Raw genomic sequence first — 57,671 nt, forward strand, 5'->3', positions numbered from 1 at the left:
TGCGCCGTGCCATCACAACGCTTTCGGTGGGACGGCCGGACAGCAGCCGGGTCTCGTCCCACGCGGCCGGCGCCTGCTCCAGGAACCACCGCGCGGGTGGCCTGGCGTCGTAGGAGTCCGGGCGCCCGGCGAGGTTCTGGATGCCCGACTCGTACAGCACGGTCAGCGCGAGCTCGCCGCCGTCGGTGTTGGCACGGGTGCGGTGGAAGCCGCCGGGCGTGTAGTCCATGCCGCCCACCACGTTGCGGGTGAACGGCAGCGCGGTGAGGTGGCTCGTGGTGAGGCCGCTGGACTTCTCCGCGCCGTGCACCGCCTCGGTCGTCATGACGTGCGGCCAGGTGCGGTGGACGCCGTGCGGCAGCGTGGCGCCGTGGAAGTTGATCAGGAAGTGCATCCGCGCGGTCTCCGGCAGGATCTCGTCGTACCAGCGGTAGCGCTCCTGGCCGTCGGAGTCCATGAAGTCGATCTTCAGACCCTGCACGCCCCACTTCTGCAGCCACGGCAGGTAGTCCGCGCGCTTGGCCGCCGTGTCGACGCTGCTGAACCGCACCCACGTGTGGATGCCGACCCTGCGCGCCTTCGCGTACCGGACGAGCTCGGGGATGAAGCTGGTCTGCCGCCAGTTCGGGTCGTCGTACCAGCCCGCGTCCACCACGACGTACGGCCAGCCGCGCGCCGCCGCGTAGTCGACGAACTCCTTCTGCTTGGCGAGGTCCTGCTGCGTCGAGCGGCCACCGGCGAGCCACGTCCAGACCGCCGGGCCGGGCTTGATCCAGCTGGTGTCGCGGATCTTCGACGGGGGCGCGAGGTCGTCCGCGAGCGTCGACTCGGTGACGGTGGCGAGACTTCCGACGATCATGGTGCGCCACGGCGTCTTGAGCGCTCCGGTGACCGCGACCTGCTCGTCCCACAGCTTGATCTGGAACCTGCCGCCGCCGGTGTGCACGAGCCGGCCGCCGGAGTAGCGTCCGTCCACATCGGACTCGGTGATCAGCACGTGCGTGCCGCCGACGTCGAACAGCGCCGGGTGCATGTACTCGGCCAGTTCCGCGGTGCCCGCGGTCAGCTGCAGGAACGGGTTCTCGTAGTCGCGGCGGAACTTGGCGAGCCACGCCGTCGCGTCGGCGGGCAGGACGAACGCCGAGGCCTCGCCGGTGACCGCGCCGGTGTCCTGCGGCAGCTCGTAGCGGTAGGCGACGCCGTCGGGAGACTCGCGCACGACCAGGTTGAGGGAGTTCTCACCAGACTTGAAGCGGTACGTCGTCTCGATGGCCCGCACGGTCCGGTCGAGCTTCTTGCCGGACGACGTGCGGTAGCGCTCGAAGATCATCCGCCGCGACTTGCCGGCCGGTGTCAGACCTCGTGACAGGTCGGCGCGCTCGGTCGTGATCCCGACCGGCGACGGCTGCACGACCGTCTTGCCGCCGTGCTTCACGGCCAGGGTGACGCTGCCACCAGAGGTGCTGACGACAGCCTGCGGGCCGGGGGCACCGGCCTGCGCAGGCGGCACGACGATCATTCCCGCGACCAACGCGGCCGCGACTGCAGCTCTCACCGCCACGGACACTCCCCTCGTGATCCGGGGCGGCGGTCACCGGAAGACATCCAATGACTCGGACGCTATGTCGCATGTTTCGTCCGAGTCAAGCGATGTAACAACCGTGACTGCTCCGACCTTTCAACCTCTTCTCGAACCAGTGCCCGGCGTACTTCGCGTCGTTGTAGTTCTCGATCTCTGCGAACCCGTGCTTGGCGTAGAGGCTCCGCGCCTCGACGAGGTCCGTGCGCGTGTCGAGCCGCAGCACCGTGACGCCCCTGGCCAGCGCCTCGGCCTGCATCGCCTCGAGCAACGCCGACGCGGCGCCCTGGCCGCGGTACGGCACGCGGACGAACATCCGGGTCAGCTCGCCGACGCCATTTTCGAGGAACCTCATGCCGAGGCACCCCACCTCGTCACCGTCCCGCGACACCACGAGGAACACCGGCACGTCGTGATCCTGCTCGTCGCGTTCGTACGCGTCGATCTCCGCGTCGTTGGTGGGCCGTCCCCAGTAGCGACTGATCATCTCCGCGTTGTACTCGCGGTTGAGCGGCGAACTCGCGGCGTCAGCCACCGTCACGGTCCAGTTGGTCATGGGATCATCATCAAGAGGCCGTCCACTGTGATTCAGGTCACTGCAACGCCGGAGCCGCGGCGAGCCAACTGGGGGCGTGATGTTCGCGGAGCTGTTCGACGAGCACGCTCAACCCCTGCACCGATATCTGGCGCGGCGGGTGGGTGTCGACGTGGCTGACGACCTGGTCAGCGAGACCTTTCTGGCGGCCATGCGCGCCAAGGACACCTACGACCCCGGACGGGGCAGCGTGGTCGGGTGGCTCTACGGCATCGCGACGAACCTGTTGCGCGGCCACGCCAAGCGCGAGACCCGGCTGCTGCGCACCTCCGAACGCTACGGCGTCGACCTCGGGGTCGCCGAGACGCTGGAGCACACGGTGGTGGCCCGCATCGACGCCCGTTCGCACCTGCGGCTGATCGCCGGTGAGCTGGCGAGGATGCAGAACGCCGACCGCGACCTGCTGCTGCTCGTGTCGCTCGCCGGCCTCAGCGTGCAGGAGGCGGCCGAGGCGCTGGAGATGAACCCCGGCACCGCGCGCTCCCGCCTGCACCGCCTGCGCACCAAGCTCAAGGAACTGGAGCTCCGCCATGCGTGACCTGCTGGACGACGACCTCGCCGAGCTGTACTCGGTGCGGCCCGCCGACGACGTGCGGCTGGCCAGGATCCGCGAGCAGCTGTTCGCCGAAACGCCTCGCCGCCGCTCGCGCAACTGGGTCGGCATCGCGGCGGCGGCCGTGGCGGTCGTGATGATCACCGGGCTCGTGGTGCTGCTGAGGCCGGCTCACCGGGACGCGCCCGCCACCATGCCGCACGCGCCGGCCACGTCGCTGACCGAGGCGGCCGCTCTGCTCGAGCTGGCTCCCAAGCCGACCACGAAGTACCGGCACATCAGGTACCTGGTGTGGCAGACGTACGCCATCGCCAACGGCGCCAAGTTCAGCGCCGGGGCGCTCGAGTTCGAGATCGACGTGTGGCTGCCCGTCGCGCCGGACGAGATGGTCGTGATCCGCCGCAACTTCACCGGGGGACGCCGCCAGATCGCCGGCGAGCAGTGGTCGGTGGGCGACCTCAAGCCGGCGGACGGCTACCGCGGCCCGACGCTGTGGGGCTCGTTCTGCGCGGCCACGCCGTGCAAGGAGGACAGTCTGAAACTGCCACTGGGCACGATCCCCGCGAAAAACCTGGAAATCGCGTCGGCGGCGATGCTCTCGCCGTACACGACCAACGAGGAGAAGGCCGGCCTCTACCGCAAGCTCGCCGAGTCACCGGAGATCCGCTGGGACAACGGGACCGTGACGGCGGACGGCAGCCCTTACCAGTTCACCATCGACCCCGCGACCGGTGAGGTCACCGGGTTCGAGGAACGCCGGCCGACGCAGGAGAACCGCCTGCCGAGCGGCGTGGTGACGATGTCGGGCACCGTCACCTACGAGTGGACCGATCAACGTCCGTCGTAGGGACCGGCCCGAGCCGACAAACCGACGACGCGCTCATCAGCGGCCGTCGCAGGACCGCGGCAAGTACCAAGCCAAGGCGGCGCCACCCCAGGCGGAACAACGCACCGATCAACGGCCGTCGTAAGACCGCGGCAGGTACCAAGCCAGAGCGGCGCGCAGCTCAGCAACGTCACGCTCGCGCCGCCGTCTGGTGCGTTCGTGCGCGATCGGGAACACGCGCACCCCACCGTGGTGCGCGCCGAAGAAGCGGCGCGGTGCCGGGTCCTTCAGCCAGACGACGACCCACGGCCGTTTCTTGTGCGGCACGACGCGGACGCGGGCCAGCTCGTACCACCAGTACTGGTGGAACTTGCCGTTGCGCGTGGTGGCGATGCCCTCGCGGCTGATCTCGATGACGACCTTGCGGCGGGCGGCGGCGCTGAAGTACCGCACCGCGCGCACGACCAGCACGCAGAACGCGGCCAGCGCCAGCAGCTGGGTGGCGCCGTTGGCCCGGGCGGCCGGGTCGGCGATCGCGGCCGCCAGGAGGGCCGCGGCCAGGTTCGTCATGCCCCACAGGAACGGCACGATCCGGGACGTCGAGAACGTCGCGGCGGCCGGCGTCATCGGGGCCGGCAGCTTGCTGGTCGGCGGTTTTGGTGAGACGACCGCGGCGATCAGGCGGGTCACCTCGGCCGGGTCGGGGCGCCGGGCCGGGTCGCGGTGCATGCACTTCTGCACCAACGGGCGCAGCGTCTTCGGCACGCCGTCGAGGTCTGGCTCGCCGTGGGCGGCGCGGTAGAGCAGCGTCGCGGTGGGGCCCTCGCCGAACGGGCCCTTGCCGGTCGCCGCGTAGACCAGCACGGCACCCAAAGCGAAGACGTCCGACGGGCAGCCGACCTCCTGGCCGGTGATCTGCTCGGGCGACAGGAAGCCCGGCGTGCCGAAGACCATGCCGGTCTCGGTCAGCGCGGTGTGCTCCATGGCGCGCGAGATGCCGAAGTCGATCACGCGCGGGCCGTCGGCGCCCAGCAGCACGTTGGACGGCTTCAGGTCGCGGTGCACGAGGCCCGCGCGGTGGATCGCGGTCAGGGCCTCGGCGAGTCCTTCGGCCAACCGGCGCAGGTGGTGTTCGGGCAGCGGGCCGTGCCGTTCGATCGCTTCCTGCAGCGTCGGGCCGGGCACGTACTCAGTGGCCATCCACGGGCGGGGCGCGCGCGTGTCGGCGTCGACGACCGCCGCGGTGCCGGCTGAGCCGACCGCGCGGGCCATCTGCACCTCGCGGCGGAACCGCTCGCGGAAACGAGGGTCGTCGGCGAGCTCCGCGCGGGCCACCTTCACCGCGACCTGGCGCCCGTCGCTGCCTTGTCCCAGGTAGACCGTTCCCATGGCACCACGACCAAGCCTGCCCAGCAGCAGGTAGTCGCCTATGCGTTGAGGTTGGTCCACCTTCACCGGATCGAGGGTAGCGGGAGTTGGGCGTCAATCCTCACATCTGAGTAGATCTACGTAGGCTTGTCACCCATGAGCCGGACCCGCTTGTACCGCAACGGCGAACTCGTGGACCACGGCTTCCCCGTCGCAGCCGCCGCACGACACCTCCAAGATCCATCCGCGGTCGTGTGGTTCGACCTCTGCGCCCCGTCCCAAGAAGAGATAGGTCTGCTGCGCGACGACCTGGGCCTGCACGAGCTCGCGATCGAGGACGCGTTCAGCGAACGCCAGCGCCCCAAGGTCGACCGCTACCCCACCCACCTGTTCCTGAGCGTCTACGCCGTCCGGTACGAAGAGCACGAGATCAAGACCACAGAGATCGACATCTTCGTCACCGCGAACGCGCTCGTGACCGTCCGCGAGAGCGAGGACTACCAACTCACCAGCGTGCAACGGCGGTGGGACAGCGCGCCGACGCTCGCCAAGAGCGGTGTCGGGTTCCTGCTGCACGGCCTGCTCGACGACGTCGTGGACGGCCACTACACCGCGGCTCAGCAGCTCGACGACGACATCGAGGCCCTGGAAGACCGGATCTACGACGAGAAGCCGCACGTGGGCCGCAAAGCGCTGCAGCTGCGGCGGGCCCTGGTGCAGCTGCGACGGGTCGCGTTGCCGATGCGCGAGGTGCTCGGTTCGCTGCTGCACCGCGAGCACGAGCTCGTGGACGACGTGATGATGCCGTACTACCTGGACATCAAGGACCACACGCTGTTCACGGCCGAGCTGACCGAGTCGATGCGCGAGCTGGTCACGAACCTGCGCGAGGCCGAGGTCGCGGTGCAGGGCAACCGGCTGAACTCGATCATGAAGAAGGTCACCAGCTGGGCCGCGATCATCGCGGTGCCGACCGCGATCTCGGGCTACTACGGCATGAACGTGCCGTACCCCGGCTTCGAGCAGAGGTGGGGGTTCTGGGCCTCCACGCTGGGCATCTTCGTCCTCTCCTACGTTCTGTACGTCATGTTCAAGCGCCGCGATTGGTTGTGACTGTGAAGATCCACCTGACCAGGCAGAACGAGCTCGCGATCATCACGATCGACGCGCCGCCGCTCAACCTCTACGCCCTGGACCTCGACGCCGAGTTCCACGACGCCCTGGACGAGCTGGGCGACGCACGGGCGTTGCTGGTCAACGCGACCGGCCGGGTCGTCAGCGGCGGCGTCGACGTGTCGCTGTTCGCGGCCCAGGAGTACCGCGAGGACGCGCAGGCCCTGTTCGACCGCATGCTCCTGCTGCCGCAACGCCTCGCCGCGCTGCCGATCCCGACCGTCTTCGCCGCCCACGCACTGTGCCTGACCTGGGCGTTCGAGCTGGCGGTGGCGTGCGACCTGATCGTCGCGACGCCCAGCGCCAAGTTCGGCCTGGTGGAGAAGGTCGTGGGCCTCACGCCGACGATGGGCGGCACGCAACGCCTGGCCGCCCGCGCGGGTGTCGGCCGCGCGAAGGAGTTCGTCATGACCGGCGACCTCTACGACGCCGCCACCATGGAGCGCTGGAACGTCGTGAACCGCGTGTTCCCGGAGGAAGGCTTCGCGCTGGCCGCCGAGCAGTTCGCCCTCGGCCTCGCCGTCGGCCCGACGCAGGCGCACGCCGCGACGAAGCAGGTGCTCGCGCACTTCGAGCACGGCGGCGTCCCGGAGGCGGACGCGCACGTCACGACGATCGCGTCCGCGCTGTTCGAGACCCAGGACCTGCCGCGCGCCGTGCACAGCTTCCTCACCGACGGGCCCGGCCGCGCGACCTTCCTGGGCCGATGATCAGGCGTTCTCCCGGAACTTGAGCCAGCTCGCGCTGAGGCCGTCCCAGATCTCCTGGTACCGCACGAACATCTCCCGCACCCGCTCCGGGTCGAGCTCCTCGGGCGGGTGCGAGGCGATGTAGTAGCCGAGGTCGTCCTGCAGCCGGTGGAACTTGTAGCTCGCCTCCTCCATCAGCACCCACAGCGACCGCCAGGCGAAGAACGGCTCCAGCGCGCTGACCACGGTCACCACCGCGATGAGCGAGAACGCGGTGCCCGTCCAGGGATCGAGGTTCTGCAGGCCGAGGATGATCGTCGACGCCGCGGACAGGACCAGCGTGGTCAGCCGGACCGTCACCGACTTCCAGCGGAACCGGTGCTTGCGGGCACGGGCGTAGGTGTGGCCGCGCTCGATCTGGTCGCGGAGGTGGTGGGCGAGTTCCAGCGGCTTCAGGCCGGACGGCAAGTCGGTCACGTGCCGGACAATAGTTTCCGGGTACCGTCCGCGCGTGCAGTTCGCCGGACCTAGAACCCTGCTGGCCGTCCACGCCCACCCCGGCGACGAGTCGACGGCGACCGGGGGCGCGCTCGCCCTGTACGCCCGGCACGGGGCCAGAACCGTGGTGGTCACGTGCACCAACGGCGAGTTCGACGACGCACCCAGCGGAGCCGTGTCCGGCGAGGTCGGCCACCACCCCAAGGCCGTGGCCGCACACCGGCGGGCCGAACTGCAGGCGGCGTGCGACGCGCTGGGCGTCGGCGACCTGGAACTGCTGGGATATCACGACTCCGGCGACACGGGCGAGGCACCGGACGGCGGGTTCTGCACGATCCCGGTGGAGACGGCGGCGGGTCGGCTCGCCGCGCTGATCGAGCACTACCGGCCCCAGGTCGTGGTCACCCACTACAGCTCGCACCGCGACCACATGCACGTGATCCGGGTGGCGAAGCTCGCCGTGTACCGCACCGGGATCCCGGCCAAGCTCTACCTCACCGCCCGCGAAGGCTCCACCACGCTCGACATCAGCGAGGTCGCGGACGTGAAGCGCAAGGCGTTGCAGTGCCACGCCAGCCAGCAGGTGCACGGTGCGTTCGCTCTGCAGGAGCACTACTTCCGCGCACTCGACACCACGGACGCGCCGCTGCCCGAGACGGACCTGTTCGCCGGGATCATCAACCACGGACCGGACCTGCCGCGGTGGTGAGACCGCGCTGAGCGGTCTCACCACCCCGCGGATCTCAAAGCGGGAGCGCGGACAGCAGGCCCTGCGCGAGCTCGCTCGCCTGAGCCAGCAGGCCGCTCGCCTGGTTCGCCAGGCTGCTGATCATGCTCATGAGTGCTTCCACGGTGGGAACCTCCCCGACAGGACCCGGCGGGCTCGTCCTGCCGGGTGTTGCCGGAATCAAAGCGGCAGCACAGGAACACCGCGCGCCCACTCACACCATTGAGCTAAAAGGACTGTCTCAAATGGACCATGGAGGCAGGTGCGCCGGTCATACGGCGTCGAACGCTGCCCTCGAAAAATCCGACATGTCGGGTGGAATCGACTAACGCCAGGTCACCGTCCGGCGACTAACGGAGCATGCGGGTCCTCGTCACGGGTGGAAGCGGATTCATCGGCGCCCACCTCATCCGACGCTTAGCACGCCTCGAAGGCCACGAGGTGCACGCGGTGAGCAGGCACGAGCAGGTGTCCGCGCACGGCGAGCGCTGGCACGTCGCCGACCTCGCCGACGCCGGCGCGGTCACCACTTTGGTCGACAAGGTGGAACCGGACGCGGTGCTGCACCTCGCCAGCGAGGTGACCGGCGTGCGCGACGTCGGGCAGGTGGTCCCGGTCCTGCAGGCCAACCTGCTGAGCGTGGTCAACCTGCTGACCGCCTGCGCCGAGCGCAAGCCGCGGGTGGTCCTCGCGGGCAGTGTCGAGGAGCCGCAGCACGGGGAGACCCCGTCGTCGCCGTACGCCGCCGCCAAGTCCGCGGCGACCGGCTACGCCCGCATGTTCCACGCCCTCTACCAGGTTCCCGTCACCGTGTTGCGGCTCGCGATGGTCTACGGCCCCGGCCAGAAGGACACCCGGAAACTTCTCCCGTACGTCACGTTGTCGTTGCTTCACAAGGAGGAACCTCAGCTGACGAACGGCACGCGCCTGATCGACTGGATCTACGTCGAGGACGTCGTCGAGGCGTTCGTGGCCGCCATGGGCTCGGACGGCGCCGCCGGTGCGGTGCTCGACGTCGGCTCCGGCACCCAGGTCTCCATCCGGGACACCGTGGAGCTGCTGGTCGAGCTGGCGGACAGCGACGTCAGGCCGCAGTACGGCGCCGTCGCGGCAAGGCCGCTGGACAGCGCTCAGGTGATGCGCATCGAGCCCACCGCGGACGCGATCGGCTGGCGGCCGCAGATCGATCTCGCCGAGGGACTGCGCCGCACCCTGCACCACTACGCGAACACCGTCTGACGACCTGGACTGTTAACGCACCGCGTGCGTCCGGCCACGTTCGGCGCACCGGCGCTTGCGCCGAATGCCTGAACCCGCTGCCACAGTAACGAAAACGGCACGCGCGCCGACCAATGGTTGACCCGCCTGGAGGTTCGATGAAGATCAGCGTGTTCGGGCTCGGCTACGTCGGTTGCGTGTCGGCCGCCTGCCTTGCGGCGCGCGGACATGAGGTCGTCGGCGTCGATGTCAATCCGCTGAAGGTGGACCTCGTCCGCAGCGGGCGCGCACCGGTCGTGGAGGAGCGCATCGGCGAGCTGACCGAGGAGGTCGTGCGCGAGGGCAGGCTCCGCGCCACCACCGACGTCACCGAGGCGGTCCTGGACAGCGACGTGTCCCTGGTCTGCGTGGGCACGCCGTCGGCGCCGAACGGAAGCCTGTCGACGACGTTCCTGGAGCGCGTGGCCGAGCAGATCGGCGAGGCGATCGCGCTGCACCCCGGCAGGCACACCGTCGTCTTCCGCAGCACGATGCTCCCCGGCACCTGCCTTGACCTGCTGGTACCCATCCTGGAGAAGTCGTCCGGACGGACCGCCGGCATCGACTTCGGCGTCGCGGTGAACCCGGAGTTCCTGCGTGAGGGCACCAGCGTCCGGGACTTCTTCGACCCGCCGAAGACCGTGATCGGCGAGTACGACGCGGCGTCCGGTGACGTGGTCGCGCAGCTGTACGAAGGCCTGCCCGGCCAGGTGTTCCGGGTCGGCATCCCGGTCGCCGAGATGACCAAGTACGCGGACAACTCCTTCCACGGCTTGAAGATCGCGTTCGCCAACGAGCTGGGCTCGATCTGCCGCGCGCTCGGCCTGGACTCGCACGACGTCATCGACGTCTTCCTCGCCGACACCAAGCTCAACATCTCCCCCGCCTACCTCAAGCCCGGCTTCGCGTTCGGCGGCTCCTGCCTGCCCAAGGACCTGCGCGGCCTGGTCTACGCGGCACGGCGCGCCGACGTCTCCGTGCCGCTGCTGTCGCACGTGCTGCCGTCCAACGAAGACCACCTCAAGCGCGCCTTCGACCTGATCGCGCAGACCGGCAAGCGCAAGGTCGGCCTGTTCGGGCTGTCGTTCAAGCCCGGCACCGACGATCTGCGCGAGTCACCGCTCGTGGAGCTCGCGGAACGGTTGCACGGCAAGGGGTTCGACCTGCGGATCTACGACGCGAACGTGTGCCTGTCGCGCATCATGGGCGCGAACCGCGAGTACATCGAGGCCCGGCTGCCCCATCTCGGCGACCTGCTCAGCAACTCCGCGGAGGACGTGCTCGAGCACGCCGAGGTGTGTGTCGTCGGCACCAAGGACACGGCTGTTCTGCAAGCACTGCAAGGAACCGACCGACTGGTCGTCGACCTCGTCCGCATGCCCGGCGCCGAGAGACGCCGGGCCGAACAGGGATACGTGGGACTTGGCTGGTAGAGCACTCATTCTCGTCGAGAACCTGTCCGTTCCGTTCGACCGCAGGGTCTGGCAGGAGAGCAAGGCCCTGCGCGACGCCGGCTGGGAAGTGCACGTCATCTGTCCACAAGGGACAAAACGGGACACCGAGCCGTACGCGGAGATCGACGGCGTCAGGATCCACCGCTATCCCCTGACCGCGGCCACCGGCGGCCCCCAGGGGTACGTCAAGGAGTACGGCCTCGCGTTGTGGCACACCTACCGCCTGGCCCGTCAGATCGGCAAAGCCGGGAAGATCGACGTCATCCACGCGTGCAACCCGCCGGACCTGCTCTACCTGGTCGCGAAACTGGTGCGCGGCAAGGGCACCAAGTTCATCTTCGACCAGCACGATCTCTGCCCCGAGCTGTACGAGTCGCGGTTCAACCGCGGCCGCGACCTGCTCTACAAGGCCGTGTGCCGCCTCGAACGCTCCACCTACCGGACCGCGGACGTCGTGATCTCCACCAACGAGAGCTACCGCCAGGTCGCGCTCACCCGCGGCGGGAAGCGGCCGGAGGACGTGTTCGTGGTGCGCAGCGCGCCCGCCGTCGAACGGTTCCGCGAGGTGCCGCCTGATCCGGCGTTGAAGCAGGGCAAGAAGCACATGCTGTGCTACCTCGGCGTGATGGGCCCGCAGGACGGCGTCGACTACGCGCTGCGGGCGATCGCCGCGCTGCGCGACGAGCTCGACCGCACCGACTGGCACGCGGTGTTCGTCGGCGGCGGCGACACGTTCGACGAGATGGTCGAGCTGTCGCGGCAGCTGGACCTGAGCGACCTGGTCACGTTCACCGGCCGCATCCCGGACGAGGAGCTGCTGACGGTGCTGTCCACCGCGGACGTCTGCCTGGCTCCGGACCCGTTGAACCCGTTGAACGACGTCTCGACGATGAACAAGATCATGGAGTACATGGCGATGGCCAAGCCCATCGTGTCGTTCGACCTCGTCGAAGCCAAGGTCTCCGCGGGCGAGGCAGCGCTCTACGCGCGGCCCAACGACATCTCGGAGTTCGCGAAGCTCATCTCCGGGCTGCTCGACGACCCCGAGGCGCGCGCCCGGATGGGGCAGCTCGGCCAGGAACGGGTGCGCGGACCGCTGTCCTGGGAGAACTCCCGGAAGGCGTTGCTCACGGCCTACGAGGCGGCGGTCAGATCATGAACACGCCGGTCGCCGTGGTCATCGTGAGCTATCACAGCCAGGACGTCATCGGCGACTGCCTGGTCTCCCTCCCGGACGACGTGCGCGTCATCGTCGTCGACAACGCGTCCACCGACGACACCGTCGCCGTCGTGCAACGAACGCTTCCCCGCGCGGAGATCATCCGCAACCCGGTCAACGCCGGTTTCGCCGCCGGCGTGAACCTCGGCCTCAAGGCGGCCGCCGGCCACGACGTGCTGGTGCTCAACGCGGACATCCGGTTGCATCCCGGTGCGGTCGGCACGCTCCGCGAGGCGTTGGGCGACCGGAGCATCGTCGTGCCACGCCTGGTCGCGCCGGACGGCAGCCTGCAGCACTCGTTGCGGCGCGCGCCGAGCGTGCCGCGCGCGTTGGTCGACGCCCTGATCGGCGGGAACCGGGCCGGTCGGTTCGGGCTCGGTGAGACGATCACGGACCCGAAGCACTACACGCACGCCCGGTGCGCGGACTGGGCGACCGGCGCCGCGTGGCTGATCTCGCGCCACTGCGTCGACCAGATCGGGTTGCTGGACGAGCGGTACTTCCTCTACTCGGAGGAGACCGAGTACATGCTGCGGGCGGGCGGTGTGTGGTTCGAGCCGCGCGCGGTCGCCACCCACATCGGCGGTGAGGTGTCCACGTCACCGCGGTTGTACTCGATCCTCAGCACGAACCGGGTGCGGCTGCACCGCGAACGCAAGGGCGCGTTCGCGGCGTTCTTCATGTGGCTCGCGGTGGTCGTCAACGACGTCATGCGGTCTCGCGACCCCAAGCACCGCAGGGCATTGCGCACCCTGTTCGGCATGCCCGCCTGGCCGCTGGACGAGACCGGACCCGCCTACGTGTGCTTCTCGGCGCAGGACTGGTGGTACCACAACCGGGCGCACTCGGACTTCCAGCTGCTGCGGCGCGTCGCCGAACACCGGAAGGTGTTGCTGGTCAACAGCATCGGCATGCGCATGCCGTCGCCGGGCAAGAGCACCCAGTTCCTGCGCCGCATCCTGCGCAAGGCCAAGAGTGTGGCGATGCTGGTGCGCAGGCCGTTGCCGAACTTCTACGTGATGACGCCCCTGCCGTTGCCGTTCTACGGCAGTCCGTTGGTGCGCAAGCTGAACTCGGTCCTGGTGCGGTTCCAGGTGCGGGCGGTGTCGTGGTTCCTGCGCCTGGGCACGCCGGTCTTCGTGGTCACCATCCCCACCGCGTGGGACGTGGTGCAACCCATGCGCCGCAAGGGCTTGCTGTTCAACCGCAGCGACCGGTTCTCGGCCTTCCCCGAGGCGGACCAGACCACGATCGCCGCGCTGGAGAACCAGCTGCTGTCCCGTTCGGACACCACGCTCTACGTCAGCCGCGCACTGCTCGACGAGGAGAGCGGGCTGACCGGTGACCGCGCGCACTTCCTGGACCACGGCGTGGACCTCGACCACTTCACCCGGCGGACCGACCTGCCGGCCGACATCGCGGCGATTCCCGGTCCGCGCATCGGTTTCTTCGGCGGCCTCGACGACTACCTCGTCGACTTCGACCTGCTCGAACGGGTCGCCGCCGAGTTCCCGGAGGCCTCCGTCGTCCTGGTCGGCGACACCAGCATCTCCATGGAGCGGTTCGAGAAGTACCCGAACCTGCACTGGCTCGGCTTCCGCGACTACGAGCAGATCCCCGGCTACGGCTCGGCGTTCGACGTGGCGATGATGCCGTGGCAGGACAACGACTGGATCAAGCACGCGAACCCGATCAAGATGAAGGAGTACCTGGCGCTCGGCCTCGCCGTCGTGAGCACCGACTTCCCCGAGGTGCGGCGCTACTCCGACTTCATCCGGATCGCGCGGAACCACGACGAGTTCGTCGGCCTCGTCCGCCAGACGTTGCGCGACGGCGGCCCGAAGTCGCCGGAACAACGCCGCGCGGCCGTGCTGACCGCGTCCTGGGACTCCCGAGCACGCGAGCTCATGCGGCTCGCGGAAGAACGGTGACGACATGTGCGGAATCGCGGGCATCCGCCGGTTCGACGGCCGGGCCGCAGACCCCGGACTGCTGGCCGAGATGGCGAAGCTGCTGCACCACCGCGGCCCGGACGACAACGGCGTCTGGACCGAGGGGCCGGTCGGCTTCGCGCACACCCGGTTGTCGATCATCGACCTGGCCGGGTCGCCGCAGCCGATGGCCGGGGCGAGCGGGTCCACGCACATCGCGTTCAACGGCGAGATCCTCAACTACCGCTCGCTGCGGGACCAGCTGACCTACCCGTTCCGCACCACCGGCGACACCGAAGTGCTGCTCGCGTTGTACGAGCAGCACGGCGCCGCTGGGATCAGCAAGCTGCGCGGGCAGTTCGCCTACGCACTGCACGACTCGAGCACCGGCGAGACGCACCTCGTGCGCGACCGGCTCGGCATCCTGCCGCTGTACTACTACCGCGACGACGAGCTCTTCGCGTTCGCCTCGGAGATCAAGGCGCTGCTGCCGGTGATCGGCACCCCCGAGATCGACGCCGAGAGCCTGCACGACTACCTGGCCCACCGCTCCGTCCCCGCGCCGTACACGCTGCTGCGCGGCGTGCGGAAGCTGCCGCAGGGCCACCACCTCGTGGTGGGCCGGGACGGATCGGTGCGGTCGGCCCCGTACTGGGAGCTGGCCCGCGAGCCGGACACGCTCGACGTGTCGCCGGAGGAGGCCGTGCGGCTGCTCGACGAGGCGTTGACGTCGTCGGTGCGCGAAGCGCTGGTGGCCGACGTGCCGGTCGGCGCCTACCTCTCGGGTGGCGTCGACTCGTCGCTGATCACCGCGCTGGTGGCGCGTGAACGCGACGGCGCCGCACTGCACACGTTCTCCGCCGGCTTCGGTGACCCGCGGGTGGACGAGCTGCCGTGGGCGCGCAAGGTCGCGACCCTGCTCGGCACCGTGCACCACGACGTCGTCGTCACCGCGGGCGACTTCCGGGACAGCTGGGCGAAGCTGAGCTGGCACCGCGACGCGCCGCTGTCCGAACCGGCCGACGTTGCCGTGTTCCGGCTGGCCGAGCTGGCCCGCCGCGACGTGAAGGTGGTGCTGTCCGGCGAGGGCAGTGACGAGCTGTTCGGCGGCTATCCCAAGTACCGCTTCGCGCTGCCGACCCGCGTGGGCGGTCCCGGCGCGCTGCTGCGGCGACTGGAGCGGATGCTGCCCGCGAGCAGGGCGAAGATGGGCATCGCGCTGCGCGCGCTGGCCGAACCGGGCCACGCGGAGCGGATGCGCGGCTGGTTCGCCCCGTTCACCGTGGCGGAACGCGCGGCGCTGCTCGGCGGGCCGGCCACGCGGTCCGTGCTGGCCCCGTACGAGAACGGCCGCGGTGACGCGTTGCGCCGCATGCTCTACGCCGACACCCACACCTGGCTCGCGGACAACCTGCTGGAGCGCGGCGACCGGATGTCGATGGCCGCGTCGCTGGAGCTGCGGCCGCCGTTCCTCGACCACCGGGTGGCCGAGCTCGCGTTCCGCCTGCCGAGCTCGGTGAAGGTGCGCGGCGGGATGACGAAGTGGGTGGTCAAGGAGCTCGCGCGGCGGCACCTGCCCGCCGACGTGGTGGACCGCCCGAAGGTCGGGTTCAAGGTGCCGCTCGACGCGTGGTTCCGCGACGGCCTGCGCGACATGGCGTTCGACCTGCTGACCGGCCCGTCGTCCTTCGTCGGTGGCACCTTCTCCCAGCAGGCCGTCCGCGCGTTGCTCGACGACCACTCGTCGGGATCGCGCGACGAGCAGCCGCGGCTGTGGACGCTGCTGTCGCTCGAGGTGTGGCACCGCGAACTGTCCGGGCGGACAGTGGCAGGGCACCGCTGAACCCTGAAGGGGCCGGTAGATGAAGGTCGAGACCACCAAGCTGGACGGGGTGCTCCTGTTCGTCCCGGAGCCGCACCACGACAGCCGTGGACTGTTCACCCGCACATTCGACGCGACCATCGCCGAGAACCACGGCTTGATCGCGTCTTTCATTCAAGACAGCCAATCGCGATCTTGGCGGGGAACCATAAGAGGAATGCATGGCAGGGCGGGCCAGGGCGAGGCCAAATTGGTGCGCTGCGCACGCGGGGCAGTACACGACGTGATTGTCGATGCCCGTGCGGGATCGCCTACGTTCGGTGACACTCTGAACGTGGTCCTGGATGACGAGAGTTTCCTGACGTTGTACGTCCCACCTGGGTTTCTGCACGGATTCCAGGCGATGACGGAAATCGCGGACGTGTGCTACCGCATAGATCGCGAACATGATCCGGCCGAGGACCTCGCGGTCCGATACGACGATCCTGACCTGGGCATTCAATGGCCGCTACCCGCGGGCGAGATCAGCACCAGAGATCAGTCGGCCGGCAGCTGGGCAGAGTTGTGCGCACGACTTGATCAATAGCGACAGTTGTGTTCTTGAAACCTCATCGTTATCGTTCCGCGGGTCCACAGGGGGCATGTCAAATTGACATAGATCCGACAACGATGGAGTAACTTCTGATGCGACGGGTCCTCCTGTCCGCACTGCTCGCCGGAGTCACGGCAGCGACCGTGACGGCGTGCCAGCAGAGCGATGCGGCTCCCGGCACGCCGACATCGAGCACAACGAGTTCCTCGGCCGAGACGACGACGACAACGACGACGACCGAGAGCTCTTCGGCCGCGCCCACGACGACCGCGAAGCCGACCACCACGACCACCCAGAAGCCGGTCGTCACCCTGCCCACGAGTGGCGGCCGATGCACCGCGTTCCCCACCCCGGCCTGCACCGGGGTCCCCGCCGGCACCGCGCTCACGAAGATGGAGCTCGGGGAGGGCGGCGCGGTCAAGGTCACCCAGCCCGGCACCGTCATCGACGGCAGGCACGTCACAGGTGACCTGGTGATCAACGCCGACAACGTGGTCGTGCGCAACAGCCAGATCGACGGCGCCGTGGTCAACGAGGACGGCGCGCGCAGGCAGTACACGTACTCGATCACCGACTCCACCGTCGGGCCGGCGAGCGGCTGCCTGACCGCACCCGCCATCGGCATGGGCAGGTACACCGCCACCCGCGTGCACGTCCGCGGTCACGGCGACGGTTTCCGCGCCTCGGGCGACGCCATCCGGATCGACGACTCGTACGTCAAGCTCTGCTCGAACCCCGGAGACCACTCCGACGGCATCCAGCAGTACCAGACCGGCGGCGGCCTGGTGATCAACCACACGACGTTCGACCAGCGCTCGGCCACGTCCGTGACAGCGCCGATCGACATCATGGACTCCCAGTCCAGGGACGTCACGATCACCAACAACCTGGTGATGGGCGGCACGTACAGCGTCTACTTCCGCAACACCACCGGCACGCGGGTCTTCCACAACAACCGGGTGGTCGACAAGTCCTGGATCTACGGTCCGACCGAGGCCGACTGCGGCCTGATCGACTGGTCGGGCAACACCATCGTCACCATCGACGGCAACTACAACGTGACGTCGACGGTCGGTCCCTGGAACTGCAAGTAACCCCCGACTCCCCGCTTCAGGACACACACAGTTTTAGGACTCACACAGTGGCGACTATTCGCATTCGCAATGGCGTGCTGGCCGCGGCGGGCCTTGCCGCACTGACCGCCTGCGGCCCCGTCCAGGCGATCGGCAACCCGATCGCGCCCTCCACGAGCATCACCACCGAGACGACGGCGTCCTCCTCCCCCGCCTCGTCGTCGTCCTCGGTGGCTCCCACCACGACCACGACCACGGCACCCGGATCGCCGACGGCGACCGCCAAGCCCACGGCCACGGCCCAGCCGCCGATGACCGGGTTCCCCAACGCCTCCAACACCGGCGTCCCCGCGGGCACGGTGCTGCAGGTCGTCGACGGCGACAAGACGTTCAACGTCGACAACCAGGTGATCACCGGCCTCGAGTTCCGCGGCTTCGTGACCGTGACAGCGCGCAACGTGACGATCCGCAACAGCGTCTTCCGCGGCCGGGCGACCACGTCGAACGGCGCCCTGCTCAACACCGAGCGCGGCTCGGGCACCGTCATCGAGAACTCCGAGTTCGCACCGTCGAACCCGTCGGCGACGCTCGACGGCCTGTGGACCAAGAACACGAGCATCTTCCGCAGCAACATCCACGGCGCCGTGGACGGGGTGAAGGCCAACAGCAACACCCTGATCCAGGACTCCTACATCCACGACATGACCTGGTTCGCGTCCGACCCGAACCAGGGCGGCGGCCCCACGCACAACGACGGCGTGCAGTCGTTCGGCGGTGAGTCCAACGTGACGCTGCGGCACAACACGATCGACATGTCCACCACGAAGAACGCCAACGCCGCGCTGCAGTCCTCCGCGTCGAACACGCGCGTGGAGAACAACCTGCTCGACGGCGGAGGCTGCACGCTGAACTTCAACCACGTGGTCACGGGCGGCAAGCTGACCGGCCTCGCGGTGGTGAACAACCGGTTCGGCCGCAACACCTTCTTCAACTGCCCGATCCTGCTGAGCACCCAGTCGGTCCTGTCCGAGAACACCGGGAACGTCTGGAGCGACACCGGGACGCCCATCCCCGCCGCCCAGGTGCACGACTGAGTTCTCCCCCCAAAGCCGCGCCGCGCTGCGTCACCCGCGGCGCGGCGCGGCGTCCGCGGCCGGCGGAGGTGCGCCGGCAGGAGGACGCGGCACCGGTCCACCGCCGGAAACGGTGACCCGCATCAGCGCACCGGTGCACCCGATCAGGATGAACATCAGGCCGGTGACGGTGTGGAACGAGATCAGGTCGAACGTCGCGGACCCGATCAGCGGCACCACGAGGCTGGCGGCGAGCGCCAGGGCGAGGTGCTGTCCGGTCACCTCCCGGCTGAGGTACCGCACCCGCAGCGTCACGTAGAACGCGGTCAGGATGAGCGCGACGAACGCGACCAGGCCGACGACGCCTTCCTGGACCAGCGTGTACAGGTACTGGTTGTCGAAGATCTGGTGCTTCGGCGCGTACCAGGTGCCGACGCCGCGGCCGAACCAGAGGTTCTTGCTGATCTCCGCCATCGCCGCCGCGTAGTCGTGGGTGCGCCACTTGATGCTCTCGTCGCGGCCGAAGTTCTCGAAGAGGCCGTAGAACGTGCTCAGCAGACCGGGAACGGTCACCTGGATCACGGCCAGGAAGGCCAGACCGATTCCGAGTGCCTGCAGCCGGCGGCGGACCGACCAGCCGAGGAACAGCACGAAACCCACACCGCCGACGCTGAGCACCGCCGAGCGGGAGATGGACATCATGATCCCGAGCGCGATCAGGCCCGCGCACACCCACCAGCGCAGCGCGGGTTCACCGCGGTGCTTGGCCTGGAACCCGTAGTGCGCGGCGATCGGCAGCACCATGGCCATCAGCACGCCGAACTCGATCGCGTGCCCGGTGGTGCCCGCGACGCGGGTCAGCGTCGCGCGTTCGAACGTGTTCTCCAGGATCGAGGTGTAGCGCAGTCCCGGCACCGCGAGGTACTCGGTCAGGTCGAACTTGAACATGAACTGGAACGCGCCGACGATCGCGACGCCCGCGCCGGAGACGACGACGGTCTTCAGCACGAAGTCGATGCGCTCGCGGGAGCGCACGCCGTCGCAGATGCCCAGTGCCATGCCGGCGTTGGCGATGACGAGCACGGCCGCGTGGTCCATCAGCCGCAGTTCGTCGGCGGGCAGGTAGCGGTAGGCGGCGAAGCCGTAGTTGATCATCAACGCGACCAGGTACCAGAACAGCACGGTGCGCACCCCGTTGCGCCCCTTCGCCATGCCCAGCGTGGTGGTCATCTGCGCGCACAGCCAGAGCATGCCGATGCCGAGGCTCGCCACGTCGGCCGGCGTCAGCGAGAGCGGAATGCCGCGCAGCACCAGCCGGGCCGGGGTCAGCATCAGGACGACCGTCAGCACCGCGGCCAGCGTCGCGGCGTCCGCGCGGCGCCCGGTCGGCGGGAGGAACTCCGTGGGCGCCATCAGGCACCGACTGGTTCGGGCGCTCTGGCCTTCTTCGCCTGGGGCCTGGGGCGGTGCCTCTTGCGGTGCGCGAAGCTCTCCGCGGCGTACCCGGAGGCCAGCGCGGTGACGACCCCGAGTCCGAGCGCCGCGGCGGCGGCCCGCACCCTGCTGCCGCCCTGCGTCTCCGGCGTCGTGGGCGGCACGACCTCGGCGACGGTGATGTAGGTCTGCGGCGGCGCCTTCAGCTCCTCCTGCCGCCGCTGGAGCTCGACGCGTGCCTGGGCGGCCACCCGCTGCACGACGGCCTGCGCGGCGTCGCGGTCGCGGCTCTCGCCCATGATGAACACGAAGGGCCCGCTGGTGAGCAGCTCCGGGTTCGTCGACCCGTTCGTCACCTGGTACGTCGTGCGGCCGCCCGGCGCCGCACCGAGCTGGGCCGCCATCTCCGGCGTGCCGAGCGCCTGGATGATCAGCGCCGCGGACGTGCTGAGCCCGCGGTCGAAGTTCAGCAACGGGTTCGTCAGCAGGTCGGGCCGCGGCTTCTCGACGTACTCGGTCGCGCCCGTGAGCGGCGTGGTGAGCACGAGCACCGACGTGGAGACGTAGACGACCGGCACCGACGCGTAGACGGCCGCGCAGCCGCCGAGAGCGAGCAGAAACGCCGGAAGCACCACGTACCACCGCCGGAACAGGACGAGCACCGTCCGCCAGAAGTCCACGTGCGCCCCTTCGCCAATTGTCCTGCCAACCAGAGAATCGCGTTTGGCGTGGTTCCTCGTTACGCCTGCGCGGTAAAGCGTCCCGCCGCCCTTACCAGCACAGGTGATTCGGACGTAACGGGCACCACATCGCGACCGATACCGATGCAGGCGACGTGCCGCACACAACCGCACCTGGAGGCAGTTGGCCATGACCGAACTGGCCGTCATCACGCCGAGTTTCGCCCCTGACGCCGACCTGTTCGCGGAGCTGCACCGCTCGGTTCTCGAGCACACCTCGGACGACACGATCCACCACGTCGTGGTGCCGGCGGCGCACAAGCCCATCTTCACCAGGATGGCGAACCGGCGACTCAAGGTGTGGACTCATCCGGAGCTGGTGCCGCGGCGGTTCGTCCGCCTCCCCACCAAGGGCGGCGTGTGGCTCAACACCCGCCACCCCTGGCCGCCGGTCCGCGGCTGGGTCATGCAGCAGGCCGTGAAGATCGCCATCGCCGCCGTGGTCGAGGCCGACGCGGTGATGATCGCCGACTCCGACGTGGTCCTGCTGCGCGACACCACGATCCGCGACTTCAGCCACAGCGGCCGGCTCTGCCTGTACCGCGAGGAAGGCGCCGTCCACTCCGGACTGGAGCGCCACGTCCTGTGGCACCAGGTCGCCCGCAAGCTGCTCGGCCTCCCGGAGGCGGCGCCGCCCCCTCTCCCGGACTACGTGTCACCGCTGAACTTCTGGGACCCGTCCGTGGTGCGCAAGATGCAGGACCGCATCGCCGACGTGACGGGCCTGCACTGGTTCGACGCCTTCACCCGGCAGCTGCACGTCTCCGAGTTCATCGTCTACGGCGTCTTCGTCGACGAGATGCTCGACCCCTCGTCGAAGCCGCCGTCGAACACCACCATCTGCCACAACAGCTGGGAACGCACGCCCATGGCGATGCAGGAAGCGCTGTCGTTCGGTGAGCGCGTCAACCCGGAGGCCGTCGCGATGATGATCTCCAGCCACTCCCAGACGCCGATGGACGTGCGGCGAGCAGCCGAGAAGCGCTGCGCCGAGAAGGTCTGAGCAGCAACGTAAAACGCCCGGCTGGGACGTCCCAGCCGGGCGTTTTGCGTTGCCAGGTCCTGGCCCGCGTGCTCGGGCACGGCAAAGGCCGGGCGAGAGGCGTGGATCCGCCTTCCGCCCGGTCTTTCGGCGGGTCAGAGCTGTGGCTCGGCCTTCTTCAGACTGCCGTTCCCGTTGTTGCGCACCACCGGCGCCATCTTCACCGTCGGCGGGTCCACCGGCGGAGCGGGACCAGCAGCGGCCTGGCCGTGGTCCTCGTCCTCGGTGGGCCACTTCCGCGGCCGCCGCTGGAACCAGTACGCACCGGCGAGTCCGAAGAGGAAGGACAGGACGAACCCCACCGCGGCCGCCTTGACCTTGGCCGCCAGCAACGCCTCCGGCTCGGACGCGCTCGTCACGTCGACCACGGAGATGAAAGTGGACTCCGGTGCGCCGAGCGCCTTCTGCCGCGCCACGAGCTCGTCGCGGATGCGCTGCTGGGCGCGCACGACGATCCCGCGAGCGTCCTCAAAGGACGTGCTGTCGCCCTCGACGTAGATGAACGGGCCGTTGGTGCCCAGCACGTCCGGGTTGGTGCTGCCGTCGTTGATGATGACGGTGGTCGGCCCGTCCTTCTGCTGCCCCAGCTGCTCGAGGGCCTCGCGCGTGTTCTGCGACTGGATGAGGATGGACGCGGTGGTGCGCAGGCCGTCGTTGAACAACAACAGCGGGTTGGACTGGCCCAGCGGGCGATCCGGCTCCTTGGTGCCTCCGGCCGACGGCGTGGTGAGCACCATGAACGCCGTCGACTGGTAGTGCGTCGGCAGGACTATGAATGTCAGCACGCCGATCAGAACACTGCCGGCGATGACCGGCGGTCCGATGTACCTGCGCCTCAGGAGGCCGAGGACGATCTTCCAGAAGTCCATTTTTCCCCTAGTGGCCTCGTGCACCCCTGTGTACCACAAATCGCGATCCTCGCGATTCCTGTTACACGGGCCGGGCCGTGAGGAGCCGAACGACCTTGCGCGCACGACGCCGCAACACCATCGACTGGCGGCGTGCGTACATCCGCAGAACGGCCGCACGGGCGTCGGCCACCTGGGCGGGCGTCAGCCCCGCCGAAGGGAGCCACCGCAGCATCTCCGCGATCTGCAGCGTGTTCGCGCACCGGGACCGCCACACCGGCACGTCGAGCCGGCGGGCGACCGCGGACAGCCGCTCGCTGCGCCAGTTGCGGTGCGCGAGCACCTCCGGGACGTGTGCCCACGGGCCGGCGAGCGCGAGCTTCGTCGCGAAGACCTCGTCCTCCTTCAGCATGTTGCGCCGGGCGATGGCGACAACGGGCTCGCGGCGCATCATGCTGTAGAGCGGGTCCAGGGCCAGGTGGGTCTCGGTGAGCATGCGCAGCATCTCGGCGAACCGGGTGACCGGGTCGTCGGACGAGAGTCCGGAGCCCAGGTAGGGAGCCGTCTCCGTGACGCCGTCCGCGCCGGTGTAGGCGACCTGCGAGGACACCAGCAGCAGCCGCGGGTCCGCCTGGAACTCCTTGACGCCGCGGGACACGCAGTGCGGTTCGAGGTAGTCGTCGTCACCCATCCACCGGAACAGCTCGCCGCGTGCGTGCGCGGCCGCGAACATGAAGTTGTTCAGCAGTCCTCTGTTCTCGGGGTGCCGGTGGTAGACGATGCGCGGGTCGGCGGCAGCCAGCGCGCGGCACACCTCCTCGGTGCCATCGGTGGACGCGTTGTCCGAGATGACGAGCTCGAGGTCCGTGTGATCCTGCGCGAGGACGGTGCGCACGGCCTTCTCGATCCGCTGTTCGCCGTTGCGGGTCGGGAGGCAGATGGACACCAGAGTCATACCAGGCTCTCCTTCCGGGCCGCGAGGATCTGCGGCCCGACGATGGCGGCGTACACCAGCACGCCCGCGCCGCCGGCGACGACCAGCGGCAGCAGCACGCCGGGACCGACCAGCCTGCCCACCACGATGATCACCACGCCGGACAGCACGGCACCGAGGACCGGACGCACCAGCCGCGGCCACATGGGCAGCATGCGCACGCCCGCGCGGTGCAAGGCCAGCACGGCCAGCGGCAGCGCGACCACCAGGACCACCACTGCGTGGCCGATGGCGGCACCGCGGATGCCGTCGGCGGATGCCGCGTAATACAGGACGGGCACCAGGACGACCGCCCAGGACAGGTTCAGCCACACGGTCGCGCGGGTGTTGCCCTGCGAGGTGAGGATGTCGAACGCCAGCGAGATCAGCATCCGGCCGACCATCAGCACGGCCAGGAACCGGAGCACGCCCGCGGCCTGGTCCCACCGCTCGCCGTAGAGCAACGCGATCATCGGGTGCGCCAGCGTCGCCATCAGCACCGCCAGCGGCAGCACGACGGCGAGCAGCAGTGGCACGGACCGTTGCACGCCAACCGAAAGCGTGTCGGCGCCGGACACGTCGTTCTCCGCGAGCCGGGAGAACGACGGGATCGACACCCACCGCACCGCGGTGCCGATCAGGCCCGGCACCCAAGTGGACACGTTGAACGCCAGCAGGTAGTAGCCGAGCGCCTCTGGTCCGAGCAGGTCGCCGACGATCACGTAGTCGGCGTTCACCAGCACCGCCTCGATGCCGAGCGACACCGCGAGCGGCAGACCGAACTTGAGCAGGCGGCGCGACACCGCGCGGTCGAGGTCCAGCTGGAACGGCAGGGCGGCGCGGATCCACACGATGACGCCGGTGACCACGGACGCGGCCAGCTGGCCGACCGCGAAGCTGTACGGCCCGGCACCGTTGGCGGCCAGCGTGATCGCGAGGGTCGCGTTCACGACGAAGCCGCACGCGTTGGCCATCATCAGCTTGTGCTGCTCGAACCGCCGCAACAACGTGCCGGCGCGGACCGCGGTGATGCCGTCGATCAGGATGACCGCCGTCAGCAGGCGCACCACACCGGTGGCCTCCGGACTGCCCGACAGCGCGGCGAACGACGGTGCCAGGAACCAGAAGATCGCGTACACCCCGGTCGAGAACACGATCGCCATCGTGGTGGCGGTCGCGACCATCTCCTCCAGCCTGCCCCGCCACTGCACGGTCGCCGCGATGATGCCCGCGTCGTTGATGTGCATGACGAACTGCGTCGCCGCGAGCGCAATCGCGTACATGCCGAAGTCGGCAGGGGTGAGCAGGCGTGCCAGCACCAGGCCCATGGCGAAGGAGCCGACCTTGGTCGCGAGCGTGCCGAGGAAGCTCCAGCGCAGGCCGCGGCCCGCCTTGCTCCCGATCGAGACGGCCTCAGCTCGCGCCTCCCGTTCATCCAGCGTCATCAGACGGACTCCACCCGTTCCAGCCAGATCTCGCGCCAGAAGGGCACGAACTCGCGAGGGCAGTTGCCGTTGTAGAAACCGGCGCAGATGTTGTCCTCGAGGATGATGCAGGGCGACTTCATCTTCAGCATCCGCCCGGTCGGCTCGTCGATGCACCGGTCCACGCGCGCCTTGACCCGCGCGGTCTGGCCGCAGTAGCGGGCCATCTCCTCCTCGAACCCGAGACCGCGGTTGAGCCGCTGCTCGTTGAGCGTGGACATGATGAACTCCTTGGACTTCACCCTGACCAGCTCACCGGGCTGCAGGTCGAGCGCACCGGTCGGGGTGCGGCCGGACAGCATGCCCTTCACCCAGCCCCAGCGCAGGCCCTCCTTGATCCACAGCCTGCGCGGCAGCTTCTTCTGGCTGAAACCCTGGTACTTGTTGAACAACTGGATCAGGAAACCCCGGATCGTGGCCGGCACGCCGGCGTTGCCGGTCCGCACGTCCTCGACGTACTGGCGCACGTCCTTGATGCCCAGGCACGCCGGCGCCGCCCGCAGCAGCTCGGTCGCCTGGCAGGAGAACAGCTCCTCGCCCTCGGCGGAGGGCGGCTTGCGCGTGTTGACCTCCAGCAGCGGCAGCAGGATCTGGCCGTCCGACCGCGCCGCCGAAGGCTGCTCGGCCGGGCCGACCTTGCGCAGCCACGCTTCCTTCCAGTACAGCGAGCACGCGGTCTGACAGCCGCCGTGCGCCTCACCGTCGCATCGTGCGCCGGTCAGGTGCACGGCATTGTTCATCCTCCGCATGCCGGTACCGCTGATCGTGTCGCACAGCTTGTGCGCCACCTTGTGCACGGTGAGGCGTTTCCCGCAGAACGCCACCATCTCCGGCATGAACGGCAGGTTCTCGAGCTCCCCCCGCTCGTCCAGTGTCGCGTGGATTTCCTCGGCGCTGAGGACCTCCACGAGGTCTCCCACCCGCAAGCCCATACCCGTCACTCCTTCACCAGGCCCGCGTCGTGCAGAGCGCGAGCCGCGTCCGCGATCGTTGGGAACGGCAACCCCGACTTGCGCGCCACGTCGAGGAGGCTGTGCTCGCCGTCCGAGAGGTTGAGCACCCAGAGCATCGCCAGCTGGGCTTGTTTCGTGTCACTGCGACCGCCGAGCGACTCGTAGAGCCCGCGCCTGCCGAGCTGCGGCTCGCCGTACGGGCTCTGGTTGACGTACGTGCGGTTGCGGTCCAGCACGCCGACGACCTCCCACAGGGTCTCCAGCGTGTCCGTCATGGCGTCCGGTGACACGAAATCCGGGTTGTCGCCCGACGTGTGGTACTCGGGATATCCCGCGTAGGGCGTGCGGGTCAGCGACCCGACGCCGAGGTTGAAGCCGGGTGAGCAGTACTGCCGCTCGTCGTAGCCGTACGGCGAGAAGCCGACGATCGAGTGGGGCCGGCCGGACGTCTCCAGCACGTGCTGGACCACCTGGTCGATCTCCGCGTCACCGCGGCGGCTCTTCTTGTAGGTCAACGGTCCCTGGTCGCCCGCGCAGGCGAGCACCACGCCGTGCTTCACCCGCTCGATCGACGCGAAGTTGCGCGCCAGCCACGTGATCGCGCCGATCGTGCCCGGCGCGAAGATGAACCGGTAGGTGTACCAGGGGTTGTTCAACCGCGCCGCCAGCTCGACGGCCACCGCGATGCCGGCCAGGTTGTCGTTGGCGAGCGACGGGTGGCACACGTGGCAGGTGATGATCACCTCGTCGGACACCTGACCACGCACCACGTGCTCGGCGTAGGTGAGGTGCCCGTCGGTCAGCGAAGAGTCGATCACGACCTCGTACGGGCCGGCGGGCAGCGCCTGCAACGCGTTCTCGCTGAGGCAGAACCCCCACGTCGGCGAGTAGTACGAAGTCCGGTACGGCACCAGGTCCGGTTGTTCGGGGAGCGTGTGCAGATGCGGCCGCAGCTCCTCGAAGGACATCCACCCGCGCACCGGCACGCTGTACCCGACCAGGTGCAGGTTGAGCGCCTGGAAGTCGATCAGCCGGTTTCCGGTGGCGTCCGCGACGTAGGCGTCGCGGACGTTCCACTCCTGCGGGACGGTCCAGTCGAGGACCTGGGTCCCCGTGGGGACCTCGTGCACGTCCAGGTCGAGCGCCTCCCCCAGCACCGCCAGCGTCTCCCGGACACCATCTCCGGTGATGCTGCGGCACAACGGGTAGAGCCGCTCGACCAGTTCGTGCATGCGCCTGCCAACGGTCATCGAACAACCCTCAGGGAGGAGTCGATCTCCCCCGTCTGCTTGCGGTCGGACAACCAGGCGAGCCGGGTGTAGCGGTGCGCGAAGTCCGTCTCGGTGAGCCCGAACCGCTGATACGCCTCGATCAGCTCGAGCGCACCCGCCTTGACCGTCCACCGCGCCACGTAGTCCGGCAGCGCCGCCCGGATCCGCGAGAAGTCGACGCGGTAGGACCGGGGGTCGGCGCCGTTCTCGCCCGTGATCACCAGCTTCGACCCTGGCACCGCCTCGACCACCTCGTGGGCGATGTCGGCCACGGTCAGGTTGTTCTGCTCGGTGCCGACGTTGAACGCCTTGGCGTGCACCGCTTCCCGTGGCGCTTCCAGCACCTGGAGGAAGGCGTCCGCGATGTCGAGCGCGTGCACCAGCGGCCGCCACGGCGTGCCGTCGGAGAGGACCCGCACCTCGCCGGTGAGGTGCGCCCGCCCGACCAGGTTGTTCAGCACGATGTCCGCGCGCAGCCGCGGCGAGAAGCCGAACGCCGTGGCGTTGCGCAGCGACACCGGGGTGAAGTGGTCGTCCGCCAGGGCAACCAAGTCGTCCTCGACGCGGACCTTGGACACGGCGTACGGGGTGACCGGACGCAACGGCGCGTCTTCGTTCACGAGATCGTCGCCGCCGGACGCGCCGTAGACGGAACATGTTGACGCGTACAGGAACCTGCGCACGCCGGCGTCCTTGGCCTGCTTCGCCAGCGACACGGAGGCGTGGTGGTTGATGTCGTAGGTGAGCTCGGGGGCGAGCGAGCCCATCGGATCGTTGGACAACGCGGCGAGGTGGACCACGGCGTCCACTCCGGACAGAACGTCGTCGGTGACATCCCTGAGGTCGACCGCGTGACCACGCGGATCGATCGGCACTGTGCCGAGGACGCAGTCAGCGAAGAGACCGGAGTCGAGCCCGATCACTTCGTGACCCGCGCCTGCGAGCACAGGAGCCATCACAGTGCCCAGATAGCCCTGGTGCCCGGTGAGCAGAACGCGCATCTCGGTTCAGCCTCCTGCTAGGTCGAGAACCAACTTGTTGACGTGGAACGCTTCCGCGTAGTGCGCCTTGCACTCGATACCGCGGATCCGAGCAAGCCCCAGGAACGCCTCGCGGTCGTACCAGGGCCTGCTGCGCTGAGACCCGTAGTGCTGTTGCAGCAGCACCACCTTCGCCTCGGCGAGGTCGGTCGTCAGCGGTTGGTACACCGAGGGACGACCGAGATCGCCGTCCCACTTCACGATCTCGTACCCCAGCGCCAGGTGGTCCCGGAACGCTTGCGGCACGAGCTCGGCCAGCCCTCGGTGGTCCTGGTGGGCGTCGTGCACGTTGGGCGCGATCACCAGCTGTGGGTCGGTGCGCGACGCCAGTTCGTGCACCGAGCTCTTCACCTCGTCCCAGTGCGCGGGCAGCCGGCCATCGGGCATCTTGCCCACGGTCAGGTGGAGATCGGCGTCCGGGCAGAACGCCGTGAGCGCGGCGAACTCCTCGTCCTCCCGCTCCGTCCCACCGCCCGAGAGCACGAGCGCGTCGACCCGGACGCCCGGTCGCGCCCGGCAGATCGCCAGCAGCGTGCCGCCCGCGCCGATCGCGATGTCGTCGCAGTGCGCGCCGAGCGCGACGATCCGGTCCAGGCCGGCGAGCTGGGGAACGATCATGCGGTCTGCCCCGCCTTCTTCGGCTCCCACAACGCCCACGGCCGGTCTCCGCGCGAGTAGGCCTCGTCCAGCGCGACCCGCTCGCGCACGGTGTCCGTCGGCTTCCAGTAACCGCGGTGCGGATAGGCGAGCAGCCGCCCGCGCTTGGCCAGCTCGGCGCAGCCGTCGGCGACGAGATCACCGCCGACCGGGATGTGGTCGAAGATCTCCTGCGTCAGCACGAAGTAGCCGCCGTTGACCCACAGCGGCATCTCGGTCACCGGCGCGATGGCGCCGACCAGGTTCTGCTCGCCGAGGTCGATGCAGTGGAAGGTGCCGGGAGGCGGCACCACCATCATCGAGGCGCCGGCACCCGATGCGACGAAGCGGTCGACGATCTCCGGCAGCGGTGCGTCCGTCAGCACGTCCGCGTAGTTCGCCAGGAAGATCTCGTCACCGTCGAGGTGATCGCGCACGCGGCGCAGCCGTTCCCCGATGGGCGAGTCGATCCCGGTCTGCACGAACGAGATCGACCAGTCCGAGATGTCCGTGGACAGCAGCTCGACCTGACCGTTGCGGAGCACGAAGTCGTTGGACGTCGTTTCCTGGTAGTTGAGGAAGAAGTCCTTGATGTGGTGCGCCCCGTAGCCCAGGCAGAGGATGAAGTCGGTGTGCCCGAAGTGGGCGTAGTACCGCATCACGTGCCAGATCAGCGGCCGCGGGCCGACGAGCTGCATCGGCTTGGGGGCGTCGCCGGGAGTCCCGGACCGCATCCGCGTGCCGTAGCCACCGCAGAACAGAACGACCTTCACGGTCTCACCACTTCCAGGGCCGGGATGGGGAAGACCAGCTGTCCGCCCCAATCGGACACATAGGACAGTTGAGCAACGAGCTCGTCACGCAGGTTCCACGGCAGCACGAGGACGTAGTCGGGCTTGTCCTCGGCGATGCGGTCCGGGTGCAGCACCGGGATGTGCATGCCGGGGGTGTACTTGCCGTGCTTGTAGGGGTTCCGGTCGACCGTGTAGGCCAGGAGGTCCGTGCGGATGCCGCAGTGGTTGAGCAGGGTGTTGCCCTTGCCGGGTGCTCCGTAGCCCACGACGGTCTTGCCGTCCTCGGCCGCCCTGATCAGGAACGCCAGCAGGTCGCGCCGGACCTTGGCGATGCGCGCGGCGAACTCGGCGTACCCGGAGAGCTCGTGCAGGCCGGCCGCCTTCTCCCGCTCCAGCACGTCCAGCACCGCCTTCGACGGCTCGTCCGCGACCTCCGCGGGCCTGGCCCACAACCGGATCGAGCCGCCGTGGGTCGGCACCAGCTCCACGTCGACCAGCGCCAGTCCCCCCGTCGCCAGCGCGCGTTGCGCCGAAGCGACCGTGTAGTACTGGAAGTGCTCGTGGTAGATCGTGTCGTACTGGTTCAGCTCGATCAGCGTGAGCAGGTGCTGCACCTCGATGCTCACCCAGCCGTCGTCGGCGACGAGCGCGCGCAGACCCTGGGTGAACCCCACGACGTCCGGGATGTGGGCGTAGACGTTGTTGGCCACCACCAGATCCGCCGGGCCGTGCTGCTTGCGCACCGCGGCGCCGGTCTCCGGCGTGAGGAACTCGGTGATGGTGGGGACGCCCTTGTTCCGCGCGGCCTGGCCGACGTTCACCGACGGCTCGACGCCCAGACAGCGGATCCACTTGGCCACCACGTGCTGCAGCAGGTAGCCGTCGTTGGAGGCGACCTCCACGACGAACGAGTCGGTGCCCAGCCGGAGCCGGTCGACCGCGCCGTCCACGAACCGCTTCGCGTGGTCGACCCACGACGACGAGTAGGAGGAGAAGTAGGCGTACTCGGTGAACGTCTCCTCCGGCGTGATCAGCGGAGGGATCTGTGCCAGCCAGCACTCCTCGCACACGCGCAGGTGCAGCGGGTAGGTGACCTCCGGCTCGTCCAGCTGTTCGGCAGTGAGGATCGTTTCGCACGGCGGCGTCACACCCAGATCGGCGACACTCGCCATGCTGGTCGAGCCACAAAGCCTGCAGGTGGTCATCAGTAAGCTCCCTCGCCGCTCAGCACCGCTCTCACGGTCTTCCACAAGATCACCGCGTCGAGCGCGAGTGACCAGTCCTCGACGTAGCGCAGGTCCAGGCGCACCGACTCCTCCCAGGAGAGGTCGCTGCGGCCGCTCACCTGCCACAGCCCGGTCAGGCCCGGTTTCACCAGCAGCCGGCGGCGCACCTCGGGTCCGTACTTCGCGCTCTCCTCCGGCAGCGGCGGCCGCGGGCCCACCAGCGACATGTGGCCGGCCAGCACGTTGAACAGCTGAGGCAGCTCGTCGATCGAGTAGCGGCGCAGGATCTGGCCGACCTTGGTGATGCGCGGGTCCTTGCGAATCTTGAACAACAGGCCGGCGCCCTCGTTCGCCGCGGCGAGCCGGGTGCGCAGCGCGTCCGCGTTCGTCACCATCGTGCGGAACTTGACCATGGTGAACTCGCGGCCGCCCTTGCCGGTCCGCTTCTGCGTGTAGAACACCCGGCCGCGGCTGTCGACCATGATCGCGACCGCGACCAGGAACAGCAGCGGTGCCAGGAACAGGAGCAGCAGCGCCGCGCCGACGCGATCCACGGCTTCCTTGACCATGCGGCGGAAGCCGGTCAGCGTCGGCTCGCTCACCCGCAGCAGCGGCATGCCGAGCACACCGCTGACGTGCAGCCGGGGTCCTGCCACGTCCATCAGGCCGGGCGCGACGACCATCTCGGTGCCGGTGCCCTCGAGGTTCCACGCGAGCTGCTGCAGCCTGCGGGGCGTCCAGTAGGTGTCCGGGGTGATGGCGACGATCCGGTACCCGCCGCGCTGCACGTGGTCGGCGAGGTCGAGGTACTGGCCGACGACAGGCACGTCGTCGATGTTGGTGCCCGTGAGGCCGCGGCCGTCGGGCGTGCAGATCGCCTCGACGCTCCAGCCGACGTGCGAGGCGACGCGCGACCGCGAGATCAGGTCGGCGACCATCAACGGGTCGCCCGCGGCGAGCACCGGCAGCAGGCAGTCGCCGCCGGCGCGGCGGCGGTGCAGCAGCCGCCGCAGCACGTAGCGCTGCGGGAACGCGAGCAGGGCGATGGCGGGGACCACGACGAAGACCCAGAGCCGGGCGCCGGGTATGGCCATGGCGAGCGCACCGAGCCCCAGAACGACAACGGCGCCGAACAGTCCCCGGCCCAGCCGGGTGAACTCTTCGGCGCCCTGTCCCAACACCGCGGTGTTCCACACGCGGCACACGGCCAGCGAGGCCATGACGACCGCGACCGTGATCGACTCGAGCGCGAGCAGCTCGAGCGGCGAGACCTCGTCGTGGCGGGAGACCAGCACGCTTCCCACCGTCAGCACCACGACGAGCGTGGCCACGAGATCGCTGACTATGACCTGTCTTCGGTATCTCGGTTCCCAGGCTTTGAGCGGTGAACGTCCGGAAGCCCCGTAGCCGGCAAACCCCACCGCGGGCCTGTCGGCCACAGTCTTTCCGGTGGCGGGTCTCCGTCTGGTCGGGTGGACCTGTTCACTCATCGCGATGATCTCCCCGGTTTCAGCTGCGGTCGGCGGACGTGCTGGAGCACCAGGGCATCCCCGAGGACCCTGTGGAGCAAGCTTTTACTTGGCGCGCACCGCATCTCTGGCCGGTGCTTGCAACCTTGATTCGCACGACTCGGCATCGGCGTTACACGGATCCGAGGGGCAACAAGAAAAACTTCACATGAGCACGCTACGAATGCGGATTCCAGCGCAGCGTGACTCCGGGGCCAGGCGAGCGAGAAAAGTCCTGGCGTGCACCAATCCCGAAAGTCCACTGAGGACGCGCACGTTTCAGGTCATCAGTATCGGCGCTCGAGCCCGGAGCGTTACAGCCGAAGCCGTTCGTCCGCACGAAATACATCCACACGGAGGTAACCATCGGATACCAGACGCCGACGCGGTGTCAGCACCGGTGATCTCTGCACCGCCGAGCGGAGTAATCATTCAGCGCGGGATCGCAAACGTGCGGAACTACCAATTCGAGGTCTTCCGGCACTACCGGCCAGGGGCTCGGCAACACCGGCCCGGCAAAGAAACGGACGGCTGCATCCGACCGTGTGAGACGCGGATCACCTTGCGGTCACGCGACGAGCACCGAGACGAGTGCCCCACCGGCCTCGAATAGTCCAAGCGGGACCGGATGCCGGCGGGGCGGCGGCGTACGGCAGCCGGACGCCCACGCACAGTAGGGCCGCAGGCGCGTTTCCGGAGGATCGCGCACCACGGATGACGGAAGGCGGTCAGCCGGCCTGAGTCATTTCCCTATGACCGCACGGAAACCGAAACTTCCTCTGCCCCGACGACCACGACGTCACCGGTGCGCAACTGCGCGCCGCGCCGGTTCTCGACGCGGCCGTTCACGTGCACCTCGCCGTCCTCGATCAGTTCCTTGGCGTGCACGCCGTCCTCGGCCAGGCCCGCCAGCTTGAGGAACTGGCCGAGCCGGATCGGCTCCTCGCGGATCTCCACGGTACGCATGGGTCGATCATCCCAGCAGACGGGAGCCTCCACCTGTCCGGGTGCCGAGATCGAACTTGAACGTCCCAGATGGACACCGGTCGATCGATGCAGAAGGCACGAGAGTCGTGACTACCGAACGGAAACCGATGGTGACGGTCAGAACACGGCGTAACGCCAACACTTTCCCGTGAGATGCATCGGGCATCCACCGCCGCTGTGCCGAGGAGGCCCGAGCAAGTGAGTCGCCCGCCCAGGTTGGTCTCCGTGCTGACCGTGCTCGTACTCGCCATGGCCCTGGCCGTGTCGTCGCAGCCGAGCTTTGCCGCGCCACCCACCGACTTCCAGAAGTCGCTCATCGTCGGGGACGGCCTCGACGGGCCGTCCGGGTTCGAGATCGCGCCGGACGGCCGGATCTTCGTGCTCGAGCGCTCCGGCAAGATCAAGGTCGTGAAGAACGGCGTGCTGCTGCCGACTCCGTTCGCGGACCTGCCGTCGGAGGACACCGGTGACCGCGGCCTCATCGGCATCGCGTTCGACCCGGACTTCGGTACAGCCAACCACTTCGTGTACTTCTACTACACGGGCCACGACCTGCTGAACCACCTGGTGCGCTTCGACGCGTCCGGTGACGTCGGGCAGAACGGGCCGTTCCAGCTCTTCCAGACGACGTCGCCGTCGAACCTGCTGCACGTGGGCGGCAGCATCCGCTTCGGCCCGGACGGCAAGCTGTACTTCGCGGTCGGCGACAACGGCACGCCCGCGAACGCACAAATGCTCGACAACCCGCACGGGAAGATCCTGCGCATCAACAAGGACGGCTCGATCCCGCCGGACAACCCGTTCGTCGGCCAGCCGGGCAAGCTCGCCGCGATCTGGGCGTACGGCCTGCGCAACCCGTGGCGGTTCCAGTTCGACAGCGCGACCGGCGAGCTCTTCGGCGGCGACGTCGGCGACTTCGGCTGGGAGGAGCTCAACCACCTCCAGCGGGGCCGCAACTACGGCTGGCCGCTCAAGGAAGGTGTCTGCCAGGCGGACTGCGCCGGCTTCACCGACCCGATCCACGCCTACCCGCACGCCGGCCAGTCCGCCGCGATCACGGGTGGCCCGATCTACCGGGACGACCTGTTCCCCGCCGACTACAACGGCTCGCTGTTCTTCGGCGACTACGCGCAGGGGTGGATCAAGCGCGCGAAGCTCGACGGCAACGGCAACGCCACCTCGGTCGAGGACTTCGACCTGCAGGCCGGCAGCGTCGTCGACATGAAGATCGCGCCGGACGGGTCGATGTACTACATCACCTACTACCCCGGTGCCCTGTACCGCGTCGGGTTCAACACGACGTCGCACGAGCCGGTCGCGGCGGCCTCCTCGGACGTGGCCAAGGGAACCGAACCGCTGACCGTCCAGTTCTCGAGCGCCGGCAGCAACGATCCGGACGACGACCCGTTGACGTACCTGTGGGCGTTCGGCGACGGCAGCACGTCGACCGAGCCGAACCCGTCGCACACCTACACCGCCAAGGGCGTGTACACCGCGCGGCTGACGGTGTCCGACGGAACCGCGCAGACCCAGGCGCAACCCATCGTCATCCAGGCCGGCATACCGCCGACGCTGATCGTCTCCCAGCCGACGGAAGGCCAGCTGTACAACGCGGGCGACACGATCACGTACAACGCGTTCGCCAGTGACGCCGCGGGATTCGACCTCAACGACGCCGACATCAAGACGACCGTCCGGCTGAAGCACGGCACGCACTTCCACCCGTACGCCGGTCCGTTCACCGGCCGCGTCGGGTCGTTCACGATCGCGTCCACCGGCGAGTCGGCAGCCGACACGGCGTACGAGATCACCACGACGGCAAGCGACGAGAGTGGCGTCTCGACGTCCAAAGTGGTCACCATCCGGCCGCGCACGACGCAGCTGACCGTCACCACCGACCCACCGGGCGTCGGGGCGCGACTCGACGGGATCCCCCAGGTGTCGCCCACCACGGTGGACGGCGTGGTCGGATTCCAGCGCGAGCTGTCGGCCCCGGTCACCGCGGTCGCCACCGACGGCACACCGCTGCAGTTCGCGGGCTGGTCGGACGGCCGCGCCGTGCGGCACACGATCACCACCCCGGCCACACCGACGTCCTTCACCGCCAGGTACGTGCCTTCGGCTCCCTTCACCGCGAGCTACTACGCGAACAAGGACCTCTCCGGCTCACCCGTGGTGACCCGGCAGGACCCGAAGATCGATTTCGTGTGGGGCGAGGGTTCGCCGGATCCCGCACTGCCCAACGACAACTTCTCCGCGCGCTGGACGAAGACGCAGTGGTTCGGCGCCGGGCGCTACCAGTTCCGCGCGATCACCGACGACGGCATGCGGCTCTACGTCGACGGCCGCAGGGTGATCGACGACTGGTTCAACGCCAACGTGGAGCGCCTGTACGAAGCTGACCTCGGCGAGGGCAACCACACGATCACCTTGGAGTACCACGAAGCCGGTGGCGGCGCTCTCGCGTCGCTGAGCTGGGACGCCGCCCAGACCCAGTCGGGTGAGACCTATCAGGCGTCGTACTGGAACCTGGCGCCCGGTGCGGATCCGGCGGTCCCCGGCGCGGGCACGACCCCGGACCTCTCCCGGGACGAACTGGCCGTGCAGCACAACTGGGGCGACGGCGGGCCCGGCGCGCCGATCGGCCCCGACCGGTTCGTGGCGCAGTGGAAGCGCACGGTGTCGCTCGCTCCCGGCGAGTACGACTTCAGCGTCACCGCGGACGACGGCGTGCGGCTGGTCGTGGACGGCGTGCGAGTCATCGACAAGTGGCTGTACCAGGGGGCGACGACCTACACGGCGCGCATCCCGATGGACGGCGGCCCGCACACGATCGTCATGGAGTACTTCGAGCACTCCGGCGGCGCGGTCGCGACGATGTCGTACGCGCAGGTCGGGGACCTGCCACAACCGCAGGACTGGGACGCGTCGTACTGGAACTCCCCGACGCCCGGCTTCGTGCCGGTGATCCCCGCGACGGCACCCGCCCTGGTCCGCACCGACCGCGCGATCGACTTCGACTGGTTCGAGGGCTCGCCGGCGGCGCAACTCAACGCCGACAACTTCATCGCCAGGTGGACCCGCACCGACGTGCTCTCGGCCGGCGTCTACCGGTTCCAGGGCCACGCCGACGACGGCATCCGCGTGTACGTCGACAACGTGCCGGTGGTGGACCTGTGGCAGCCGCAGAACACCCCCTACTCGGTGGACAAGGTGATCGCGTCCGGGCAGCACACGCTGCGCGTCGAGTACTTCGAGCTCGGCGGCGGTGCGGTGGCGAAGTTCGACTACGAACGCATCGGTGACGTCGTTCCCGCCGATCCCGGCTTCACGGGCGAGTACTTCGGCAACCGCGACCTCGCCGGAGCCCCGGTGCTGACGCGGCAGGACGAGAAGATCGACTTCGACTGGGGCGAGGGCTCCCCCGCCAGCGGCGTGCCGGTGAACAACTTCTCCGCCCGCTGGACCAAGTCGCAGTCGTTCGCCGCGGGCACCTACCGGTTCACGACGACCACCGACGACGGCGTGCGGGTCTTCGTCGACGGCGTGCAGGTGATCAACAAGTGGGTCAACCAGGGCGTGACGACGCACACCGGAACCCGGACGTTGACCGAGGGCACGCACCAGATCGTGGTCGAGTACTTCGACAGCGGTGGTGGGGCGCTGGCCCGGTTCGGGTACGAGCAGACCGAGGACGTGCCGCCTCCCGCGGGCGTTCCGTTCACCGGGACCTACTTCGCGAACACGACCCTGACCGGTGAGCCGGCGGTGACCCGGTCCGACGACGCGGTCGACTTCGACTGGGGCGACGGCACACCGCACCCGTCCTTGCCGGAAAACGGGTTCTCCGCCCGGTGGACGCGCACCAAGGACTACGAGGCCGGCACGTACCGGCTCAGCGTCACGGGTGACGACGGCATCCGGGTGCTGGTGGACGGCACTCAGGTGATCGACGGCTACCGCGATCAGGCACCCACCACCTACACGGCTGAGGTGGACCTGAGCGCCGGGCCGCACACCGTGGTGATCGAGTACTACGAACGCAATGGCGGTGCCGTCGCGAGGTACTCGGAAACCGAGTTGTAGGGAGCTTTCTGCGGTAGGGCGCGCCCCACCCCGTGCTCGGGGGCGCGCCCCAGCGCGTTCGGGTGCGGTCGTTGACAGCCTTGTCGGCATGAAGACTTCGAGGGGGTACGCCGCCTGGTTGGCGGTGTCGGGATTCATCTGCGTGGCGATAACGATCTTCGCCGCGAGCGCGTACGTCAGCCTGGACATGGACCAGGCGCGGCCGGCGTTACGCGGGTCGCTCCACTACGGCCTTCTGGTGGCGCACATCTTCACCGGAACGGTCGCGGTCCTGGCGGGTGTCTCGCAGTTCTGGCCGGGGCTGCGCGCACGCCATCCGCGGGTGCACCGGGTGATGGGCCGCGTCTACTTCGCGGCCGTGCTGCCGTCGTCGCTGCTGGGCCTGGTGTGCGCGCAGCTGTCGCTGTATGGGCTGGCGACGTCGGGGCCGCTGACGGTGCTGTCGGCGCTGTGGTTCGTCAGCGCCGTCTTCGGGTTGCGGACCGCACGGCAGCGCAAGTTCGGCGAACACCGCATCTGGATGATCCGCGGGTTCGCACTCACGAGCGCCGCCGTGACCGGCCGGCTGTGGGGCCTGCTGCTCGGCGCGTTGATGCCAGAGGGGGACGGTCTGCTCATCTTCGCCACCGCGAACTGGCTGTCGTTCGTGGTGAACCTGCTGGTGGCCGAGTGGTGGATCCAGTCCAGGGGCTACACCCGGACCTTGCCCTCCGCAGCGTTGAGGCCCAGCATCTCGAGCAGGTCAGCGCAGTCGAGCGCGTCCGTGGCGTGACAGGCCACGGTGCGTGCCGCCTTGCTGTTCTGAATCGTGCTGTGCTCCTTTTCCAGAGCCTTGGCCTCGGCAAAGGTGCCGGTTTCAGGCTCGGCGATCGCGGGACGCGCCCAAGTCATGTCTTGCCTGCTTCCGCATCGGGGGATGAGGTCATCATGACCTGGGGGTGCCCGAAACACCAGATCTAGTGCTTTGTGTAATCGAGCACCCACAGCGCGTTAACCGGCTCCCAAACCCGCAGAAAGCGTTTTCCCGGCTCCCGAACTTGATCGATTGTTGCCAGGAATTGGCTTCACCGGCCGTACCGCAGCACCGACTCCACTTCGGTCACAAATGCGACGAGCCTTTCGTCGTCCACATCGTCCGGCGTGGGACCGTCCACCGCGAGCCGTTGCAGTGCAACCGAAGTGGTGGCGTTCTCCCGCGCCAGGCGGCGGAATCCGAACGTGGCCTCGTAGAGCGACACCGCGGTGGCGAGGGCGGCGAGAGTTGTTGCGGCGAAACCCCAAAGAGCCCGGCGCGGACCGTCCGCCATGCCGACCGCCGCTGCCGCTGCGGCGGCGATGAAGAGTGCCGCCGCGATCGCGACCGTCCACGTGCGAGCGCTGGAGTACCGCTTGCGGCCGCGTTCGAAGTGGTCGAGCCGGTCGGTGAAGCGGTGCCTCAGGTAGGCCTCGACGAACTGGGCCTGCCGCTGCTTGACAGTCCCCTTGGCCGCCACGGGATCGGCAGCCGGGCCGGCTGCCGCGTTCTGGCGTTCCACCTCAGTCGGCACAGTCATGTCCTGACCACCTCGTGCTTGCGGTCGCTGACCGCGGCTTCCAGGTCCGCCACCTTGTCCTGGCGTTCTTCCTCGGTGCTCGGCGCGGGTGCGGCGAGGTGCGCGAAGTACAGCGCTCGCAGGCGTTCCGCACGGTAGCGAGCGGCGAGGTACTTGTCGAGCGACTCCCGCTTGCGCGCCACGATCGTGATGGTCGCCGCGAACGCACCGCCCGCGACCACCAGAACTCCCGGCCACGGCGTGTCCTTGAGCCACGTCTGCAGCGCACCGAACACCGTGGTGGTGAGGCCGCCCGCGATCGCCAGCACGGCCATCAGCCGGTAGCGGTTCTGCTCGACGTCGGCCTGGGCGTCGAGCTCGTGGAACGCGGGCGCGACGACCGCGTTGGCGTCGTGGATGGCGTCCGCGAGCATCGGGTAGGCGACGACGAATCCGGGGTCGATGAGCGGGCGCGGTTCTGGTTGCCGGTAGCGAACCTTGGGCCAGATCTTCGGCGGCTTGACGGGCTTTTCCTTGCCGAGCAACCGTTCCAGCGCGGTGACGACCTTGCCGGCGCCTTCGTCGACGTGGACGATGAAGATCTTGCCGCTGCGCACCAGCACCGCGAGATCGCCGGTGAGGTCACCTGTGGCGATGCGGTCCGCGAGGCCACCCGTGCCGCCGAGCACCAGAAGTGCGTTGTCGCCACTCAGGTGGTCGATGATCTCCTTCTCGTTCTCGCCTCCGACGACGAGAGCGATCACGGGCTTCTTCTGCCGGACGGCGTCGATCGTGCGGAACAGCACCGGTGTCGCGTCCGTCCACTCCGAACCGGGGACGATGACGGCGACACTGTGGTTGGGTTCCAGAGCGACCTGACCGTTGCTGGAGCTTTCGGTGAGGTCGTGCACCTTGCTGCTGGGCGCGACGCCGACCACCACTGGCCAACGCTGCTCGCACGCCTGCAAAGCCATGCCCAGCAAGTGGACCACGCCTCTGTCCGTGCCTTCTGTGACGAACACCGCGCCGTTGCGCGCCGCGGTGACCACGACGGATCTGAGCACCGGCAACAACTTCGCGGCGAGATCCGTCTCGATGTCTTGGGTGGAGCCGAAGACCGAGATGACCGTCCGTCCTCGGGGCAGGCCGAGGGCTTTCGGTTTGATGTCGGCGTCCGGCTGGGACAGCCGTTTGACTGTCGGGCCGCCTGCAGTGGGCATGCCGCGCACCATAACGCCGTGATCGACGCTGGACCAGAGCCGTTCAGACCCGGTCTTCGTCGTCCAGCGGGACTTCGCGCTGCTGGTCGAGGGCGTCCGCCGGATCTGCCTCAATTGGCGTGACGGGCGTCTCGACAGGCTCCTGCGGCACGACTTCCCGCTGCTGCTCGGCCACGTCCGCCTCGGGTGCTTCGGGGTTCATGCCGTGCGGTTTCCCTGAGCGCCGGTCTTCCACACCTGCCTGGTCAGCTCGCCGAGGTCGCGCAGGTCGTCGAGCACGGTCTCCGCTCCAGCGTCACGGAGGGCTTCCTTGCTGCTGCGTCCCGTCGCGACGGCAACCAGTCGCACACCCGCCGTGATGGCCGCGTACACGTCGTGCGGTGTGTCACCGATCAACACCACTTCGTCATCTGTGAAGGCCCGGATGTGCCGCGCGCGTTCCCTGGCGAACGTCACCAGCTCGGCCCGGTCCGCGTGGTCGTCGCCGAACGCGCTCACCTCCCAGTCGACGAGATGTGCCAGTCCGAGCTCCTCCAGCTTGACCAGCGCGACGCTCCTGAGGTTCGCGGTCAGCACGCCCTGGTGCACGCGCGGATCGTTCGCGAACGCCTGCAGGGCCTCCAGCGCGCCGGGCAGCACCTCGCTGTGGCCGGGCAGGTCCGCGCGCCGGGTCTCGAAGGAGCTGGCGAGTGCGCCGGCCAGCAGCTGGGAGGCCTCCTCGGTGTGCTCGATGTCGTGCTGCTCGAGGATCTCGGCGATGACGTCCAGTTCGGTGCGTCCGCCGAGGTCGACCGGACCGTTCAGCTCCCTGCCGAACGCCGTCCGGAACGCCTCGCGGTACATCAGTTTGCCGAAGCCGCGCGCCGAGATCAGCGTGTTGTCGATGTCCCACAGCACCAGCAGTTCGGGCCCGGTCACCGGACCACCACCCCTCAACCCGTAAAATCCCTGCTCATGACCTCGATCGACCCCGCAGAGCTGGAAGTCTGCCTGCGCGTGCTTGCCCAGGTCGAGGACCTGCCCGCCGAGCACGACGACGCGGTGCGCGTCCGCCGGGCCACCGCGAAGATCTTCAAGGCCGCGAAGAAGCACCGCAAGACCGAGCGCCGCGCCGCCATCACGGCCAACGACCGGGCCGTCACCGCGCTGACCGCCACCGGTTCGCCGGACCGCATCGACGACGAGACCCAGGGCCTCCCGCTGGTCTCGACGGCCACCGGTGCCACGGCCGGCACGCTGATGCGCGCGCGGTCCTGCTACACGTGCCGCAAGCGGTTCGTCGAGGTCGACGCCTTCTACCACAACCTCTGCCCCGCCTGCGCCGCGTTCAACCACGGCAAGCGCGACGCCCGCACCGACCTGACCGGCCGCAACGCGCTGCTGACCGGCGGCCGCGCGAAGATCGGCATGTACATCGCGCTGCGCCTGCTGCGTGACGGCGCGCACACCACGATCACCACCCGCTTCCCCAAGGACGCCGCCCGCCGCTTCGCGTCCATGCCCGACTCGCCCGAGTGGATCGACCGGCTCAAGATCGTGGGCATCGACCTGCGCGACCCGTCCCAGGTGCTGGCGCTGGCGGACGAAGTAGCCGCGCACGGCCCGTTGGACGTGTTGATCAACAACGCCGCCCAGACCGTGCGCCGCTCCCCCGGCGCCTACGCGCCGCTGGCTGCCGCGGAGCACGAGGCGTTGACCGGGGACGCCCGCCGGCCCGAGCTGATCTCGTTCGGCGGCCACGGTCAGCTGGCGTTGCCCGGCACCGCGGTCCCCGAGGCGCACTCGGTGACGACGCTGGCGTTGATGGCGGGCTCCAAGGACATCGACGCGGGCGGCCTGGTGCCCGACACCGCCGCGGTGAACTCGTGGATCCAGAACGTCGACGAGGTCGACCCGGTGGAGCTGCTGGAGGTGCAGCTGTGCAACTCGACCGCACCGTTCCTGCTGATCTCCCGCCTGCGCCCGTCGATGGCGAAGAGCTCGTTCCGGCGCAAGTACGTCGTGAACGTGTCCGCAATGGAGGGTCAGTTCTCCCGCGCCTACAAGGGTTCCGGGCACCCGCACACGAACATGGCCAAGGCCGCGCTGAACATGCTGACGCGCACCAGCGCCGAGGAGATGCTGCAAACCGACGGCATCCTGATGACCGCCGTCGACACCGGCTGGATCACCGACGAGCGCCCGCACCCGCTGAAGATGCGCCTGGCCGACGAGGGCTTCCACGCCCCGCTCGACCTGGTCGACGGCGCCGCCCGCGTGTACGACCCGATCGTGCGCGGCGAGGCCGGCGAGGACCTGTTCGGCTGCTTCCTGAAGGACTACGCTCCCGCCGCCTGGTGAAGGTCGACATGCGAGCGCTTTTCTCGCGTGTCGACCAGCTCGGTTTCCAGGAATGTCGCAGTAGTCCCCCACAAGCGGCGCATTGGTCTCATGTTCAACGCCGCCTTGGTGGCGCACGTGTCCGGGGTACCCGACGGACGCACCCAAACGAGCCCTTTCGTCACCAGGCGGGTCTATTCGACCACGTGTTCGAGTACCCATTTGTCATGAGAACTGTGTGGCGGGGAGCACTTCGGTTCGGCATGACGACGATGACGGTGCGGCTGGTGTCCGCGTCGACGGAACACCGCAGCAGGGTGCACCTGGTGCACCGCGAGGACAGCGGCCGCGTCCGGCACCAACAGGTCTGCGGCGAGTGCTCGCTGCGCCTGACCCCGGACGACATCGGCCGTGGCTACGAACTCGAGGACGGCCGCATCGTGCAGATCGACCCGCGCGACCTGCCGGCACCCGAGGACGGCGTCATCGACGTCCAGCAGTTCGCACCGGTCAGCGATCTGGACCCGATCGCGTTGCACCGCAGCTACTACGTCGAACCGGACGACCTCTCGGTCCGCTCGTACGTGCTGCTGCGCGAAACCCTGGAACGCACCAAGACCGCGGCGATCGTGAAGTTCGGCCTGCGCGGCAAGGAAACCCTGGCCGCCATCCGCGCGCAGCACGGCGTTCTGGTGCTGCACACGCTGCTGTGGCCCGACGAGGTGCGCGAGCCGCACTTCGCGTTCCTGCACCGCGACACCGAGGTCCGCACCGGCGAACTGGCCGCCGCCGCAGCTCTGGTGCGCGCGCAGACCCGCCCGTTCCGCCCGCACGACTACCCGAACACGCACCACGAAGCGCTGTTGTCGTTGGTGGAGGCGAACGTTTGATCCTGGCGGTGCGGGCGGACGACGCGCGTACCGGGGATGAACGCGGGTCGTCCGCCCGTGCTGCCAGGCAGCACTACCGCCCCGTGTTGTTCGGTGCCCCAGGCAGATCCTGAAAGGTCCGGTAAGCCGGTGCACCAGGCTTGGGTGTGACGAGTTCGCTCGGCACCTTGCCGCGCACCAGAGCGATCAGGAACGCGACCGCTCCCACGTCGTACTCGTCCCAGTTGCCGTCCGCACCCCAGGCGACCACAGGCCAGTCGTTCGGATCCCCGTCGTCGGCCAGCCAGAAGAGCGTGCCGCCCATCGGGTGGCCGAACTCGGCCCACGGAATCAGGCCGGGAAGCTCCGGAAAGGCCGCATACGGCTTCTTCCGCTCACTCTTCAGCGACAGCATCACCTCGCGGAACAGAGCGAGAAGATCGCCCACATGTCCGCTGAGGGTCGGCGCGTCCAGCAACACCGTCCCGGCGTACTCACCTGTCGGCACGGTGTTCAGCAGCGCCTTGTAGTCGTCGGGCAAGCTCAGGCCGAGCAGGCGCTCCGTCACCGACCAGTCCGGCTGCCACTTGGGCAGGCCGGACCAGCCGACGACATCAGCGAGCACTTCGACAGCCGCTGAACGTGGTGCCACTGGCGGAAACTCCTAGCTCGGCTACCAGTTGGCCGGCTCGGCCAGCGCGTAGCTCGTCGCGATGCGGTGGTGGTCATGGTAGATCGACAGCGTCGACTGCCCGGCCGGCTTCCCGTTGCGCCAGGCCGTGCAGTAGATCCCGGACGACCACCGCATGGTCTTCGAAGTCTTGGGCAGCACGGTCTGGGTGCGGGAGACGACGCGTGTGCCGTTGATCCACACCTCGAACTTGCCGGTGTCCTGCGCGAGCTTGAACCGCGTCACGATCCGGGTCCACTCGCCGCGCTTGATCTTGCCGGCCGTCCCGGAGATGCCGCCGGAGCCGCCGAAGCGGATCTCGTCGTTCTGCACGAACATCAGCAGCCACGGGCCTTCCGGGTCCTCCGGCGACCACTGCTGGAACGTCACGTTCTGGTTGTGGAACTGCCAGTTCGCCGGAAGCATGATCGCCTGGCCGTAGTAGCGGTCCTGGCCGACCGCCTGCGCGCCGCGGTCGATGGTCTCCGAGTGGTAGCCGCCGGTCTCGCCGATGTAGGTCTGCTTGGCCTCGATGGCCGTGGATCCCTTGTACTTCACGTTCGTGACGTCGCGGATGACGCCGTTCTTCTGGGTGTAGTGGTAGTCCCAGCCGCTGAGGGTGCCCTCGTTCTGGAAGTCGACGCCGGGAGGGGGTGCCACGAGCAGAGCCGCCATGAGCAGGGGGAGCATGAAACGCCTTCCGTGGGTGCCGGGCGGCGGCCGGATCGGACCCTATCAGTCGCGCAGCGAGATCCGCCTCACCTGCGGCGACCGAACGTTCGAGAAGCTGAGCCACTCCTGCTCGTCGATCGGCCGGAAGGCGGGCACGGCCGGTGCGTCCTCCTCCACCGGGCCGAGCACCCGGCTGTGCAGCCGCCCGGCCACGAACCCGATCAGGAACTCCACTGCCCCGCAGTCGAACTCCTCCACCACCGGAGCGTCGTCATAGCCCCAGATGCCGCCGCTCGAGACCGCGACCGTCCACTGCTCCGGATCCGACGACCGGCGCACCCAGAACAGGCCCTCGCGATCCCCGCGGGCCCACGGGACCAGGTCCTCCGGCACGTCCTCCGGGTGGTCGCGCCGCCAGGCCTCCGTCTCGTTCATCTCTGCCCGGAACTGATGCAGGTGGTCCGGAACCCCGTCCACCCGGTACGGCGGCTGCACCATCACGCCGTTCAGAACTCCCTGCGCCCTGAACCTGCCGGGCGGGAAGACCGCGTGCAACTCACGGAAGTCCGAGGGCAACTCGAAACCCAGCTTCGCCTGAACTACGTCCCACGAAGTAACCACATAGGACCGACCAGTCCACCCCGTCACTTCGGCGAGCCGCCGCACGTCGTCGCGCACAACCACCTTCCGAGTTCAATCCTCGTACGAGACGTAAGCCGGTTTGCCCGGCTTCGGCTTGAGCAGCTTGCTCGGCAACTTGCCCCGCACCAGGGCGATCAAGAACGCGACTGCGCCGATGTCGTACTCCTCCCAGTTGCCGTCCGCACCCCAGGCGACCACAGGCCACTCGTTCGGATCGCCCTGGTCGGCGAGCCAGAACAGTGTGCCACCCATCGGATGCGTGAACCCGGCCCACGGGATCAGACCGGGAAGCTTGGGGAAAGTCGCGTATGGATACTTCTCGCCATCGTTCAAATCCCGCATCACCTCACCGAACAGGGCGAGCAGGTCGCCCTCCTTTCCCGTCACCGTCGGCGCGTTGACCAGCACCGTCCCGGCGTACTTGCCTACCGGGAAGGTGCTCAGCAGCGTCTTGTAGTCCTCCGGCAGCCGCAGTCCGAGCAGCCGCTCGGTGACCTGCCAGTCCGGCTTCCACTTGGACGCCCCGGACCAACCCACCACGTCAGCCAGAACGTCAACAGCCGCGGAACGCGTCATCCCAAGTCTCGCAGTGAGATTCGGCGCACCTGTGGAGAACGCTTGTCGGAGACCTCGAGCCACTTCTGTTCGTCGATCGGCCGAAACGGGGCCATCGGACCAGGCCGGACGTCGTCGCGGGGTGAGAGCACCCGGCTGTGCAGGCGACCGGTGACGAACCCGATCAGGAACTCGACGGCCCCGCATTCGAACTCCTCCACCACGGGCTCGTCGCCGTACCGCCAAATCCCGCCGTTGGAGATCGCGACCGTCCACACTTCTGGGTCCGGCGACCGAGGCACCCAGAACAGTCCAGGACGATCCGAACGCGCCCACGGGACCATGCCCTCCGGCACATCCTCTGGATGCTCGCGCCGCCAGCTCTCCGCCTCGTGCACCTCGGTTTCGAACTGGTACAGGTGGTCTTCCACACCGTCTACCCGGTACGGCGGCCAAACGATCACGTTCGCGATGCCGCTGGGCGCGAAAAATGTGCCAGGAGGAAAGACGTCCAGCAAATCCCGGTAGTCGGACGGCAGGGCGAAACCGAGCTTCGCGTGCACCGCGCCCCACGACGTGTTCACATAGGATCGACCGGTCCACCCGGTCAGCTCCGCGAGTTCGCGCACACGGTCGTTCACGCGGCTACCGCCCCGTGTTGTTCGGCGCGCCGGGCCGGTCCTGAGAGGTCCGGAAAGCCTGCGCACCCGGCGCGGCGGCAAGAAGCTTGCTCGGCAACTTGCCGCGTACAAGAGCGATCAGGAGCGCGACCGCCCCGACGTCGTACTGCTCCCAGCTACCGTCCGTACCCCACACGACCACCGGCCAGTCGTTCGGGTCTCTCCGGTCTGCGAGCCAGAACAGCTCACCGCCCATCGAGTGCTCGAACGAGGCCCACGGAATCAGTCCGGGAAGCTCCGGATAGACGGCGTAGGGACGCTTCAGATCTTCCTTCAGCGCCGCCATCACCTCAGGGAAAACGGCGAGCAGGTCACCCACGCGCCCCTTGCGAGTCGGCGCGTTCAGCAGCACCGAACCGGCGTACGTGCCTGCGGGCACCGTGCTCAGCAGCACCTTGTAGTCGTCCGGCAACGACAAGCCGAGCAGGCGCTCGGTGATCTGCCAGTCCGGCTGCCACTTGGGCAGACCGGACCAACCGATCAGATCGGCCAGCACCTCAACAGCCGCGGAACGTGGTGACACTGAGAATAGCTCCTAGCCTGCTCATGTTCGGGATGTCGACACTACAAGTCCAGCCGTTCTCCCCCACGGCGTTCACCATGATCGAGGTCGGCAACGGATTGCCACCGTTGTAAACGGGCTTGACCTCCATGAGCACCGGATTGCCGCTCTCCACCTGCCTCTGGATCTTCGCCTCGACCCTGTGGTACATCCACGAGTTGTTCGTCGGATCTTGGTAGCACGGCACGAAGTTGCGCCTGTCCGTGTTCGAGCCGTTCAGCTTGTGGCCGATCAGGTGGCACCGAGCCATCTTCTTGCTCGTGTCCAGGCCGACCAATGGGAAACCGAGCCTGGGGCGCTTGGCGTCGTTGGTCGTGACGACGCACGCGGTGGCACCAGTGGCCCTCCTGTAGTCCGTGTCACCCCAGGTCGCTTCTTCCCGCTCCTCGTAGAACTGCCAGTTCTGCCGGCAGCGCCCATCGCCGTTCTGCGTGCCCGTCGGCGGGAGCCGCGGGTCGTCCGCCTCGCTAGGCCCCGGCTCTGGGATGCGCTGGGTGACCGTCTGGCCACTCACGACCGTGACGAGGATCCTGCTCGAGTCGTCGATGAGCTTGCGGATCTCCGGCGAGAGCGTCGCGCCCGACGGGGGCTTGGGCAACGGGGTGAGCGCGTTTTTCAGCACGTTCGCCGCAGCGACGATCTGGTCCAGTTCCTCCTGGCTCGGCCCAACGGGCGGAACCGGGCAGGGCGTGGCGCTGCACGGCTTCCGTCGCCTATCAGTGGTGGTCGGGGTCGTGTCGGGCGGGGTGTACCGGCACGACGGTCCAGTGCACCCAGACCCCGTGTCCTGTCCACTGCAAACGGCGGCACCCGACCGGCAGCCGGATTGTTCCGTGTTCCCAGGTTTGTCGCCCGGCTTCGGGCTCGGGTTCGGACGGCGGGTCGGCGCGTTGGCCGTTCCTGCCCCGAGGTACATGGTGGCCGCGATGACAGCAGCACCCACCAGCACGTACGGAGCAGCCATGACGGCGTAAGTCCCGACGGTCGCCAGAACCCCGACCGTGATGGCCGTTGCTTGGGCCGCGGTCATGGCCACCTTGGTCCAGTTCGCCGCACTCTGGAGGAAGCCGCCCCAGTTGAAGTGACCGGTCGGGTCGATCATGTTGAGCGGGTTGCCCGCCCCGTAGAGGTAGCGGTTGTAGGCGGAGTGACCGGGACCGCCCGGCCCGCTGATGTCGTCCCGGCTGGCGAACGTGCCAGTGCCTGGCGTGTACCAGCGAGCCGCCCGGTTGACGCGGCCGGTGGACGGGTCGGTCCACCCGGACTCGTACCCGAGCGCGTGCGTGGCGCCAGTCCGTCCGATCACCTCGCCGTGCGGGGTGTACGAGGTAGAGGATGACACCGCGCCGGCGGCCGTGTACGTACCGACCAGGTCGGTGTGCCGGTCGGTGAACGTCAGCGCGTTGGCACCACCTTGCGTGAGACCGAGCAACTCGCCGCCCGGCAGCCGGCTATAGGTGCCGGTGCCGTCCGTCGCGAGGTTGTTGCCGAGGTCGCTGTAGGCGAACCCGGCACCGATGCGGCGGTCGAGGGCGTCGTAGGTGTAGGTGGCGCTGCCGTCGGTCACCAGGCGGTCGAACGCGTCGAAGCCCTGGTTGACCGTCGTGCCGCCGGTGGCCGTCGACTGCAACGTGCCGCGCGCGGTGTAGTCGAAGGTCTTGTCCCCCGACGTGAGCAAGCGGTTGCGCTGGTCGTAGGTCGCAGTGACGGCACCGGCGGTCAGGCGGTTGCCGTTGTTGTCCCACGTGTAGGCGACCTGGTTGGTGCCGTCGTTCCACGAGGTCAGGCGGCTCGCCTTGTCGTAGGTGTAGGTGTTGTTCGTGGCGCCGGCCAGACCGGTCGTGGTCTTGCTGGTGAGCCGGTCCGCCTTGTCGTAGCCGTAGGCGATCGACGCGGTGGCGTGCCCGGCCGGGTTCTTGACGGTGTCGGCGACCACCCGGTTCAGGTCGTCGTAGGTGTAGGCGCGGGTGCCGTTGCCCGTGCCGTAACCGACGCTGGTCGCCCGGCCGGCGTCGTCACGGGTGAACGTGGCCGTCGAGCCGGTTCGCGGATCCAGCGCGGTCTTGATGCGGCCGACCGGGTCATAGGTGTAGGCGGTTGTGCCGGCCGCGTCGACGCGCTGCACGAGGCGCGACGCGTCGTCGTAGGCGTAACTCGCGGTGCCGGACGGTCCGGCCATGGACAGCAGGTTGCCGCGGTCGTCGTAGGTGTAGGTGTTCGTGCCGGTTCCCGCACTCGCGGACGTCACCCGGCCCGCGCGGTCGTAGCCGAGCACACGGTCCGGAGTGGACGCTGACGTGCCGGTGCCGGTCTCCTTGGTGAAGTTGCCCAGCGCGTCGTAAGTGCGTTGGCGGACAACACCTCCCGGCTGCGCAAGGCGGATCGGGCGGGCCATGGCGTCGTAGCTCGTCGTCCACGTCCGGTTGTTCGCCGCCGAATGCATCGCCGTGACGGGCTCGATCACCGACTCGGGCAGGTTCCACGAGTTGAACGTGGTTGTGGTGACGTTGCCGTTGCCGTCGATGCGGCGGGTCTGGTTGCCCGCCGCGTCGTAACCGAAGCCGATCGTGATCGACGAGGACGCCGTCACCGGCTCGGTCTCGGAGACCAACCGGTTCAGCGCGTCCCACTGCCTCGTGGTCGTCGCACCTTCGGCGTCGGTCAGCGCGGTGACGTTGTTCGCCGCGTCATAACCGGCCGAGGTCGACCGTAGGCTGAGTCCTCCATGAAGCCGTGCGGGATCGTCGCCTTCACCGCGCCGGTGCCATCCTTGAACAGCACCGCGCCCTTGTCGTCGAGCGAGGCGGTCAAACCCTTGAGCTCCAAGGGGAAGTCCCACTCCGTGGGCGCGTCCTTGGACTTGAGGACGATCGTTTCCTTGATGCCGGTCGTCGTCGACTGCAGCTCGACGTCGGATTGGGCCCGAACATCCGCGTAGTTGATCAGGTCGCCGTCCCGGCTGCCCGCGACGGGAGCCGCGCCCGCCACCCCGAAGCCGACCGAGACGCCGTCCCGGACGCGGTACTCGCCCAGCGCCTTCGAGTCGGCGTTCTTGGCGAAGCGATGGCCGATCGCACCGGCCTTGTTGCGCACCACTCCCCCGTCGTCGATGAGGGTCGTGTCGATCTTCTCCCACTTGCCGTCGGGGGTGCGGAAGAACTCGGGCTGGGCGCTGATCTGGGCGGTCTTGGTGCCGTCCGGGTTGGCGAAAACCCTGGTACGGGCGTCGCGCTCGCCGACGAGCTCCCGGCTGAACCTCGGGTCATACGAGTCGGTCGCGACCGTCGGCTGGGCGCCGGTCTTCACCTCGGTCTGCGGCTGCCGCGGCATGACCTGCAGTGCCTGCTTGCGCGGCTCGCGCCCGCGCTCGGGCCGCTTCGCGGTACCGCCCGTGTCCTCAGTGGAGGCCCGGTGCGAACGGCCTTCCGCCGTTCCGCCCGGCTGCTCGGGCACCGACCCCACCGGCTTTCCCTGCGGCGCGGCCGGAAGTACCGGTGACACGGTCGCGATCACCAGCAGGATCACCAGAACGCGCACAGCGGTGTGTCTCAGGCGCGCAGGCGTCATCAGCCGACCGGACATCGCGGGACCCCCCAAGGCTCAGATCGTCCGCGACATGTCCAGCCACCGAAACGCGCTGGTCAAGATCCAGCATTCAGTGTTCGAAAGCACAAGACCAGCACGTATCGATCAGGCATCATCAACGTCCCCCGCAAGCCCTGCCGAGAGGACCCAGGCACGATGCCCCGCTTCCGCCTTCTGGCCTGTGCCCTCCCACTTGCGCTCGCTGCGGTCGCCTGCTCGTCCGAAGAACCCGCGCCGCCACCGGTGACGCGGACGGTCGCCCCGACGCTCAACCAGACAGGGCCGAGCACCCCTGATCGACGCCCGGTGACCGCTGTCCAGATCGATCACCGCGCGGGCAAGACCACCGTCAGCGGCAGCACGTCCCTCAGCCAGGGCCAGGTGGTCGACCTGACCGTCTTGTCCGATGTGGACGATCGCGTGGTCATCGAAGCCCTGCAGCTGAGCACGCCGCTCGCCGGCGGTTCCGCGCGGCTGCAGTTCACCGCCACCGTGCCGGGCACGTTCCCGATCAGGTTGCAAGACAAGGGCATCGACCTGGCGACCCTCCAGATCGCCTAGCATGAGTGCCCATGCACGCCGGCCCGTCCGACCTCGTCGACCTGCTCGAATGCGAGCACCGCAGCTACCTGGGGCGCAGTGAACGGCAGGGCGATCCGGACGAGCTGCACGCGGCAGCCGCCAAAACGGCCGCCGACATGCGATCCAACAGCGACATCATCGAGAACGCCGTGTTCTTCGACGGCGGGTTCCACTGCTCGGCCCAGACCCTCGTGCGCACGCCCGCGGGTTACGAGCCGTGTGACGAGGTCGCAGAAGCCACGCCGCTCAACGTCCTGAGCCTCACCGCGGTCGCCCAGGCGATCGGCGCCGAGCGCGCGCACCTGATCATCGACGGCAGGCGCACGTCGTTCCGGATCGCCGACTTCGCGCCGCTGCTCAGCCGGCTCCAGACGCGGCTCGCAAAGCCTGGACCAGCGCCTAAGCGGTCGTGGGGCGACGTCAGGGCCGCGTGCAACGGGTGTCGCTTCGCCCGGCATTGCGCCACCGGGCGCGAAGAGGCTCGTGACCTGTCGCTTGTCGCGGGACTGAGGGCGGATCAACGGCGGAAGCTGGTCTCGGTTGGCATTGACACCATCGACGCACTTGCGGCGACCGAGGAGCGGCCCGCCACCCTGTCCCCCGCGAGCTTCACGGCGTTGACCGCGCAGGCCCGGTTGCAGGTGCAGCAGGAGCGCACGGGCGTGATGAGCTACGAGGTCGTGGCGCCGGAAGCGTTGCAGCACCTGCCTGAGCCGCAGGAGGACGACGTCTTCCTCGAGGTCGACGGCGACACGTTCCGCACGCCCGGCTGGGAGGGCACGTTCGCGGAGTTCGTCGAACGCACGCCGACAGGCACGGTCTACCACTTCACGCCGCATGACCTCGCCGCACGCGCGGCGCGGTCGGCAACCAAAGAGTCCGAAGTGGACGAACTGGTCAAGCGGTGCGTCGATCTGGGCGCACTGACCCGGCGCGCCCTGCGAATCTCGACGCGCGAGTACACGCTGCCGGCGTTGAAACCGTTGGTGCAGGACGAGGTTCCGACGCGGGGTGTGCGGGACCTGCTGGAGAAGATCAAGCGCGAGCACGGCGTCGAGACCGCTGTCAAGGAGGAGCGGGACGAGGCCGCGGTGGAGAAGGCGGCGGAGCGGGCGCGGCGGATGGCCGCGTTGACCGAGCCGTTGATCGCCGAGGGGCATGCGTTGTTCGCGGCCACCGTCGGTTATCACCGGCGGGAGGCCAGTCCCGCCTGGGGTGACTTCTTCCGGCAGGCCAGCGCGCCGATCTCGGACCTGGAGACGGACTCCAACTGCGCGGTGCCGATCACGCTCAAGGCCGAGGACTGGGTGCCGCCGAGCGGGCGGGTTCGCACGCACAAGCGGCAGGTGCACGCGCGGATCGACCCCGAGCGGCCGCACCCGTTCGGCAAGGACGAGCAGGTCAGGTTGCTGTATCCCGGCAACGTCACGCGCAACGCGGTCGTGTCGGACGACAACCCGTACGAGCTGGTGCTCACCGAGAGCAACGCCCAGGAGCACGCCGAACTGCCGATCGCGGTCCTGCCCGGCAGCCCGGTGCCGGCCGCGCCGAAGGACGAGGCGGTCGCGGAACTGGCCGAGCAGGCCGTCCACCTGCTGCCGCTGCTGCCCCGCAATCCCGGCATCGACCTGCTGCTCCGCACGCCGCCGGGGCCGTTGCCGCAGCATCCGGACGTGGTGCAGGCGGTGATCAAGGCCGTCGACCAGCTCGACGGCGGCACGCTCGCGGTGCAGGGGCCGCCCGGCGCCGGCAAGACGTACCTGGCGACCAAGCTCGTCAGGCACCTGATCGACCAGGGCAAGACCGTCGCCGTCACCTCGACGTCGCACAAGGCCGTCGAGAACGTGCTGTCGAGCGTCGACCCGGACATCCCGATGGCCAAGCGTCCCAAGGGAAAGCCGGAAGAAGGCCTGCCGTGGGACCAACCGAAGGACAACGGCGCGCTGGCCCGGTGGCGGGAGGAGCACCCCGAGGGACACCTCGTCGGCGGCACCGCGTGGACGTTCGCCAACGCCGTGATCAAGGCGCAGCCGTTCGACGTGATGATCATCGACGAGGCGGGTCAGTTCGCGCTCGCCGACGCCGTGGCGGTGGGAACGGCGGCCAAGAACCTGGTGCTGCTGGGAGATCCGCAGCAGCTGCCGCAGGTCGTGCAGGGCGTGCACCCGCCCGGCAGTGACGCGTCCGCGCTCGGGCACCTGATCGGCGACGCCGACGTCATCCCTGACCATTTGGGCTACTTCCTGGCCGAGACGCGGCGAATGCACCCGGCGGTGTGCAAGCCGGTGTCGGAGCTCTCGTACGCCGGACTGCTCCATTCGCACGAAACCGCCTGCAACCGGCGCATCGAGGGCATCGAGCCCGGCATCTACCTGCGTGAGGTCGATCACCGGCACAACATCACGTCGTCGACCGAGGAAGCCGACGCCGTCGTCGACACGGTGCGGCGAATCGTCGGTCGTACGTGGACGGACAACGGCAGAACGCGCGAACTGACCGATGCGGACGTTCTGGTCGTCGCGCCCTACAACCTGCAGGTCAGGGTCATCCGACGCCGGTTGGCCGATGCGGGCTTCGACGAAGTTCGGGTGGGCACTGTGGACCGCTTCCAGGGGCAGGAGGCACCTGCGGTGATCATGTCCATGACGTCGTCGTCCACCGTGGACCTGCCACGTGGCCTGGACTTTCTTTTGTCACGTAACAGATTGAACGTGGCACTGTCCCGTGCCCAGGCACTCGCCGTGACGATTTGCTCACCGCGACTGCTGGACGCCGACGTCCGCGGCGTGGAGCAGATGCGCCTGGTCGCGGGGATGCTCGGCCTCCTCGGACGGATGAGGAAATTTCTTGATTGACGATTCAAGTGTTGCCAGACGGTGACCTTTCGACCGCTCCGTGTTGCTAGCGTGGCCCGGTTCACCCGGTCGGGTGATCAAGAAACCAATATGTGCTCGATCCGCCATGCACCAACAAGAGCAGGAGAAATCCGTTGGCAAGTAGAGTTCTCGGCGCGTTCGTGGTGGCTGGCACCACGGTTCTGGCCTCGCTGGCGCTCGCCACCCCGGCGTTCGCGCACAAGGACAACGTGACGGCCAAGTGTGACGAGAAGACTCAGAAGACCTCGCTGAGCGTGGACCTCACGTGGTACGGCCAGGAGAAGAGGAACACTCTGGAGGTCTTCATCGACGACGCGTCGGTGAGCCCCAAGCGCACGTTCGGCGGTGGCCTCAAGGAGACCGGCTGGGAAAGCGATGGCAAGTCGGCGCACGTCTACAAGGTTGTGATCAAGGCCTACGACGACCCCAACGGGACGAACGGGTGGAGCAAGACGATCACCCTTCCCAAGACCGAGGCCTGTAAGAAGCCGGTGGAGACCACCACCAGCAGCAGCACCACCACGACCACCACGACCACCGCCACGACGACGACGGAGGCGCCCTCGTCCTCCGTGACGCCGCCGGCCCCCGGTGGCAGCAACCCGGAACCGCCGCTCGCGGCGACCGGTGCCTCCCCGATGTGGCTGCTGCTCTCGGGTCTGGGTCTCGTCGGCGCCGGTGCCGGCACCCTGCTGTTCCTGCGTCGCCGCCGCAGCGCGTGAACTAGCTGAACGAAGAAGCGGGGGCGACTCCCGAAGCCGCCCCCGTTCCTCACAGCTCCAAAGTGGACGACGGCGGGTGTCCCTCGCGGAGGAACCACTCCGTGCCGAACGTCCTCGCGAACGTCTCGTCGTCGAGCGCCAGGAAGAACGACTGCTCGGGGATCTGCGAGGCGTGCGCCCGCATCGCCGCCCGCTTCACGTCCACGTACTTCGACACGTCCACGCCGACGTTGATCGCGGACTCCGGCACGGCGTCCTCGCCGAGCGGTCCTGGATCGTCCATTCCGGCCAGCCGCATGGCCTCGCGGAACTCCGACTCCCGCACCATCGCCTGGTACACGGCCGGGGTCTGAGCGATCTCCGCGGCACGCTTGCCCACCCGGTGCACCTGGATGTGGTCCGGGTGGCCGTAGCCGCCGAAGCTGTCGTAGATCGTCAAAGCGGAGGCGTCCTCCTCCACCAGGAGAGCAGCGAGCTTCTGGGCCGCTTCCTCGACGTCGGCCGTCCAGAACGAGCCCGGCCGCGAGTTCAACTCATCGCCCATCATCCCGGAGTCCCGGTAGCCCAGGAACTCCACGCGCGCGACACCCAGGATGTCCGCCGCCGCGTACGTCTCCTCCACCCGCCGTTGCCAGAGCTCCTCGCCCGGCGAGAGGAAGTCCGGGATCTCGCCGGCCTCGCCGCGCGTCGCGACGACGAGCACGACCCGGTGTCCCTCCTCGAACGCCTTCCGCATCACGCCGCCCGTGACGATGCACTCGTCGTCGGGATGCGCGTGGAACGTCACCAGTGTGGCCATGTCCGCGACGTTACCCGCGAATGGAACTTCCCCATTCCCGCACGCGCCCGCCGCTCCCTACCGTGGGGAACCAGGCCGCAGGGAGGTTTGTCGTGCGCGTGTTGTGCACAGTCGCGTTCTCGGCTGCCCACGCACGGGCGATCCTCCCCCTCGTGACCATGCTGACCGAGCTGGGACACGAGGTGCTGGTGGCAGGCCCCGCGTCCGTGCTGGCCGGGTTCGACCAGGAACCGACAACGACGACGGCCGTGCTGCCCGAGGTGTGCGACCAGCTCGTGGACCTGTTGCAGGGCGAGGTGCTCGCGCTCCCGCCCGACTACGACCCGTTCGCCGACGAGATGATCGTCGAGTTCGCCGCGGGGCCGCACATCAGCGCGGCGGTCCAGGCGCTGCTCCCGGTGGCCGCCGACTTCCGGCCGCAGCTGATCCTGCGCTCGGGCATCGAGTTCGCGGGCGTGCTCGTCGCGGAACGGCTCGGCGTGCCGCACGTGGCGGCGCCGTCCGGAACAGGCCACTACATGGACCGCCTGACGCTGCTGAACGCCCTGAACGAACGACGTGCGGAGCTGCGGCTGCCGCTGCACGAGTCGCTCGACTCGGCGCACCGGTACGGCCGGTTGGACGCGGTCCCGCCGGGCTACTCCTTCGCCCGCCAGCCGATGCCCGCGGCGTTCGCCCATCAGCAGCCCGCGCACCACAGCACCGGGGAACGGCTGCCGCAGTGGCTGGCCGACCTCGACCCGGCGAAACCCCTCGTCGTCGCGTCCACGAGCACGTCCGGCGGGGTGTTCGCGACCGAATCGGCGTTGCGGCTCTTCGACTTCGACGCCCTCCCGGACCAGGCCCTGCGCCACTCCCCCTTGGCACACCTGGAAACACTCGTCGCCGGACTCGCCGGAGTCGACTGCGAGGCGGTCGTGCTGACCGGCGGACTGCCGGTCCAAGCCCAGCCGGCGAAGAACGTGCACCTCGTCGACGAGCTGCCGCAGGCGTTGTTGTTGCAGGCCGCGGACTTGCTCGTGTCGCACGGCGGCTACAACTCGATCCGCGAGGCGATGCGGGCCGGCATCCCCACGGCGGTGCTGCCGGTGATGCACGACCAGATGCACAACGCACACCGCGTCAGTGAGCTCAAGCTCGGCGTGCGCGTGCAGGACTTCGCGGCCAAAGCGGTCACCGAAGCGTGCAACCGGGCGCTCACCAGCGTGGAGATCCACGAGGCCACCAGACGAGCCCAGCGGCACATGCTCGGCCTGCCGCCGATCCGCGCGGTGGCGGACTACCTCCAACGGATCGTGCAGCGCAACAGGAAGCTCGTGAGCATGTGAAAGGGCGGCGCCTCCCCCAGAATGCCAGGTCTGGAAGGCGCCGCCCCTCGGCGAACAGGTGGAGCTATTGCAGGGTCAGGTTCCAGGCGTTGATGTACCCGGTGTCACCGGAGTACGCGTCCTGGACCCGCAGCTTCCACGTGCCCGCCGCGACCTCGGACGAGGCGTTGACCGTGTAGGTCGCCACCACGTTGTCGGCACTGTCCGAAGAGGACGAGTTCTTCAGCCGGTAGGCGGTGCCGTCCGGCGCGATCAGGTCGATCACCAGGTCACCGCGGTAGGTGTGGACGATGTCCACGCCGACCTTGGTGGTCGCGGACGCGTTGCCCGCCACCGAGGAGCTGATCGAGGACGTGACCGTGCCGAGGTCGGCGATCGCGACGTCGGTCGTGTTCTCGAGCGAACCCGGCGGCGGTGGAGTCGTGCCACCGATGGCGTTCACGGTCTTGGTCGCGTCGGCGAGGCCAGAGCCACAGCCGCCGGAGCAGGTGCCGGCGAGCGGACGGGCGTTCGTCTTGATCAGGTTCTTGATCTCGGCCGGGGTGAGCGACGGCTTCTTCGCCACCATCAGCGCCGCCAGGCCCGCGATGTGCGGGGCGGCCATCGA

At 68.6% G+C, this 57,671-nt stretch carries 53 protein-coding genes (2 of these 53 only partly in view); 22 read left to right on the plus strand and 31 right to left on the minus strand.

Annotated features, from left to right (window positions below; genetic code table 11):
• Together DI276_RS48920 and DI276_RS48925 are read right to left on the minus strand one after the other, a co-directional pair.
• Positions 1–1,555: the 5' portion of a glycoside hydrolase family 97 catalytic domain-containing protein gene (locus DI276_RS48920; RefSeq protein ID WP_157985429.1), read on the minus strand. Its footprint begins 974 nt before the window's first position; only the first 1,555 of its 2,529 coding nucleotides appear in the window; the start codon lies at positions 1,553–1,555; its stop codon lies beyond the left edge, outside the window.
• A gap of 88 nt (positions 1,556–1,643) precedes the next feature.
• Complete coding sequence (locus DI276_RS48925; RefSeq protein WP_112277205.1) at positions 1,644–2,135, minus strand: GNAT family N-acetyltransferase; 492 nt, start codon at positions 2,133–2,135, stop codon at positions 1,644–1,646.
• Between the two features lie 79 nt (positions 2,136–2,214).
• Here DI276_RS48925 and DI276_RS48930 point away from each other — a divergent pair, with 79 nt between their 5' ends.
• Both DI276_RS48930 and DI276_RS48935 read left to right on the plus strand, forming a co-directional pair.
• Complete coding sequence (locus DI276_RS48930) at positions 2,215–2,712, plus strand: RNA polymerase sigma factor (protein ID WP_157985430.1); 498 nt, start codon at positions 2,215–2,217, stop codon at positions 2,710–2,712.
• Positions 2,705–3,574, plus strand: a complete 870-nt coding sequence (locus tag DI276_RS48935) for a hypothetical protein (RefSeq protein ID WP_112277207.1) — start codon at positions 2,705–2,707, stop codon at positions 3,572–3,574. The genes DI276_RS48930 and DI276_RS48935 overlap by 8 nt, the downstream gene beginning before the upstream one ends.
• A gap of 108 nt (positions 3,575–3,682) precedes the next feature.
• Here DI276_RS48935 and DI276_RS48940 read toward each other — a convergent pair whose 3' ends face one another.
• Positions 3,683–5,008, minus strand: a complete 1,326-nt coding sequence (locus tag DI276_RS48940; protein ID WP_232837448.1) for a serine/threonine-protein kinase — start codon at positions 5,006–5,008, stop codon at positions 3,683–3,685.
• A 69-nt stretch (positions 5,009–5,077) separates the two neighbouring features.
• Between DI276_RS48940 and DI276_RS48945 the strand changes: the two genes are divergently transcribed.
• Both DI276_RS48945 and DI276_RS48950 read left to right on the plus strand, forming a co-directional pair.
• Positions 5,078–6,034, plus strand: coding sequence for a magnesium transporter CorA family protein (locus DI276_RS48945; protein WP_198681368.1), 957 nt, complete (start codon positions 5,078–5,080; stop codon positions 6,032–6,034).
• Positions 6,031–6,804, plus strand: coding sequence for an enoyl-CoA hydratase/isomerase family protein (locus tag DI276_RS48950; RefSeq protein ID WP_198681369.1), 774 nt, complete (start codon positions 6,031–6,033; stop codon positions 6,802–6,804). Before DI276_RS48945 ends, DI276_RS48950 begins: the two co-directional genes overlap by 4 nt.
• Here the strand turns inward: DI276_RS48950 and DI276_RS48955 are convergent, their stop codons facing one another.
• The gene (locus DI276_RS48955) at positions 6,805–7,260 is read right to left on the minus strand and encodes an SLATT domain-containing protein (protein ID WP_232837449.1); all 456 of its coding nucleotides are present in this window, start codon (positions 7,258–7,260) and stop codon (positions 6,805–6,807) included. It lies immediately after the preceding gene.
• Positions 7,261–7,294: 34 nt separating this feature from the next.
• Between DI276_RS48955 and DI276_RS48960 the strand changes: the two genes are divergently transcribed.
• The 9 genes from DI276_RS48960 to DI276_RS49010 all read left to right on the plus strand — a co-directional run bounded on the left by DI276_RS48960 (position 7,295) and on the right by DI276_RS49010 (position 18,450).
• Positions 7,295–7,990 carry a PIG-L deacetylase family protein gene (locus DI276_RS48960; protein WP_112277210.1) on the plus strand — a complete coding sequence of 232 codons (696 nt, stop codon included), beginning with the start codon at positions 7,295–7,297 and terminating at the stop codon, positions 7,988–7,990.
• A 378-nt stretch (positions 7,991–8,368) separates the two neighbouring features.
• Entirely contained in the window at positions 8,369–9,247 is an 879-nt protein-coding gene (locus DI276_RS48965; RefSeq protein WP_112277211.1) for an NAD-dependent epimerase/dehydratase family protein, read from the plus strand.
• A gap of 137 nt (positions 9,248–9,384) precedes the next feature.
• A complete protein-coding gene (locus DI276_RS48970) occupies positions 9,385–10,698 on the plus strand; it encodes a nucleotide sugar dehydrogenase (protein WP_112277212.1) in 1,314 nt (437 codons plus the stop codon).
• Positions 10,688–11,878, plus strand: coding sequence for a glycosyltransferase family 4 protein (locus DI276_RS48975; RefSeq protein ID WP_112277213.1), 1,191 nt, complete (start codon positions 10,688–10,690; stop codon positions 11,876–11,878). Before DI276_RS48970 ends, DI276_RS48975 begins: the two co-directional genes overlap by 11 nt.
• A complete protein-coding gene (locus tag DI276_RS48980; RefSeq protein WP_112277214.1) occupies positions 11,875–13,869 on the plus strand; it encodes a glycosyltransferase in 1,995 nt (664 codons plus the stop codon). Before DI276_RS48975 ends, DI276_RS48980 begins: the two co-directional genes overlap by 4 nt.
• Before the next feature lie 4 nt (positions 13,870–13,873).
• On the plus strand, positions 13,874–15,712 hold the full coding sequence (gene asnB / locus DI276_RS48985) for an asparagine synthase (glutamine-hydrolyzing) (protein ID WP_112277215.1): 1,839 nt from the start codon (positions 13,874–13,876) through the stop codon (positions 15,710–15,712).
• Between the two features lie 19 nt (positions 15,713–15,731).
• Positions 15,732–16,277 carry a dTDP-4-dehydrorhamnose 3,5-epimerase family protein gene (locus DI276_RS48990; RefSeq protein WP_112277216.1) on the plus strand — a complete coding sequence of 182 codons (546 nt, stop codon included), beginning with the start codon at positions 15,732–15,734 and terminating at the stop codon, positions 16,275–16,277.
• A 98-nt stretch (positions 16,278–16,375) separates the two neighbouring features.
• On the plus strand, positions 16,376–17,377 hold the full coding sequence (locus DI276_RS50670) for a hypothetical protein (RefSeq protein ID WP_157985431.1): 1,002 nt from the start codon (positions 16,376–16,378) through the stop codon (positions 17,375–17,377).
• 47 nt (positions 17,378–17,424) lie between these two features.
• On the plus strand, positions 17,425–18,450 hold the full coding sequence (locus DI276_RS49010) for a hypothetical protein (protein WP_157985432.1): 1,026 nt from the start codon (positions 17,425–17,427) through the stop codon (positions 18,448–18,450).
• A gap of 30 nt (positions 18,451–18,480) precedes the next feature.
• On the opposite strand, the gene DI276_RS49015 is transcribed toward DI276_RS49010, so the two are convergent.
• Both DI276_RS49015 and DI276_RS49020 read right to left on the minus strand, forming a co-directional pair.
• Positions 18,481–19,842: an O-antigen ligase family protein gene (locus DI276_RS49015; protein ID WP_112277220.1), complete on the minus strand. Its 1,362-nt coding sequence runs from the start codon at positions 19,840–19,842 to the stop codon at positions 18,481–18,483.
• The gene (locus DI276_RS49020) at positions 19,842–20,543 is read right to left on the minus strand and encodes a hypothetical protein (protein ID WP_112277221.1); all 702 of its coding nucleotides are present in this window, start codon (positions 20,541–20,543) and stop codon (positions 19,842–19,844) included. The genes DI276_RS49015 and DI276_RS49020 overlap by 1 nt, the downstream gene beginning before the upstream one ends.
• Before the next feature lie 190 nt (positions 20,544–20,733).
• On the opposite strand from DI276_RS49020, the gene DI276_RS49025 reads away from it, so the two are divergent.
• Complete coding sequence (locus tag DI276_RS49025) at positions 20,734–21,606, plus strand: DUF6492 family protein (RefSeq protein ID WP_112277222.1); 873 nt, start codon at positions 20,734–20,736, stop codon at positions 21,604–21,606.
• A 134-nt stretch (positions 21,607–21,740) separates the two neighbouring features.
• Here DI276_RS49025 and DI276_RS49030 read toward each other — a convergent pair whose 3' ends face one another.
• From DI276_RS49030 to DI276_RS49080, 11 genes are all read right to left on the minus strand, one after another.
• Positions 21,741–22,514: a hypothetical protein gene (locus DI276_RS49030; RefSeq protein WP_112277223.1), complete on the minus strand. Its 774-nt coding sequence runs from the start codon at positions 22,512–22,514 to the stop codon at positions 21,741–21,743.
• Between the two features lie 61 nt (positions 22,515–22,575).
• Entirely contained in the window at positions 22,576–23,448 is an 873-nt protein-coding gene (locus DI276_RS49035) for a glycosyltransferase family 2 protein (RefSeq protein ID WP_112277224.1), read from the minus strand.
• Positions 23,445–24,911 carry an oligosaccharide flippase family protein gene (locus DI276_RS49040; protein ID WP_198681370.1) on the minus strand — a complete coding sequence of 489 codons (1,467 nt, stop codon included), beginning with the start codon at positions 24,909–24,911 and terminating at the stop codon, positions 23,445–23,447. Before DI276_RS49040 ends, DI276_RS49035 begins: the two co-directional genes overlap by 4 nt.
• The gene (locus DI276_RS49045; protein WP_112277225.1) at positions 24,911–25,882 is read right to left on the minus strand and encodes a hypothetical protein; all 972 of its coding nucleotides are present in this window, start codon (positions 25,880–25,882) and stop codon (positions 24,911–24,913) included. The genes DI276_RS49040 and DI276_RS49045 overlap by 1 nt, the downstream gene beginning before the upstream one ends.
• A 5-nt stretch (positions 25,883–25,887) precedes the next feature.
• Positions 25,888–27,153, minus strand: a complete 1,266-nt coding sequence (locus tag DI276_RS49050) for a DUF4910 domain-containing protein (protein WP_112277226.1) — start codon at positions 27,151–27,153, stop codon at positions 25,888–25,890.
• Positions 27,150–28,175: an NAD-dependent epimerase/dehydratase family protein gene (locus tag DI276_RS49055; protein WP_112277227.1), complete on the minus strand. Its 1,026-nt coding sequence runs from the start codon at positions 28,173–28,175 to the stop codon at positions 27,150–27,152. The genes DI276_RS49050 and DI276_RS49055 overlap by 4 nt, the downstream gene beginning before the upstream one ends.
• 6 nt (positions 28,176–28,181) lie before the next feature.
• On the minus strand, positions 28,182–28,832 hold the full coding sequence (locus DI276_RS49060) for a PIG-L deacetylase family protein (RefSeq protein ID WP_112277228.1): 651 nt from the start codon (positions 28,830–28,832) through the stop codon (positions 28,182–28,184).
• Positions 28,829–29,623, minus strand: coding sequence for a sugar phosphate nucleotidyltransferase (locus tag DI276_RS49065; protein WP_112277229.1), 795 nt, complete (start codon positions 29,621–29,623; stop codon positions 28,829–28,831). The genes DI276_RS49060 and DI276_RS49065 overlap by 4 nt, the downstream gene beginning before the upstream one ends.
• Entirely contained in the window at positions 29,620–30,849 is a 1,230-nt protein-coding gene (locus DI276_RS49070) for a class I SAM-dependent methyltransferase (RefSeq protein ID WP_112277230.1), read from the minus strand. Before DI276_RS49070 ends, DI276_RS49065 begins: the two co-directional genes overlap by 4 nt.
• On the minus strand, positions 30,849–32,360 hold the full coding sequence (locus DI276_RS49075) for a sugar transferase (protein ID WP_112277231.1): 1,512 nt from the start codon (positions 32,358–32,360) through the stop codon (positions 30,849–30,851). The genes DI276_RS49070 and DI276_RS49075 overlap by 1 nt, the downstream gene beginning before the upstream one ends.
• Before the next feature lie 768 nt (positions 32,361–33,128).
• A complete protein-coding gene (locus DI276_RS49080) occupies positions 33,129–33,344 on the minus strand; it encodes an RNA-binding S4 domain-containing protein (protein ID WP_112277232.1) in 216 nt (71 codons plus the stop codon).
• Positions 33,345–33,563: 219 nt separating this feature from the next.
• Between DI276_RS49080 and DI276_RS49085 the strand changes: the two genes are divergently transcribed.
• Both DI276_RS49085 and DI276_RS49090 read left to right on the plus strand, forming a co-directional pair.
• Entirely contained in the window at positions 33,564–37,451 is a 3,888-nt protein-coding gene (locus DI276_RS49085; RefSeq protein ID WP_198681371.1) for a PA14 domain-containing protein, read from the plus strand.
• 88 nt (positions 37,452–37,539) lie between these two features.
• On the plus strand, positions 37,540–38,223 hold the full coding sequence (locus DI276_RS49090; RefSeq protein ID WP_157985433.1) for a DUF2306 domain-containing protein: 684 nt from the start codon (positions 37,540–37,542) through the stop codon (positions 38,221–38,223).
• Between the two features lie 292 nt (positions 38,224–38,515).
• On the opposite strand, the gene DI276_RS49100 is transcribed toward DI276_RS49090, so the two are convergent.
• The 4 genes from DI276_RS49100 to DI276_RS49110 are packed head-to-tail and all read right to left on the minus strand — an operon-like array spanning position 38,516 to position 41,121.
• A complete protein-coding gene (locus tag DI276_RS49100) occupies positions 38,516–39,004 on the minus strand; it encodes an SLATT domain-containing protein (RefSeq protein ID WP_112277236.1) in 489 nt (162 codons plus the stop codon).
• Positions 39,001–40,203 carry a hypothetical protein gene (locus DI276_RS49105; RefSeq protein WP_157985434.1) on the minus strand — a complete coding sequence of 401 codons (1,203 nt, stop codon included), beginning with the start codon at positions 40,201–40,203 and terminating at the stop codon, positions 39,001–39,003. Before DI276_RS49105 ends, DI276_RS49100 begins: the two co-directional genes overlap by 4 nt.
• Before the next feature lie 43 nt (positions 40,204–40,246).
• On the minus strand, positions 40,247–40,405 hold the full coding sequence (locus DI276_RS51730; protein WP_198681372.1) for a hypothetical protein: 159 nt from the start codon (positions 40,403–40,405) through the stop codon (positions 40,247–40,249).
• Positions 40,402–41,121 (minus strand): HAD family hydrolase, encoded by a 720-nt coding sequence (locus DI276_RS49110; RefSeq protein ID WP_112277238.1) that lies wholly within the window; start codon positions 41,119–41,121, stop codon positions 40,402–40,404. Before DI276_RS49110 ends, DI276_RS51730 begins: the two co-directional genes overlap by 4 nt.
• Positions 41,122–41,157: 36 nt before the next feature.
• Between DI276_RS49110 and DI276_RS49115 the strand changes: the two genes are divergently transcribed.
• On the plus strand, positions 41,158–42,543 hold the full coding sequence (locus DI276_RS49115; protein ID WP_112277239.1) for an SDR family NAD(P)-dependent oxidoreductase: 1,386 nt from the start codon (positions 41,158–41,160) through the stop codon (positions 42,541–42,543).
• Positions 42,544–42,749: 206 nt separating this feature from the next.
• The gene (gene ku / locus DI276_RS49120) at positions 42,750–43,412 is read left to right on the plus strand and encodes a non-homologous end joining protein Ku (protein ID WP_157985435.1); all 663 of its coding nucleotides are present in this window, start codon (positions 42,750–42,752) and stop codon (positions 43,410–43,412) included.
• A gap of 73 nt (positions 43,413–43,485) precedes the next feature.
• On the opposite strand, the gene DI276_RS49125 is transcribed toward ku, so the two are convergent.
• From DI276_RS49125 to DI276_RS52895, 8 genes are read right to left on the minus strand one after another with little or no spacing between them, the layout of a single operon-like run.
• Positions 43,486–44,043: an SMI1/KNR4 family protein gene (locus tag DI276_RS49125; protein WP_157985436.1), complete on the minus strand. Its 558-nt coding sequence runs from the start codon at positions 44,041–44,043 to the stop codon at positions 43,486–43,488.
• 21 nt (positions 44,044–44,064) lie between these two features.
• Positions 44,065–44,751: a heparin lyase I family protein gene (locus DI276_RS49130; protein ID WP_112277242.1), complete on the minus strand. Its 687-nt coding sequence runs from the start codon at positions 44,749–44,751 to the stop codon at positions 44,065–44,067.
• A gap of 45 nt (positions 44,752–44,796) precedes the next feature.
• The gene (locus tag DI276_RS49135; RefSeq protein ID WP_157985437.1) at positions 44,797–45,411 is read right to left on the minus strand and encodes a hypothetical protein; all 615 of its coding nucleotides are present in this window, start codon (positions 45,409–45,411) and stop codon (positions 44,797–44,799) included.
• Between the two features lie 15 nt (positions 45,412–45,426).
• Entirely contained in the window at positions 45,427–45,951 is a 525-nt protein-coding gene (locus DI276_RS49140) for an SMI1/KNR4 family protein (protein ID WP_157985438.1), read from the minus strand.
• A complete protein-coding gene (locus DI276_RS49145; RefSeq protein ID WP_112277245.1) occupies positions 45,948–46,571 on the minus strand; it encodes an SMI1/KNR4 family protein in 624 nt (207 codons plus the stop codon). Before DI276_RS49145 ends, DI276_RS49140 begins: the two co-directional genes overlap by 4 nt.
• 4 nt (positions 46,572–46,575) lie before the next feature.
• Complete coding sequence (locus DI276_RS49150; protein ID WP_157985439.1) at positions 46,576–47,133, minus strand: SMI1/KNR4 family protein; 558 nt, start codon at positions 47,131–47,133, stop codon at positions 46,576–46,578.
• Positions 47,108–49,783: an RHS repeat-associated core domain-containing protein gene (locus DI276_RS49155; RefSeq protein ID WP_232837450.1), complete on the minus strand. Its 2,676-nt coding sequence runs from the start codon at positions 49,781–49,783 to the stop codon at positions 47,108–47,110. The genes DI276_RS49150 and DI276_RS49155 overlap by 26 nt, the downstream gene beginning before the upstream one ends.
• A 50-nt stretch (positions 49,784–49,833) precedes the next feature.
• A complete protein-coding gene (locus DI276_RS52895) occupies positions 49,834–50,754 on the minus strand; it encodes a hypothetical protein (protein ID WP_232837451.1) in 921 nt (306 codons plus the stop codon).
• A 309-nt stretch (positions 50,755–51,063) separates the two neighbouring features.
• Here DI276_RS52895 and DI276_RS49160 point away from each other — a divergent pair, with 309 nt between their 5' ends.
• The 3 genes from DI276_RS49160 (at position 51,064) to DI276_RS52900 (ending at position 54,937) form a co-directional block, all read left to right on the plus strand.
• Positions 51,064–51,318 carry a hypothetical protein gene (locus DI276_RS49160; protein ID WP_112277248.1) on the plus strand — a complete coding sequence of 85 codons (255 nt, stop codon included), beginning with the start codon at positions 51,064–51,066 and terminating at the stop codon, positions 51,316–51,318.
• Between the two features lie 11 nt (positions 51,319–51,329).
• Positions 51,330–54,194: a DEAD/DEAH box helicase gene (locus DI276_RS49165; protein ID WP_112277249.1), complete on the plus strand. Its 2,865-nt coding sequence runs from the start codon at positions 51,330–51,332 to the stop codon at positions 54,192–54,194.
• Positions 54,195–54,328: 134 nt separating this feature from the next.
• Positions 54,329–54,937: an LPXTG cell wall anchor domain-containing protein gene (locus DI276_RS52900; RefSeq protein ID WP_157985440.1), complete on the plus strand. Its 609-nt coding sequence runs from the start codon at positions 54,329–54,331 to the stop codon at positions 54,935–54,937.
• Positions 54,938–54,986: 49 nt separating this feature from the next.
• On the opposite strand, the gene DI276_RS49175 is transcribed toward DI276_RS52900, so the two are convergent.
• Positions 54,987–55,736: a PIG-L family deacetylase gene (locus DI276_RS49175; protein WP_112277251.1), complete on the minus strand. Its 750-nt coding sequence runs from the start codon at positions 55,734–55,736 to the stop codon at positions 54,987–54,989.
• Between the two features lie 158 nt (positions 55,737–55,894).
• Here DI276_RS49175 and DI276_RS49180 point away from each other — a divergent pair, with 158 nt between their 5' ends.
• Positions 55,895–57,064, plus strand: coding sequence for a glycosyltransferase (locus DI276_RS49180; RefSeq protein ID WP_232837461.1), 1,170 nt, complete (start codon positions 55,895–55,897; stop codon positions 57,062–57,064).
• A 64-nt stretch (positions 57,065–57,128) separates the two neighbouring features.
• On the opposite strand, the gene DI276_RS49185 is transcribed toward DI276_RS49180, so the two are convergent.
• Positions 57,129–57,671, minus strand: the 3' end of a protein-coding gene (locus DI276_RS49185) for a S8 family peptidase (protein WP_198681374.1). Its footprint extends 1,251 nt past the window's final position; the window shows 543 of its 1,794 coding nt (coding positions 1,252–1,794); its start codon lies beyond the right edge, outside the window; its stop codon occupies positions 57,129–57,131.

The sequence above is a fragment of the Lentzea terrae genome, from assembly GCF_003265345.1.
Classification (GTDB): domain Bacteria; phylum Actinomycetota; class Actinomycetes; order Mycobacteriales; family Pseudonocardiaceae; genus Lentzea; species Lentzea terrae.

Excerpts from the sequence above, each read along its gene's own strand:
- DI276_RS51730 (WP_198681372.1), bottom strand. The coding sequence starts at position 40,405 with ATGAACCCCGAAGCACCCGAGGCGGACGTGGCCGAGCAGCAGCGGGAA.
- DI276_RS49015 (WP_112277220.1), bottom strand. The coding sequence starts at position 19,842 with ATGGCGCCCACGGAGTTCCTCCCGCCGACCGGGCGCCGCGCGGACGCC.
- DI276_RS49030 (WP_112277223.1), bottom strand. The coding sequence starts at position 22,514 with ATGGACTTCTGGAAGATCGTCCTCGGCCTCCTGAGGCGCAGGTACATC.
- ku (WP_157985435.1), top strand. The coding sequence starts at position 42,750 with ATGAGAACTGTGTGGCGGGGAGCACTTCGGTTCGGCATGACGACGATG.
- DI276_RS49075 (WP_112277231.1), bottom strand. The coding sequence starts at position 32,360 with ATGAGTGAACAGGTCCACCCGACCAGACGGAGACCCGCCACCGGAAAG.
- DI276_RS49090 (WP_157985433.1), top strand. The coding sequence starts at position 37,540 with ATGAAGACTTCGAGGGGGTACGCCGCCTGGTTGGCGGTGTCGGGATTC.
- DI276_RS48970 (WP_112277212.1), top strand. The coding sequence starts at position 9,385 with ATGAAGATCAGCGTGTTCGGGCTCGGCTACGTCGGTTGCGTGTCGGCC.
- DI276_RS48990 (WP_112277216.1), top strand. The coding sequence starts at position 15,732 with ATGAAGGTCGAGACCACCAAGCTGGACGGGGTGCTCCTGTTCGTCCCG.
- DI276_RS48935 (WP_112277207.1), top strand. The coding sequence starts at position 2,705 with ATGCGTGACCTGCTGGACGACGACCTCGCCGAGCTGTACTCGGTGCGG.
- DI276_RS49175 (WP_112277251.1), bottom strand. The coding sequence starts at position 55,736 with ATGGCCACACTGGTGACGTTCCACGCGCATCCCGACGACGAGTGCATC.
- DI276_RS49050 (WP_112277226.1), bottom strand. The coding sequence starts at position 27,153 with ATGACCGTTGGCAGGCGCATGCACGAACTGGTCGAGCGGCTCTACCCG.
- DI276_RS49045 (WP_112277225.1), bottom strand. The coding sequence starts at position 25,882 with ATGGGCTTGCGGGTGGGAGACCTCGTGGAGGTCCTCAGCGCCGAGGAA.
- DI276_RS49180 (WP_232837461.1), top strand. The coding sequence starts at position 55,895 with ATGCTGACCGAGCTGGGACACGAGGTGCTGGTGGCAGGCCCCGCGTCC.
- asnB (WP_112277215.1), top strand. The coding sequence starts at position 13,874 with ATGTGCGGAATCGCGGGCATCCGCCGGTTCGACGGCCGGGCCGCAGAC.
- DI276_RS48925 (WP_112277205.1), bottom strand. The coding sequence starts at position 2,135 with ATGACCAACTGGACCGTGACGGTGGCTGACGCCGCGAGTTCGCCGCTC.
- DI276_RS49035 (WP_112277224.1), bottom strand. The coding sequence starts at position 23,448 with ATGACTCTGGTGTCCATCTGCCTCCCGACCCGCAACGGCGAACAGCGG.
- DI276_RS48930 (WP_157985430.1), top strand. The coding sequence starts at position 2,215 with ATGTTCGCGGAGCTGTTCGACGAGCACGCTCAACCCCTGCACCGATAT.
- DI276_RS52895 (WP_232837451.1), bottom strand. The coding sequence starts at position 50,754 with ATGTCCGGTCGGCTGATGACGCCTGCGCGCCTGAGACACACCGCTGTG.
- DI276_RS49060 (WP_112277228.1), bottom strand. The coding sequence starts at position 28,832 with ATGATCGTTCCCCAGCTCGCCGGCCTGGACCGGATCGTCGCGCTCGGC.
- DI276_RS49105 (WP_157985434.1), bottom strand. The coding sequence starts at position 40,203 with ATGCCCACTGCAGGCGGCCCGACAGTCAAACGGCTGTCCCAGCCGGAC.
- DI276_RS48945 (WP_198681368.1), top strand. The coding sequence starts at position 5,078 with ATGAGCCGGACCCGCTTGTACCGCAACGGCGAACTCGTGGACCACGGC.
- DI276_RS49080 (WP_112277232.1), bottom strand. The coding sequence starts at position 33,344 with ATGCGTACCGTGGAGATCCGCGAGGAGCCGATCCGGCTCGGCCAGTTC.
- DI276_RS48965 (WP_112277211.1), top strand. The coding sequence starts at position 8,369 with ATGCGGGTCCTCGTCACGGGTGGAAGCGGATTCATCGGCGCCCACCTC.
- DI276_RS49070 (WP_112277230.1), bottom strand. The coding sequence starts at position 30,849 with ATGACCACCTGCAGGCTTTGTGGCTCGACCAGCATGGCGAGTGTCGCC.
- DI276_RS49055 (WP_112277227.1), bottom strand. The coding sequence starts at position 28,175 with ATGCGCGTTCTGCTCACCGGGCACCAGGGCTATCTGGGCACTGTGATG.
- DI276_RS49165 (WP_112277249.1), top strand. The coding sequence starts at position 51,330 with ATGCACGCCGGCCCGTCCGACCTCGTCGACCTGCTCGAATGCGAGCAC.
- DI276_RS49100 (WP_112277236.1), bottom strand. The coding sequence starts at position 39,004 with ATGACTGTGCCGACTGAGGTGGAACGCCAGAACGCGGCAGCCGGCCCG.
- DI276_RS49130 (WP_112277242.1), bottom strand. The coding sequence starts at position 44,751 with ATGCTCCCCCTGCTCATGGCGGCTCTGCTCGTGGCACCCCCTCCCGGC.
- DI276_RS48980 (WP_112277214.1), top strand. The coding sequence starts at position 11,875 with ATGAACACGCCGGTCGCCGTGGTCATCGTGAGCTATCACAGCCAGGAC.
- DI276_RS49040 (WP_198681370.1), bottom strand. The coding sequence starts at position 24,911 with ATGACGCTGGATGAACGGGAGGCGCGAGCTGAGGCCGTCTCGATCGGG.
- DI276_RS49115 (WP_112277239.1), top strand. The coding sequence starts at position 41,158 with ATGACCTCGATCGACCCCGCAGAGCTGGAAGTCTGCCTGCGCGTGCTT.
- DI276_RS49025 (WP_112277222.1), top strand. The coding sequence starts at position 20,734 with ATGACCGAACTGGCCGTCATCACGCCGAGTTTCGCCCCTGACGCCGAC.
- DI276_RS50670 (WP_157985431.1), top strand. The coding sequence starts at position 16,376 with ATGCGACGGGTCCTCCTGTCCGCACTGCTCGCCGGAGTCACGGCAGCG.
- DI276_RS49140 (WP_157985438.1), bottom strand. The coding sequence starts at position 45,951 with ATGACGCGTTCCGCGGCTGTTGACGTTCTGGCTGACGTGGTGGGTTGG.